Origin of the sequence: Azorhizobium sp. AG788, from assembly GCF_943371865.1 — a bacterium.
In the GTDB taxonomy this organism is placed as follows: Bacteria; Pseudomonadota; Alphaproteobacteria; order Rhizobiales; family Xanthobacteraceae; genus Azorhizobium.
Genome location: NZ_CALRWL010000041.1, coordinates 1 through 56,247, shown reverse-complemented (window position 1 = coordinate 56,247; position 56,247 = coordinate 1). Strand labels below are relative to the sequence as shown.

The 56,247-nt window shown below is 65.8% G+C and carries 47 protein-coding genes and 1 tRNA gene; 27 read left to right on the top strand and 21 right to left on the bottom strand.

What is annotated here, in order from left to right; genetic code table 11:
- Positions 1-116: 116 nt before the first annotated feature.
- From urtD to urtA, 4 genes are all read right to left on the bottom strand, one after another.
- Positions 117-866 (bottom strand): urea ABC transporter ATP-binding protein UrtD, encoded by a 750-nt coding sequence (urtD, locus tag AAG816_RS20270; protein WP_341991492.1) that lies wholly within the window; start codon positions 864-866, stop codon positions 117-119.
- A 5-nt stretch (positions 867-871) separates the two neighbouring features.
- Positions 872-2,011: an urea ABC transporter permease subunit UrtC gene (urtC, locus tag AAG816_RS20265; protein ID WP_341991491.1), complete on the bottom strand. Its 1,140-nt coding sequence runs from the start codon at positions 2,009-2,011 to the stop codon at positions 872-874.
- Complete coding sequence (gene urtB / locus AAG816_RS20260; protein ID WP_341991490.1) at positions 2,008-3,654, bottom strand: urea ABC transporter permease subunit UrtB; 1,647 nt, start codon at positions 3,652-3,654, stop codon at positions 2,008-2,010. Before urtB ends, urtC begins: the two co-directional genes overlap by 4 nt.
- A gap of 324 nt (positions 3,655-3,978) precedes the next feature.
- Complete coding sequence (urtA, locus tag AAG816_RS20255) at positions 3,979-5,295, bottom strand: urea ABC transporter substrate-binding protein (protein ID WP_341991489.1); 1,317 nt, start codon at positions 5,293-5,295, stop codon at positions 3,979-3,981.
- A gap of 293 nt (positions 5,296-5,588) precedes the next feature.
- Between urtA and AAG816_RS20250 the strand changes: the two genes are divergently transcribed.
- Together AAG816_RS20250 and mgtE are read left to right on the top strand one after the other, a co-directional pair.
- Entirely contained in the window at positions 5,589-6,737 is a 1,149-nt protein-coding gene (locus AAG816_RS20250) for a glycosyltransferase (protein WP_341991488.1), read from the top strand.
- A gap of 475 nt (positions 6,738-7,212) precedes the next feature.
- A complete protein-coding gene (gene mgtE, locus AAG816_RS20245; protein ID WP_341991487.1) occupies positions 7,213-8,574 on the top strand; it encodes a magnesium transporter in 1,362 nt (453 codons plus the stop codon).
- A 64-nt stretch (positions 8,575-8,638) separates the two neighbouring features.
- Here the strand turns inward: mgtE and AAG816_RS20240 are convergent, their stop codons facing one another.
- Positions 8,639-9,256: a helix-turn-helix transcriptional regulator gene (locus AAG816_RS20240; RefSeq protein WP_341991486.1), complete on the bottom strand. Its 618-nt coding sequence runs from the start codon at positions 9,254-9,256 to the stop codon at positions 8,639-8,641.
- Between the two features lie 297 nt (positions 9,257-9,553).
- On the opposite strand from AAG816_RS20240, the gene AAG816_RS20235 reads away from it, so the two are divergent.
- Positions 9,554-11,698 carry a fibronectin type III domain-containing protein gene (locus tag AAG816_RS20235; protein ID WP_341991485.1) on the top strand — a complete coding sequence of 715 codons (2,145 nt, stop codon included), beginning with the start codon at positions 9,554-9,556 and terminating at the stop codon, positions 11,696-11,698.
- Between the two features lie 199 nt (positions 11,699-11,897).
- Here the strand turns inward: AAG816_RS20235 and AAG816_RS20230 are convergent, their stop codons facing one another.
- Entirely contained in the window at positions 11,898-12,149 is a 252-nt protein-coding gene (locus AAG816_RS20230; protein WP_341991484.1) for a hypothetical protein, read from the bottom strand.
- Positions 12,150-12,563: 414 nt separating this feature from the next.
- A tRNA-Pro gene (locus tag AAG816_RS20225) sits at positions 12,564-12,640 on the bottom strand.
- A 146-nt stretch (positions 12,641-12,786) separates the two neighbouring features.
- On the opposite strand from AAG816_RS20225, the gene fabI reads away from it, so the two are divergent.
- The 4 genes from fabI to AAG816_RS20205 all read left to right on the top strand — a co-directional run bounded on the left by fabI (position 12,787) and on the right by AAG816_RS20205 (position 15,266).
- On the top strand, positions 12,787-13,614 hold the full coding sequence (fabI, locus tag AAG816_RS20220; RefSeq protein ID WP_341991483.1) for an enoyl-ACP reductase FabI: 828 nt from the start codon (positions 12,787-12,789) through the stop codon (positions 13,612-13,614).
- A 74-nt stretch (positions 13,615-13,688) separates the two neighbouring features.
- Positions 13,689-14,210 carry a hypothetical protein gene (locus tag AAG816_RS20215; RefSeq protein WP_341991482.1) on the top strand — a complete coding sequence of 174 codons (522 nt, stop codon included), beginning with the start codon at positions 13,689-13,691 and terminating at the stop codon, positions 14,208-14,210.
- Positions 14,211-14,250: 40 nt separating this feature from the next.
- Positions 14,251-14,679: a hypothetical protein gene (locus AAG816_RS20210; protein ID WP_341991481.1), complete on the top strand. Its 429-nt coding sequence runs from the start codon at positions 14,251-14,253 to the stop codon at positions 14,677-14,679.
- On the top strand, positions 14,676-15,266 hold the full coding sequence (locus AAG816_RS20205) for a histidine phosphatase family protein (RefSeq protein ID WP_341991480.1): 591 nt from the start codon (positions 14,676-14,678) through the stop codon (positions 15,264-15,266). The genes AAG816_RS20210 and AAG816_RS20205 overlap by 4 nt, the downstream gene beginning before the upstream one ends.
- Before the next feature lie 38 nt (positions 15,267-15,304).
- Here AAG816_RS20205 and AAG816_RS20200 read toward each other — a convergent pair whose 3' ends face one another.
- Positions 15,305-16,630, bottom strand: a complete 1,326-nt coding sequence (locus AAG816_RS20200) for a hemolysin family protein (RefSeq protein ID WP_341991479.1) — start codon at positions 16,628-16,630, stop codon at positions 15,305-15,307.
- Positions 16,631-16,873: 243 nt separating this feature from the next.
- Between AAG816_RS20200 and aroC the strand changes: the two genes are divergently transcribed.
- The 6 genes from aroC (at position 16,874) to AAG816_RS20170 (ending at position 23,583) form a co-directional block, all read left to right on the top strand.
- On the top strand, positions 16,874-17,986 hold the full coding sequence (aroC, locus tag AAG816_RS20195) for a chorismate synthase (RefSeq protein ID WP_341991478.1): 1,113 nt from the start codon (positions 16,874-16,876) through the stop codon (positions 17,984-17,986).
- A 60-nt stretch (positions 17,987-18,046) separates the two neighbouring features.
- Positions 18,047-18,982: a bestrophin family protein gene (locus tag AAG816_RS20190; RefSeq protein ID WP_341991477.1), complete on the top strand. Its 936-nt coding sequence runs from the start codon at positions 18,047-18,049 to the stop codon at positions 18,980-18,982.
- Between the two features lie 93 nt (positions 18,983-19,075).
- Entirely contained in the window at positions 19,076-20,386 is a 1,311-nt protein-coding gene (ribB, locus tag AAG816_RS20185; RefSeq protein ID WP_341991476.1) for a 3,4-dihydroxy-2-butanone-4-phosphate synthase, read from the top strand.
- A 141-nt stretch (positions 20,387-20,527) separates the two neighbouring features.
- On the top strand, positions 20,528-21,385 hold the full coding sequence (locus AAG816_RS20180; protein ID WP_341991475.1) for a DUF1194 domain-containing protein: 858 nt from the start codon (positions 20,528-20,530) through the stop codon (positions 21,383-21,385).
- Positions 21,386-21,592: 207 nt separating this feature from the next.
- Positions 21,593-22,384 carry a phosphate ABC transporter ATP-binding protein PstB gene (pstB, locus tag AAG816_RS20175; RefSeq protein WP_341991474.1) on the top strand — a complete coding sequence of 264 codons (792 nt, stop codon included), beginning with the start codon at positions 21,593-21,595 and terminating at the stop codon, positions 22,382-22,384.
- A gap of 218 nt (positions 22,385-22,602) precedes the next feature.
- Positions 22,603-23,583, top strand: a complete 981-nt coding sequence (locus AAG816_RS20170; RefSeq protein WP_341991494.1) for a fatty acid desaturase — start codon at positions 22,603-22,605, stop codon at positions 23,581-23,583.
- 80 nt (positions 23,584-23,663) lie between these two features.
- On the opposite strand, the gene AAG816_RS20165 is transcribed toward AAG816_RS20170, so the two are convergent.
- Together AAG816_RS20165 and AAG816_RS20160 are read right to left on the bottom strand one after the other, a co-directional pair.
- A complete protein-coding gene (locus AAG816_RS20165; RefSeq protein WP_341991493.1) occupies positions 23,664-24,878 on the bottom strand; it encodes an RNA methyltransferase in 1,215 nt (404 codons plus the stop codon).
- Between the two features lie 5 nt (positions 24,879-24,883).
- Positions 24,884-25,615, bottom strand: a complete 732-nt coding sequence (locus AAG816_RS20160; RefSeq protein ID WP_341991473.1) for a TlyA family RNA methyltransferase — start codon at positions 25,613-25,615, stop codon at positions 24,884-24,886.
- Positions 25,616-25,785: 170 nt separating this feature from the next.
- On the opposite strand from AAG816_RS20160, the gene AAG816_RS20155 reads away from it, so the two are divergent.
- Both AAG816_RS20155 and AAG816_RS20150 read left to right on the top strand, forming a co-directional pair.
- On the top strand, positions 25,786-26,310 hold the full coding sequence (locus AAG816_RS20155; protein WP_341991472.1) for a hypothetical protein: 525 nt from the start codon (positions 25,786-25,788) through the stop codon (positions 26,308-26,310).
- A gap of 124 nt (positions 26,311-26,434) precedes the next feature.
- Positions 26,435-26,896 carry a hypothetical protein gene (locus tag AAG816_RS20150; RefSeq protein ID WP_341991471.1) on the top strand — a complete coding sequence of 154 codons (462 nt, stop codon included), beginning with the start codon at positions 26,435-26,437 and terminating at the stop codon, positions 26,894-26,896.
- Between the two features lie 134 nt (positions 26,897-27,030).
- Here AAG816_RS20150 and dxs read toward each other — a convergent pair whose 3' ends face one another.
- From dxs to AAG816_RS20135, 3 genes are all read right to left on the bottom strand, one after another.
- Complete coding sequence (gene dxs / locus AAG816_RS20145) at positions 27,031-28,956, bottom strand: 1-deoxy-D-xylulose-5-phosphate synthase (RefSeq protein WP_341991470.1); 1,926 nt, start codon at positions 28,954-28,956, stop codon at positions 27,031-27,033.
- Between the two features lie 129 nt (positions 28,957-29,085).
- The gene (locus tag AAG816_RS20140; RefSeq protein ID WP_341991469.1) at positions 29,086-30,069 is read right to left on the bottom strand and encodes a rhamnan synthesis F family protein; all 984 of its coding nucleotides are present in this window, start codon (positions 30,067-30,069) and stop codon (positions 29,086-29,088) included.
- Between the two features lie 44 nt (positions 30,070-30,113).
- Positions 30,114-31,022 carry a glycosyltransferase family 2 protein gene (locus tag AAG816_RS20135; protein WP_341991468.1) on the bottom strand — a complete coding sequence of 303 codons (909 nt, stop codon included), beginning with the start codon at positions 31,020-31,022 and terminating at the stop codon, positions 30,114-30,116.
- A 178-nt stretch (positions 31,023-31,200) separates the two neighbouring features.
- On the opposite strand from AAG816_RS20135, the gene AAG816_RS20130 reads away from it, so the two are divergent.
- Together AAG816_RS20130 and AAG816_RS20125 are read left to right on the top strand one after the other, a co-directional pair.
- Positions 31,201-32,493 carry a hypothetical protein gene (locus tag AAG816_RS20130; protein ID WP_341991467.1) on the top strand — a complete coding sequence of 431 codons (1,293 nt, stop codon included), beginning with the start codon at positions 31,201-31,203 and terminating at the stop codon, positions 32,491-32,493.
- On the top strand, positions 32,490-33,110 hold the full coding sequence (locus tag AAG816_RS20125) for a protein-S-isoprenylcysteine O-methyltransferase (protein WP_341991466.1): 621 nt from the start codon (positions 32,490-32,492) through the stop codon (positions 33,108-33,110). Before AAG816_RS20130 ends, AAG816_RS20125 begins: the two co-directional genes overlap by 4 nt.
- Before the next feature lie 100 nt (positions 33,111-33,210).
- Here AAG816_RS20125 and AAG816_RS20120 read toward each other — a convergent pair whose 3' ends face one another.
- Positions 33,211-33,501 (bottom strand): exodeoxyribonuclease VII small subunit, encoded by a 291-nt coding sequence (locus tag AAG816_RS20120; RefSeq protein WP_341991465.1) that lies wholly within the window; start codon positions 33,499-33,501, stop codon positions 33,211-33,213.
- 180 nt (positions 33,502-33,681) lie between these two features.
- Between AAG816_RS20120 and AAG816_RS20115 the strand changes: the two genes are divergently transcribed.
- Together AAG816_RS20115 and hisG are read left to right on the top strand one after the other, a co-directional pair.
- On the top strand, positions 33,682-34,830 hold the full coding sequence (locus tag AAG816_RS20115) for an ATP phosphoribosyltransferase regulatory subunit (RefSeq protein ID WP_341991464.1): 1,149 nt from the start codon (positions 33,682-33,684) through the stop codon (positions 34,828-34,830).
- The gene (gene hisG, locus AAG816_RS20110) at positions 34,827-35,807 is read left to right on the top strand and encodes an ATP phosphoribosyltransferase (protein ID WP_341991463.1); all 981 of its coding nucleotides are present in this window, start codon (positions 34,827-34,829) and stop codon (positions 35,805-35,807) included. Before AAG816_RS20115 ends, hisG begins: the two co-directional genes overlap by 4 nt.
- Here hisG and AAG816_RS20105 read toward each other — a convergent pair.
- Positions 35,771-36,982, bottom strand: coding sequence for an acyltransferase (locus tag AAG816_RS20105; RefSeq protein ID WP_341991462.1), 1,212 nt, complete (start codon positions 36,980-36,982; stop codon positions 35,771-35,773). The two genes, hisG and AAG816_RS20105, sit on opposite strands and share 37 nt — an antisense overlap.
- A gap of 246 nt (positions 36,983-37,228) precedes the next feature.
- Between AAG816_RS20105 and pepN the strand changes: the two genes are divergently transcribed.
- The 6 genes from pepN to AAG816_RS20075 all read left to right on the top strand — a co-directional run bounded on the left by pepN (position 37,229) and on the right by AAG816_RS20075 (position 47,487).
- Complete coding sequence (gene pepN, locus AAG816_RS20100) at positions 37,229-39,862, top strand: aminopeptidase N (protein ID WP_341991461.1); 2,634 nt, start codon at positions 37,229-37,231, stop codon at positions 39,860-39,862.
- 162 nt (positions 39,863-40,024) lie between these two features.
- Positions 40,025-40,297: a hypothetical protein gene (locus AAG816_RS20095; protein WP_341991460.1), complete on the top strand. Its 273-nt coding sequence runs from the start codon at positions 40,025-40,027 to the stop codon at positions 40,295-40,297.
- 135 nt (positions 40,298-40,432) lie between these two features.
- Positions 40,433-41,410, top strand: a complete 978-nt coding sequence (locus AAG816_RS20090) for a LysR family transcriptional regulator (RefSeq protein ID WP_341991459.1) — start codon at positions 40,433-40,435, stop codon at positions 41,408-41,410.
- Between the two features lie 443 nt (positions 41,411-41,853).
- Positions 41,854-44,076, top strand: coding sequence for an ATP-binding protein (locus tag AAG816_RS20085; protein ID WP_341991458.1), 2,223 nt, complete (start codon positions 41,854-41,856; stop codon positions 44,074-44,076).
- 249 nt (positions 44,077-44,325) lie between these two features.
- The gene (locus AAG816_RS20080) at positions 44,326-46,200 is read left to right on the top strand and encodes a DEAD/DEAH box helicase (protein ID WP_341991457.1); all 1,875 of its coding nucleotides are present in this window, start codon (positions 44,326-44,328) and stop codon (positions 46,198-46,200) included.
- Between the two features lie 201 nt (positions 46,201-46,401).
- Entirely contained in the window at positions 46,402-47,487 is a 1,086-nt protein-coding gene (locus tag AAG816_RS20075; RefSeq protein WP_341991456.1) for an SMP-30/gluconolactonase/LRE family protein, read from the top strand.
- A gap of 179 nt (positions 47,488-47,666) precedes the next feature.
- Here AAG816_RS20075 and AAG816_RS20070 read toward each other — a convergent pair whose 3' ends face one another.
- From AAG816_RS20070 to AAG816_RS20055, 4 genes are all read right to left on the bottom strand, one after another.
- Positions 47,667-49,034, bottom strand: a complete 1,368-nt coding sequence (locus tag AAG816_RS20070) for a diguanylate cyclase (protein ID WP_341991455.1) — start codon at positions 49,032-49,034, stop codon at positions 47,667-47,669.
- Positions 49,035-49,450: 416 nt separating this feature from the next.
- Positions 49,451-52,120, bottom strand: a complete 2,670-nt coding sequence (uvrB, locus tag AAG816_RS20065) for an excinuclease ABC subunit UvrB (protein ID WP_341991454.1) — start codon at positions 52,118-52,120, stop codon at positions 49,451-49,453.
- Between the two features lie 114 nt (positions 52,121-52,234).
- On the bottom strand, positions 52,235-52,624 hold the full coding sequence (locus AAG816_RS20060) for a lysozyme inhibitor LprI family protein (protein ID WP_341991453.1): 390 nt from the start codon (positions 52,622-52,624) through the stop codon (positions 52,235-52,237).
- Positions 52,625-52,670: 46 nt separating this feature from the next.
- Entirely contained in the window at positions 52,671-53,000 is a 330-nt protein-coding gene (locus tag AAG816_RS20055; protein WP_341991452.1) for a DHCW motif cupin fold protein, read from the bottom strand.
- Between the two features lie 189 nt (positions 53,001-53,189).
- On the opposite strand from AAG816_RS20055, the gene AAG816_RS20050 reads away from it, so the two are divergent.
- Positions 53,190-53,540 (top strand): DMT family protein, encoded by a 351-nt coding sequence (locus AAG816_RS20050; RefSeq protein ID WP_341991451.1) that lies wholly within the window; start codon positions 53,190-53,192, stop codon positions 53,538-53,540.
- Between the two features lie 5 nt (positions 53,541-53,545).
- Here the strand turns inward: AAG816_RS20050 and AAG816_RS20045 are convergent, their stop codons facing one another.
- Both AAG816_RS20045 and AAG816_RS20040 read right to left on the bottom strand, forming a co-directional pair.
- Positions 53,546-53,896 (bottom strand): hypothetical protein, encoded by a 351-nt coding sequence (locus AAG816_RS20045; RefSeq protein ID WP_341991450.1) that lies wholly within the window; start codon positions 53,894-53,896, stop codon positions 53,546-53,548.
- A 166-nt stretch (positions 53,897-54,062) separates the two neighbouring features.
- The gene (locus AAG816_RS20040) at positions 54,063-54,755 is read right to left on the bottom strand and encodes a glutathione S-transferase family protein (RefSeq protein WP_341991449.1); all 693 of its coding nucleotides are present in this window, start codon (positions 54,753-54,755) and stop codon (positions 54,063-54,065) included.
- A 260-nt stretch (positions 54,756-55,015) separates the two neighbouring features.
- Here AAG816_RS20040 and AAG816_RS20035 point away from each other — a divergent pair, with 260 nt between their 5' ends.
- A complete protein-coding gene (locus tag AAG816_RS20035; protein WP_341991448.1) occupies positions 55,016-56,218 on the top strand; it encodes a pyridoxal phosphate-dependent aminotransferase in 1,203 nt (400 codons plus the stop codon).
- Positions 56,219-56,247: the final 29 nt, after the last annotated feature.

The window sequence follows — 56,247 nt, the reverse complement described above, 5'->3', positions numbered from 1 at the left end:
CCTCCCCCGCAAGGGGGGAGGGAGAGCGAGCGGCGCGGGTGCGCACGCGCCGGAAACCACGGGAGAGCGTGGCCCGCACCAGGCGAACGCGGGAGAGAGAGAGGGACGCCCCATGCCTATCGCCCCAGATAGACTTCGATGACGCGCTCATCGGCGCTCACCTGGTCCAGCGGCCCTTCGGCTAGAACCGAGCCTTCGTGCAGCACGGTGACCTTCACATCCAGATCGCGCACGAATTGCATGTCATGCTCCACCACCACCACCGCGCGGGTCTTGGCGATCTCGCGCAAAAGTTCGGCGGTGTCGGCGGTCTCCTGGTCGGTCATGCCGGCGGCGGGCTCGTCCACCAGCAGAAGGCGCGGCTCCTGCGCCAAGAGCATGCCGATCTCCAGCCATTGCTTCTGGCCGTGGCTGAGTTCGGAAGCCTTGCGCTTGCGCTGGTCCTTGAGGCGGATGCGCTCCAGCAGGGCATCGATGCGCTCGCGCTCATGAGCGGTGCGGCGCCAATAGATGTTGGAGAAGGCGCGCCGGTCGGCCTTCACCGCGAGGAGCAGATTGTCCTCCACCGTGTGCATGTCGAACACGGTGGGGGTCTGGAACTTGCGGCCGATGCCCAGTTGGGCGATGGCCGCCTCGTCCAGGGTGGTGAGGTCATAGATGCCGGCGAACATGGCCTCGCCGTCGGTGGGGCGGGTCTTGCCGGTGATGACGTCCATCATGGTGGTCTTGCCGGCGCCGTTGGGGCCGATGATGGCCCGCATCTCCGCTTCCTCGATGGTCAAGGACAGCTTGTTGAGCGCCCGAAAACCATCGAACACCACCGAGATGTTGTCGAGATAGAGCAGGGATTGGGTGATGGGTTCCATGGGCCTCACTCCGCCGGCTTGCCGGCGGGCACGCCGCCGCGGGCGGGCTTGCGCAGCCGCGCCGTGAAGTCACCCCACAGGCCGATCACCCCACGTGGCATGAACAAGGTCACCACCACGAACAGCGCGCCGAGCGCGAACAGCCAGGCTTCCGGCAAGGCGCCGGTGAACCAGGTCTTGCCCGCATTGACGATCAAGGCGCCGAGCGCCGCGCCCACCAAAGTGCCGCGGCCGCCCACCGCCACCCAGATCACCATTTCGATGGAATTGGCCGGGGCGAATTCGCCGGGATTGATGATGCCCACCTGCGGCACATAGAGCGCGCCCGCCACCCCCGCCAGCATGGCCGAGACCACCCAGGCGAGCAGCTTGTAGTTCGCCACCCGATAGCCCAGGAACCGGGTGCGGCTTTCCGCATCGCGCACCGCCACCAGCACCTTGCCATATTTGGAGGTGACCAGCGCCCGGCACAGCAGATAGCCGCCCACCAGCGCCAAAGCCGAGAGGAAGAACAGCACGCCGCGGGTGCTGCCGGAGGCGATGGGGAAGCCGACGATGTCCTTGAAGTCGGTCAGGCCGTTATTGCCGCCGAAGCCCATGTCATTGCGGAAGAATGCCAGCATCAAGGCAAAGGTCATGGCCTGGGTGATGATGGACAGATAGACCCCCGTCACCCGCGAGCGGAAGGCGAACCAGCCGAAGGCGAAGGCGAGGATGGCCGGCGCCACCAGCACCATCAGCGCGGCGAACGGGAACCAGTCGAAGCCCAGCCAGAACCAGGGCAGTTCCTTATAGTTCAGGAACACCATGAAATCCGGCAGCACCGGATTGCCATAGACCCCGCGCGGGCCGATCTGGCGCATGAGATACATGCCCATGGCATAGCCGCCCAGCGCGAAGAAGGCGCCGTGGCCCAGCGAGAGCACGCCGCAATAGCCCCACACCAGATCCAGCGCCACGGCGAGGAGCGCGTAGCACAGATATTTGCCCAGCAACGGCACCAGATAATCGGAGATGTGGAACGGGCTGCCGGCGGGCACCAGCAGATTGCCCACCGGTACCAGCACGCCCGCCGCCAGCACCAGGACGATGAAGATCGCGCCGCGGCGATCGAGAATGCCAAGGCTGCTCGGATTGCCGCTCATGATTCCACCGCCCGCCCCTTGAGCGCGAACAGGCCGCGCGGTCGTTTCTGGATGAACAGGATGATGAAGACCAAGAGCGCGATCTTGCCCAGCACCGCGCCGGCGAACGGCTCCAGCAGCTTGTTGGCGACGCCGAGCGTGAGCGCGCCCACCAGGGTGCCCCAGAGGTTCCCCACCCCGCCGAACACCACCACCATGAAGCTGTCGATGATGTAGCCCTGGCCGAGGTTCGGGCTCACATTGTCGATCTGCGACAGCGCCACCCCGGCGATGCCGGCAATGCCGGAGCCGAGGCCGAAGGTCAGCGCATCGATGCGGCCGGTGCGGATGCCCATGGCCGCCGCCATGCGCCGGTTCTGCGTCACTGCCCGGACGTACAGTCCCAGCGAGGTGCGCTTGAGCACCACCAGCAGCGCGAAGAACACCAGCAGTGAGAACACGATGATCCACAGGCGGTTATAGGTGATGGACAATTGTCCCACCTGGAACGCCCCGGACATCCAGGACGGCGCCCCCACCTCCTTGTTGGTGGGGCCGAACACCGTGCGCACCGCCTGCTGCAGCATCAGCGAAATCCCCCAGGTGGCCAGCAGCGTTTCCAGCGGCCGGCCATAGAGGAAGCGGATCACCGTGCGCTCGATGATGATGCCCACCACGCCGGTGAACAGGAAGGCCAGCGGCAGGGTGATGGCCAGCGACCAGCCGAACAGGCCGGGATAAGAGGTGCGGATGAACTCCTGCACCACATAAGTGGTGTAGGCGCCCAGCATCACCATCTCACCATGGGCCATGTTGATGACCCCCATCACGCCGAAGGTGATGGCCAGGCCAATGGCCGCCAGCAGCAGCACCGAGCCGAGCGAGAGGCCGTACCAGACATTCTGCGCCACGTTCCAGATCGCCAGCGAGCGATTGATCTTGGCGACGCCGGCGGCCGCTGCGGCCTTCAGCGAAGCGGGCGCGTCGGCGGGCAGATTGGCCAGCAGCGCCAGCGCCTCCTGGTCGCCGCGGGCGACGATGAGATTGACCGCCGCGAGGCGCTCCGGCTCGCCGACGCCGGGGGTGGTCATCAGGATCGCCGCCTGGGCCTGCATCAGGGCGTCGCGCACCTGGGGCACGGTCTCGCGATTGATGGCGGTGTTCAGCGTCTGCAACACGGTAACGTCACGGGATTTGAAGACGGCGCCGGCCGCCTCCAGCCGGCGGGCGGGATCGGGCGACAGCAGCGACAGGGCCCCGGCGGCGGCCTCGGCGGCGCGGCGCACCCGGTTGTTGCGGCGCACCGGCTTGAGGCCGGCGGGCTCGGACGCCACGGCGGTACCGGTGGCGGCGTCGGTCAGCGCGCCGCCCGCCTTGGGGCGCACATAGACCGCCTTGGTGGCGGGATCGAACAGCAGGCGCCCCTCGGACAGCGCCGCCACGATCACGCCCGCCTGCGGATTGGGGCTCGCCGACAGGGCGACCAGCGCGGCTTCGGTATCGGAAAAGCTGTCGGCGGCGATCTTGGCCAAGGCCGGGGCCAGATCGGACGCGGCGGCCGCTTGGCCGGCCGGGGCCTGCGCATGGGCCGCGGGCATGAACAGGGAGGTTGCGGCCACCGCCAACACGGCGATCGCAAACAGCAGGCGGCGGGGGAAGGTCATGATCGGTCCTGCTCGACGCGCGGCGGCACGGGATGCCGAAGCTGACAAAGGGCAATAGGGTCAATGGACGTCATGGTGGGGCGCACGGTGCCGGCCGCCCCGGTCTCGCCCGTGCCCGCTCTACCCGGGCAAGCCCCCGACCCCGGCGCGCCCCGCGCCGGCCGAAGGCTCAGGCGCGCTGTGGACGGCGGCAGGACGGATGGGTGGGCACGGCGCCGGCACGGGAGGGGGGGCAGGACGCGTCTGCGCGCCCGACCGAGACCAACGGCACCTCAAGCCCCCGCGGTATCGCCGCGGGGGCTCAAGATCAGGCGGGTCAAAGCGTCACTTGGTGGCGGTGGCCCCCAGGCAGACGTTCTTGACGGTGTCGTAATTGCCGCAATTGTACTTCACCCAGTCGGCCACCAGGGTCTTGGAGCCTTCCAGATACTTGGACCAGGCTTCGCCCGGCACCAGGCCATCGGTCTTCCACACCACGTTGAACTGGCCGTCGCCCTGGATTTCGCCAATGAACACCGGCTTGGTGATGTGGTGGTTCGGCAGCATCTCCGACACGCCGCCGGTGAGGTTCGGCTGCTTGGTGCCCGGCAAGGTGGCGATCACCTTGTCGGTGTCGGTGGTGCCGGCCTTGGTCACCGCCTGCACCCACATGTTGAAGCCGATATAGGTGGCTTCCATGGGATCGTTGGTCACGCGCTTGGGATTCTTGGTGAAGGCCTTCCACTGGGCGATGAAGGCATCGTTCTCAGGGGTCTTGATGCTCTCGAAATAGTTCCAGGCGGCCAGATGGCCGACCAGCGGCTTGGTGTCGATGCCGGCCAGTTCTTCCTCGCCCACCGAGAACGCCACCACCGGAATGTCGGTGGCCTTGATGCCCTGATTGGCCAGTTCCTTGTAGAACGGCACGTTGGCATCGCCATTGATGGTGGAGACCACGGCGGTCTTCTTGCCGGCCGAGCCGAACTTTTTGATGTCGGCGACGATGGTCTGCCAATCGGACTGGCCGAACGGGGTGTAGTTGATCATGATGTCCTCGGACTTGACGCCGCGGGACTTCAGGTACGCTTCCAGGATCTTGTTGGTGGTGCGGGGATAGACATAATCCGTGCCCGCCAGCACCCAGCGCTCGATCTTCTCTTCCTTGGCGAGATAGTCCACCGCCGGGATCGCCTGCTGGTTCGGGGCGGCGCCGGTGTAGAACACGTTGCGCTCGCTCTCCTCGCCCTCATATTGGACCGGGTAGAACAGGATCGAATTCAGCTCCTTGAACACCGGCAGCACCGACTTGCGGCTCACCGAGGTCCAGCAGCCGAACACCACCGACACCTTGTCCTTGTTCACCAGCTCGCGCGCCTTCTCGGCAAACAGCGGCCAGTTGGACGCGGGATCCACCACCACCGCTTCCAGCTTCTTGCCGAGCACGCCGCCCTTTTTGTTCTGCTCGTCGATCATCATCAGCACGGCGTCCTTCAGCGTGGTCTCGCTGATCGCCATGGTGCCGGACAGTGAATGCAGCACGCCAACCTTGATCGTCTCCTGCGCGGCGGCCGTTCCCACCGAACCGGCCACGGCGGCCACTGCCGCCAGGGCCCCAAGCCCGGCCCCAAAGCCCTTGGCCGCTCTTCCCAGCAAACCGAGCATCCGCTCTCTCCCCAATTGCTTCTGCCTGGCGCATGCCAGCGCAGTCCCAACAGCAAGCAGCGTGCCACCCTTACAATCCTGAGGCGCATCAGGTGCATGCCTGGCCGAGAGGCAGCCCAAAACGCAGGCAAACATCATTGTGATGCCTATTATTACGCCAGTCGCCTAAGATATAACCTCCACTTACGCAAGCCTCGCGATATCCTCGGCGGATAGGTGGAACGAGACCGTTCGCGAGACGCCGAGAGAGACGCCGAGAGAAACGCAAGGCTGGCCACAACCGGGACCCTTCGATGCCGGAATTCCAATCGTCCTTCCGCGTGGTGGCACCGGCCCGCCGGGTTCTTGCTGCCCCGAAGGCCATTGTCGCTATTCCGGTGCGAAATGCCGAAGCCCATCTGCTCGGCTGCCTGACGGCCTTGGCCGGCCAGCGCGGCACATCGGAATTCGCCACCATCCTGCTGCTGCACAATTGCGTCGACCGCACCGAGCAGGCGGCGATCGCCGCCGCCGACGCCCTGCCACTGGCGCTGCGCATCCTCTCCATCGACCTGCCGCCGGATCGCAACGGCGCCGGCTGGGCGCGGCGCCATCTGATGGATGCGGCCGCGTCCCTGATCGTGACCTCCGGCGTCAATGATGGGGCGATCCTGACCACCGAGGCCGACGGGCGCGTGGCCCCCAACTGGGTGGCCGCCAATCTCGCCTCCCTGGCGGTGGGCGCCGACGCCGTGGCCGGAAAGGTCGATCTGGACCTGACCGATACCAATCTGCCGCCCCAGTTGCGGCGCCGCTACGCCGCCGCCGAGCGCTACGCCCGCCTGATCACCGAGATCGACAGCCTGCTGGACCCCGATCCCTTGAACCCCTGGCCCACCCATCGCCAGGCCTCGGTGGCCAGCCTTGCGGTCAGTGTGGAGGGCTATCTGCGCGCCGGCGGCATCCCCACCACGGCGCGGGGCGCCGACCGGGCGCTGCTCGCCGCCCTCGCCCGCGCCGGCCTGTGGGTGCGCCATGACCCCGAGGTGCGGGTGTCCGCCCCCTGGAACCTCGACCCCGGCGCCGATGGCGTCGCGGCCCAGTTCCGCGCCTGGAGCGACGGACAGGTGGCGTTCGATTCGCTGGCGCTGGAGCCGGTGGCGCAGATCGTGCGCCGCGCCCGGCTGCGCCGCACCATGCGCAAGGTGCATGCGGGCGGTCAGTTGTGGAATGTCACCAATTGGGCCGGCCCGCTGCGGGTGGCCACCATCGACGCCTTCAAGGTGGCGGCGCTGCCGAACTTTCAGGAGATCTGGGCGGTGCTGGAAGGCATCAGCCCGCTGCTGGCGCCCCATCCGCTCTCGCCCACGCAGCTGTTCATGGAAACCGCGCGGGCCATGGCCCTTCTGACCGAAATGCGCATCCGGGCCGGGCTGAGCCGCTGGACCAAGGGCCCGGCTTAAGCGGAAGCCCCGCTTTCAGAGCCACCAGGGCAAACGCGCCTGGCCGTGCACAGACCAGACTCAGAGAACGTTGAACACATACAGCAGGACGATCACCGTAAACGGCACGCCCAGCATCCAAAGAAACACGCCACGCATGATCCATCCTCCATTTGCGGTTCCGGCAAAGTAACGCCGCGGACCGTGCGGTGTTCCCCTTTGGCGGGCCAAAGCCGCTCCGGCGGCGGCGCGGCTGAACGCCACCGGGGAACCGACCCCGCGCGAAGGACATCGGGCGAAGCACGCGAAGCAGACCACACGAAGCGAACGGCACGCGGCACGCCGTCCCCGCGCTTGGCGCCTCCGAGGCCGCGCCCGAGACAACCGGGATTGTAATGCGTCGCAAGTTCAGGTTTATCCCGCCCGGCAGGCCCGGTTGCGCGCAGATGCGCCCGCAGGTCCTGCCTCAACAGACACCGGACGAGGGGGGCCCCTCATGCAGCTCGAGACCGCCACCCCTCAGGCGCCGGTGCCGCCACCGCGGATCGGCCGCGCCCATGTGGCCGACATTGTCGAATTCCTGAACGCCAAGACGCCGGCGGATGCCGCCGACTTCGTGGCGCATCTGCCCCATGAATGGGCGGTAGAGGTGCTCGACCAGCCCACATTCGAATGGGCGTCCGAGGTGCTCGAAAGCCTGGCGGTGGAAAAGGCCGTGGCGGTGCTGGAAGGCATGTCCACCGACCGCGCCGCCGATGTGCTGCGCTGGGTGGAGGATGACGTCCGCGACCGCCTCCAGGCCCTGCTGAGCCCGGAAGCCAAGGCGGCCATCGCCCATCTGCTGACCTATCCGGAAGACACCGCCGGCGCCCTGATGACCACGGAGTTCGTCACGGTGCCGGCCAGCTGGACGGTGCAGCAGACGCTCGACCATATCCGCGCCGTCGAACGCACCCGCGAGACCATCTACGCCATCTATGTGCTCGATCCCACCAGCCGGAAGCTGCTGCACATCGTGACCCTGCGCCGACTGATCTCCGGCGAGCCCGACGCGCCCATCGCCTCGGTGGCGCAGCCTTATGCCCCCATCACCACCACGCCCTTCGCCAGCCGCGAGGACGTGGCCCGGCTGATCGCCAAATATGATCTGCTGGCCATACCGGTGATCGACAGCACCTCGCATCTGATCGGCATCTGCACCTTCGACGACGTCATCGACGCCATGATCGAGGAGCAGACCGAAGACGTGCAGCGCATGGGCGGCATGGAGGCCATCGACGAGCCCTACATGCAGATCAGCTTTTCGGAGATGATCAAGAAGCGCGCCGGCTGGCTGTGCGTGCTGTTCCTGTCGGAAATGCTCACCGCCAGCGCCATGCAGGTCTATGCGGACGAACTGGAGAAGGCCATCGTACTGGCCCTGTTCGTGCCCCTGGTGATGAGTTCCGGCGGCAATTCCGGCTCGCAGGCCACCTCCCTGATCATCCGCGCTTTGGCCCTGCGGCAGGTGCGGCTCAGGGATTGGTATCGGGTCGCGTTCCGCGAATTGCCCACCGGCATGCTGCTGGGCACCATCCTGGGGGTGATCGGCATGATCCGCATCACCGTCTGGCAGGAGCTGGGCTTCTTCGACTATGGCCCGCACTGGCAATTGCTGGCGGTGACCATCGCCGCATCACTGGTGGGCATCGTCACCTTCGGCTCGCTGGCGGGCTCCATGCTGCCGTTCATCCTGAAACGGCTGGGCTTCGACCCGGCCAGTTCCTCGGCGCCGTTCGTGGCCACCCTGGTGGATGTCACCGGGCTGATGATCTACTTCAGCGTCGCCTACATCTTCCTGAAGGGCACCATTCTCTGACGCCCGGATCTTTAGCGCCCGGATCGACCGTTCAGGCCAACCACCCTGAACGGCTCACGCCCCTTCAGCGGCCCTGCGTCTCGGGCCGGGCGATGTCGTCCAGGCGCAGGATCTGTTCGATCCCGGTGGGTGTGTCCGCGGCGCACGGCTCATAGGCCAAGGTCGCGAAGATACGATGGCCATGAAACCAGAAGCGGGAGATCCACCGATGCTTGAACGCGGCATCGGCTTCCAGATCGAGATGTCGCGTGCTGACGCCGACGATCATGGCGATGTCGCCCGCGATGACGCCGCGCCGCGTTTCGGCATCGTCGAGGATGATGCGGGTTTCGCCAACCATCCGCGCTTCGAACGAGCGCCCGATCAGCCGTGAAAAGCGCGGCCAGATGCGCCGGCACCCGGATGAGGCCGCCTGAAAGCGAATGCCGTCGATCTCGAAGATCGCCTGGATCGCCGACAATCGCTCCAAAAAGCGGCTCTCGATCGCCAGTTCGTCACGGACCTTGGTCGCCACCAGATCGGTGATCCGGCGCGAGATCTCGATGGAGGGAATGTCGCGCCCGCTCTCCCAGCGCGACACCGTGGCTTGCGACACGCCGAGTGCGGCGGCCATCGCGTCCTGCTTGATGCCGTTCGCGCGACGCCAGATTCTGAGCTTTTGGCCGATGCTGAACTCGCTCATGGGGCCGCCGCTTTCTCGCTGCGTATATAGACGTATATTTTCGTTATCATGAACGGTGCTTTTGTCATAGCGCTGCCATTGCGCCCCGGCATAAGATTTGATCTTAATATAGAGAAGCGACTTCCCCGTCGCACGCGGGAGATATATCCATATTGGCAGCTTTTCATGCCAAATATAGTGGATTTATGCGTCCCGATACGGCCCGTTGCTATCCGCAACATCACATCTTTTAACCTTGCCACATGGGCACCCCGGCTTTGAGGCGGGATCCAGGTCAACATCCGAGGCAGCTAGATCATGGCCAAGACCACGACCATCAATTGGGCCTGGGGCGTCAATGCGGCCATCGCCTTCGATCCGGCGGTGGATGTGCTGGATTTCGGCTGGTTCCAGGCGGATCAGTTCACCATCACCGAGGTCGGTGGCTCTGTGGTCATCTCCATTCCATCCAACAGCCAGAGCTATACGCTCACCGGCGTCACCCTGTCGGAGCTGACCCTGGCCAATATCGCCGCCAAGGACACTTCGGCGGTGAGCGAATGGACCACCGCGCTGGGTAGCACCAGCAGCGGGTCCACGGGCGGGTCGAGCGGGGGCGAGACCGGCGGAACCTCAGGCGGGAGCACGGGCGGGAGCACGGGCGGCTCCAGCGGCGAAGCGACGGGCGGCACCGGCGGCGACGGCTTGGCCACCGTCACCACCATCACCTGGTCCTGGGGCAGCCATACGGTGCTGCATTTCGACACCGCCTTGGACAAGCTGGATTTCGGCTGGTTCTCGGCGGACAACTTCGCCATCAGCGAGGTGGATGGCTCGGTGGTGATCTCCATCCCCACCAATGGCCAGACTTATACGCTGGACGGCGTGACCCTGTCGGAGCTGACCCTCGCCAACATCTCCGCCAAGGATTCCGGCGCGCTGGCCGAATGGAGCGCGGCGCTCTCCGGGAGCACCGGCGGCGGCACCACGGGCGGTTCAACCGGCGGCTCTACCGGCGGCAGCACCGGGGGCGACACCGGCGGATCCACGGGTGGCTCCACCGGCAGTGAAACCGGAGGCAGCGGAACCGGCGGCAGTACCGGCGGGACGACCACCTATGCCGACGCCTGGTCCGCCAGCACGGTCTATGTGGCCGGCGATCATGCCGCCGTCGGCGGGCTGGTGTATGAGGCCAATTGGTGGACCCAGGGCACTGCCCCCGCCACCCACAATGGCGCCGTGGGCACCGGCAATGTCTGGAGCTTCGTGGGCTATCTCGACACCACGCCGGTGGTACCGCACGCACCGGAAGACCTGTTCGCCACCGCCATCTCCGACACCTCGGCGGTGCTGGTGTGGGATGCGGCGGAGGTGTCCGGCGTCGGCACCGTCTCGGCCTATGAGATCTATGAAAACGGCGTGCTGATCGCCACCACGGACGATACCTATTTCAAGGTCACCGGGCTGGAAGCGGCCTCGACCTACGCCTTCACGGTGGTCGCGGTGGATGAAGCCGGCGCCTCGCCGCAGGCCACCGCCATCACCGTGCAGACGGACGCCGCCGGCAGCCACGGGACGGACCAGACCTATTCGCCTTATATCGACATGTCGCTGAGCACGAGCCAGGACCTGATGGCCATCTCCGCCGCCTCGGGCGTGACCGACTTCACCTTGGCCTTCGTGTTGAGTTCCGGGAACGACACCATCGGCTGGGGCGGCACCGGCACCCTCGCCAACGACAGCCTCGCCAACGGCTCCACCATTCACGATCAGGTGGCGGCCATCCAGGCCATCGGCGGCGACATCACCATCTCGTTCGGTGGCGCCAACGGCCAGGAAGCGGCGCAGACCTTCTCCAGCGTGACGGAATTGACCCACGCCTATCAGTCGGTGATCGACACCTATCACGTCAACAAGCTGGACTTCGACATCGAAGGCGGCGCGCTGCTGGACACGGCCGCCAATCATCTGCGCGACCAGGCACTGGTGGCGCTGGAGAGCGCCAATCCCGACCTGGAGGTCTCCTTCACCTTGCCGGTGCTGACGGACGGGCTGACCGGCGACGGTCTCAGCGTGCTGAAACAGGCCATGGCCGACGGCGTCCACATCGACACGGTCAACATCATGGCCATGGACTATGGCGCCTATTCCGACACTGGCGACATGGGCAATGATGCCATTTCCGCCGCCCAGGCGACCCTGACGCAACTGGCCGCCCTGGGACTGGATGCCAAGCTGGGCATTACGGTGATGATCGGCATCAATGACGTGCAGAGCGAGGTCTTCACCCTGGACGACGCCCAGCAGTTACTGGACTACGCCCAGGGCAATGAGGACATCGCCAGCCTGTCCATCTGGTCCGTGGGCCGGGATAACGCCAGCAGCATTGGTTACGTCTCCCCCACCAGCAGCGGCATCGCCCAGACCGCCTATGAGTTCAGCCAGATCTTCGGCCACATCTGACCGCGCACCGGCGATCCCCGGACCATCGATCACCGCCCGCGACCGCGTACCCGAGGGGGGCGGCCGCGGGCGGTGCCGCGACTGTTTGAGGGCGGACGAGAGCGTTTTCGAGCGAAGGGGATTCCGGTTCGCGTGAAGAAAACGCTCAAAAACAAATAGATAGAGAATTTCACCGAGTTCACGGAAACGGGGAAATGCTCTAGTGCTTATGGGCGAAGCGCAGCAGCGCGCCATAGGCGCCCTCGTGCTTGCCCACCCCGTGGCCGTCCTCGGCCTCCTGCTGCGCGGCGGCGGTCAGTTCAGCCGCGGAAATCTCGAACCCACGGGTGGCGAGGAAGCGCACCGCGTCATCGGCGCTGGTGAATCCGGGGATGGCCTCCTCGATCACTTCCGCCAGCCCGGTATTGCCTGAGGCATCGGCCTTCAGGCGTTCCAAATCCGCATCCGACATCGCGCGCTCCTCAGAGTGATTCCGTTCGTATGGCAACGCCCGGGCGCCCGCGATGTTCCGGAATGGGTCGGCTGGACCTGGGCACGGGCCGGTCGGGGCCTCCCTGCCGGGATCGCGTGCCTGGGGAGTGGCCGCGGATCGAATCGGAAAGGAAGGCGAATCGTGGCGGGCGAATCGCTACCCACCGGATCGGAGCGAACACGGGGCGATTCGCGGCCGCAGCGGGATGGCATCCGGCCGGTCGGCCTGCGCCGGATTCCTGCGTTCCGGATCGACCGCGTGTGTCACACACGGACCATCGCGTGAAAACGCGGAAATTGAGCGGAACAAATGGGAAATAACGGGGAAGTGCCCGTCTCAGACAAAGCGCGCGGGATCTTGCGCTAAGTGGCCGCCCCGGCGGGCTTTATTACCTGGTCGGAGTGGCAGGATTTGAACCTGCGACCCCCACGTCCCGAACGTGGTGCGCTACCGGGCTGCGCTACACTCCGAACCAGGGCGCAGCGTCTAACATGCGTTCGGCGCCGGACGCAAGCGCCTTCTCTCATTCCCCTCGCTTGAACCCCCAGAGCGCGCGTGTCATAGGAAGCCCCGCTCTGTCACGGGGCCGAAATATCGAGCAATGGAGTGGTTGGACATGGCGACGAACGGCGGCGCGAGCGGTCTTCTTACTGGCAAGCGCGGGCTGATTTTCGGCGTCGCCAACAATCGCTCCATCGCCTACGGCATCGCCAAGGCGGCACGGGCGCAGGGCGCGGAGATCGCCCTCACCTACCAGGGCGAAGCGCTGAAGAAGCGTGTGGAGCCCCTCGCCGCCGAACTCGGCGGGCATGTGGTGGGACATTGCGACGTCACCGACCCGGCCAGCATGGACGCGGTGTTCGCCGAGACGGAAAAACTGTTCGGCAGCATCGACTTCCTGGTCCACTGCATCGCCTTCTCCAATAAGGACGAGCTGGACGGGCGCTACGTGGATACCAGCGCCGACAATTTCACCAAGACCATGTTCATCTCCTGCTACTCGTTCACCGCTCTGGCGCAGCGGGCGGAGAAGATCATGAACAACGGCGGCTCGCTGCTGACGCTGACCTATTACGGCGCCGAGAAATGGATGCCGCACTACAATGTGATGGGCGTCGCCAAGGCGGCCCTGGAAGCCAGCGTGCGCTATCTCGCCGCGGATCTCGGCCCCAAGAACATCCGGGTGAACGCCATTTCCGCCGGTCCGATCAAGACCCTGGCGGCTTCGGGAATCGGCGATTTCCGCTATATTCTCAAGTGGAACGAGCTGAATTCCCCGCTGCGCCGCACCGTGACCACCGACGAAGTGGGCGATGCCGGCGTCTATCTGCTGTCCGATCTCTCCCGCGGCGTGACGGGCGAGATCCAGCATGTGGATGCGGGTTATCATATCGTCGGCATGAAGCACCCCGATGCGCCGGACCTGGCGCTGGTGCGCGACTGACGCGGGCCGAAACGATTCCGCCGCACGCCCACCGCGGCGCGGCGGATCGATGGGCCCCTGAGGAGAAGAAGACGATGCGGACGCTGCGCAATGCCCTCTCGGCCCTGGCTCTCGTCGCCTCCGTTCTGCCCGCTCTCGCGGGCGCGGACGGCCTGCCGACGCTCGAATCTTATCCGCTGCGAGAGCGCATCCTGGGGCCGGGCGGCGCATTCTTTCCCAATTATTCCATGCCGTCGGAATATGGCATCGCCTATATGACCGCCTCCGGCGCCGCGCTGGCCTCCGGTGGACCGGCCAAGGCCGGCCGGCCGATCTTCGCCGCCGCCACGGTGGATTTCATCTGCCAGGCCGAGCAGCGGCCGCAGATCACCATCCTCTCCGCCCCGGCGGGTGGCAAAGTGGTGGTGGCACCGGCCCAGTTCGTGGCCACCGGCACCGACGCCGGCTCCACCTTCTGCCTCGGCCGTCCGGTGAGCGGCGCGGTAGTGCGCTACATCGGCCGCCCGCCCCGGGGCGGGGCGACCGTGGCGCTGCGGGTGACCTATCCGCACCTCGGCGCGTGGTATGACCATGTGGTACAGGTACCCGGCCTCTAGACACCACCGCCGGTCGGCGTCCGCACCAAGGGGGATGAGCATGATCCAACCGGAAACCGGGAGACCCTGCCGCGGCGCGGCAGCACTTCTCGCATTGGCCGCGGTGGTTCTCGCCGCAGGCCCCGCCTCCGCCGGCCATGAGAATGATCCCGACGCCTTTGTGGTGAACTATTTCACCGGCGGCGGCACGGACGGCGTGCTGTTCGCCGCCGGCACCGCCAACCAGCAGTGCACCGACCAGGGCCTGCCGCAGATCACCGTCCTGAGCGCCTCACCCGGGGTACGGATCTCCGTCACGCCGGGCACCTATACGGTCACCGGAACGGATTACGGCTATCTGGTGTGCCTCGGCCGTAAGCTGCCGGGCATGATCGTGCGCGGCAGCGGCAGCGGGCAGGCGGAAATCCGCGTGACCTACCCGCCCATCGGCCAGTGGTACACCCACACCCTGACGCTTCCGGCCCGATGAGCACGCCCGGCCGCCTGTTCCTTGTCCGGCACGGCGAAACCGATTGGAACGTCGCCGGTCGCCTGCAAGGCCGGCGCGATGTGCCGCTCAACAGCCTCGGCCGCGCCCAGGCCGCCCGCGTCGGGCGGGTGCTGGGGCAGCTCGCCGGCGATGTGACCCAGTTGCATTACGTCTCCAGCCCCCTCAGCCGCGCGCTGGAGACCATGCGCATCCTGCGCACGGCCCTGGACCTGCCGGGCGCGGATTTCACCCACGACCCCCAATTGGCCGAATTGTCGTTCGGCCAATGGGAGGGCCTCACCTGGCCCGAGATTCGCCGGCGCGATGCCGCAGCGGTGAAGACCCGGGAGCTGGACCCCTGGTCGTTCACCCCGCCGGACGGGGAAAGCTACGTCAGCCTCAGCCACCGGGCGGGCAGCGCCATCGACCGGGTCAAGGGCGATGCGGTGGTGGTGACCCACGGCGGGGTGATCCGCGCCCTGCTGCACGCCAAGGCCGGCATGCCCAGCGCCCAGGCGGCGCTGGTTCCCGTGCGCCAGGGGGCGGTCTATGTGTTGCGCGGCGGCCAGTTCGAAGTGGCGGACTGAGGGATCGCTCAGGGGCCCGCCGGACCTTCGCGGCGCGCCTATTCGCCGCCGACGGTCTTCTGGCGATGCAGGACCGGGGGACGCGACACCAGCAATTTGTCGATGCGCCGCCCGTCCATATCGACGATTTCGAACCGCCAGCCCAGGGCATCGAACACCGCGCCGGTCTCCGGCAGTTCCTTGATCTGCGACAGGGCAAAGCCCGCCACCGTATGGAAGCGCCCGTCCACGGGGATTTCCACGTCGAGCACGTCGTGCAACTCGTCCACCGGCGCCTCGCCGGAAATGAGATACGAGCCGTCCTGACGCCGCACGATGTGCGGGTCGTCGCCCACCCCCTGGTGATCCTGTTCCAGGATCGAGCCGGTGATGGCCGCCAGCAGATCATAGCCGGTGACGACGCCGACCATGTCGCCATACTCATCCACCACGATGCCCATGGGCACGGCGGCGCTGCGCAGCATGCGCATGGCTTCCAGCGCCCCCACGGTCTCCACCACGAACGGCACGGTCTGCACAAAGCCGCGCGGGTCCGGGGTTTCGCCGCGCAGATAGGCGTCCAGCAATTGCTTGGCCTGGATCACCCCCATGGTTTCCTCCGGCGAGCCCTCGCAGGCCGGCAGGCGGCTGTGCGGGCTTTCCAGCAGGATCTGGCGGACCTCCTCGGCACTGGCGGTGATGTCCACCCATTCCACGTCCGGCCGGGGCGTCATGATCGCGGTGACGGGCCGGTCCGCCAGGCGCATGACGCCGGAGATCATCCGCCGCTCGGCGGGATCGATCACGCCGGAATTCTCCGCCTCGGTGATGATGGCGCGGATTTCTTCATCCGTAACGCCTTCCTTCTGGCTGCCCTTCTCGCCCAGCAGCCGCAGCACCCCGCGCGCCGAGGCGTCGAGCACCCACACCGCAGGGGCCGAGAATTTGGACAGGCTCAGCATCAGCGGGGCGAGCGCGCAGGCGATCCGCTCGGGATTTTGCAGCGCCAGGCGCTTGGGAATGAGCTCGCCGATGATCAAGGACACATAGGTGATGCCGGCCACCGCAATGGTGTAGCCCAGGGGATCGGCAACGCTGTGCGGCATGCCGGCCTCCAGCAGCACGTCCGCCAGATAAGCGCCCAGGCTGGCACCGGAAAAGGCGCCCGCGAGAATGCCGATCAGCGTGATGCCGATCTGCACGATGGACAGGAACCGGCCAGGCTCGGCACCCAGCAGCAATGCGGCCTTGGCGCCTTTGTCGCCGGCATCCGCGCGGCCCTGAAGGCGCGCTGGACGAACCGAGACGATGGACAGCTCGGCGGCAGCAAGAACGGCGTTCAACAGAACAAGAAACAGAACGATGAGAATTTCGAGAATGGGCATGGGAGAGATGTGGAGCCTTCCGTTATCTCCTGAATAACACAGGTCATGCGCGCTGTGCGTGACGGGCGCTAAAAAGGCCTGCGACCTGCGCCCGCCCCTGCGATTGCAACGCTCAAGGCGGTATCCGCGCTGCGCCTTCCTCTGGGTCCATCGCTGATGGCGACCTCTGGTGCGCCCCGTCCGGCTTCCCTCCAACCCGTTCCCGCTCTAGACAGCTAGCGCATTGAGAAGAAGCGAGCCCTCATGTCCTTCAATACGTTCGGGCACCTGTTCCGCGTCACCACCTTCGGCGAAAGCCATGGGCCGGCCATCGGCTGCGTGGTGGACGGCTGCCCGCCCGGACTGCGCTTCACCCTGGCGGACATCCAGGAGGCGCTGGATCGGCGCCGGCCCGGACAATCGCGCTTCACCACCCAGCGGCGCGAGCCGGATCAGGTCCGCATTCTCTCGGGCACGCTTGAGCATGCGGACGGCGGCCTCGTCTCCACCGGCACGCCCATCGCCCTGCTGATCGAGAATGTGGACCAGCGCTCCAAGGATTATTCCGACATCGCCGGCAGCTATCGGCCCGGCCATGCGGATTTCACCTACGACATCAAATACGGCATCCGCGACCATCGCGGCGGCGGACGCTCCTCGGCGCGCGAGACCGCGACGCGGGTGGCTGCTGGCGCCATTGCCGCCAAGGTGCTGCCGGGCGTGACCGTGCGCGGCGCTTTGGTGCGCATCGGTGACATCGAGATCGACCGTGCCCGCTGGGACTGGAATGAGGTGGCCAACAACCCGTTTTTCTGCCCCGACCCCGGCACCGTGCCGCTATGGACGGACTATCTGGACGCGGTGCGCAAGAATGGCTCGTCGGTGGGCGCAGTGGTGGAAGTGATCGCCGAAGGCGTGCCGCCGGGCCTCGGCGCCCCGCTCTATGGCAAGCTGGATGCGGATCTGGCCGGCGCCTTCATGGGCATCAATGCGGTGAAGGGCGTGGAGATCGGCGAGGGCTTCAACGCCGCCCGCCTGACCGGCGAGGAGAATGCCGACGAGATGCGCACCGGCAATGAGGGGCATCCGCAATTCCTCAGCAACCACGCCGGCGGAGTGCTGGGCGGCATTTCCACCGGCGCGCCGGTGGTGGTGCGCTTTGCGGTGAAGCCCACCTCGTCGATCCTCACCCCCCGACGCACAGTGGACAAGTTCGGCGCCGAGGCCGACATCATGACCAAGGGCCGGCACGACCCCTGCGTCGGCATCCGCGCGGTGCCGGTGGGCGAGGCGATGATGCTGTGCGTGCTGGCCGACCATCTGCTGCGCCATCGCGGACAGGTGGGTCAGACGCCGCCCTGGCCGTTCCCGCGCTGAGCGCGCGCAGAGATCAGACGCGGGCGCAGGCGCCCGCGACAATCAGGTCGAGTGCGTCAGATGATCGTCCGTGACAAGCCCAGCATCCTCTCCATCTTTTTCATCGTCCGCCGAGCGAGCGGGTCGATGCTGGTGCAGATTTATCCGCAACTGCTCCTGGTCATGGGCCTCTCGGCCCTGGTCGTGCTTGGGCACCGCCATGCGCCGCAATTCGTACCGGTGGTCAGCAGCGCACCGTTCGCGCTGATCGGCATTGCCCTGTCCATCTTCCTCGGGTTTCGCAACAACGCCTGCTACGACCGCTGGTGGGAAGCGCGCAAGCAATGGGGCGAGTTGGTCAAGGCCTGCCGCGACCTGGCGCGCCAGACCCTGCTGCTGGAGGGCCGAGCCGGAACCCGTGGCGTTGACGTGCGCGCCGCGTTGGTCGATCACGCCATCGCCTTCACCTATGCGCTATTGCAGCATCTGCGCCCGGGCGAAGATGAACAGCGGATTCTGGAGCGCCTGCCGAAAGCGATCCACGGCCGCTTTCGCCCCAATCGCAACCGGCCGGACTTCATCCTGCGCGAGATGGGCGCCATTCTTGCCACCGCGTACCGGGACAAATTGATCAGCGACATCGAGTTTTCCCTGTTCGACCGGACGGTCTCCCAGATGGCCTCGGTGCATGCGGCCTGCGAGCGCATTCGCACCACGCCGGTGCCCTTTGCCTACACGCTGCTGCTGCACCGCACCGCCTACATGTTCTGTTTCCTGCTGCCGTTCGGCTTCGCCGACCTGACCGGCTGGCTCACACTGTTCGCCGCGGGCATGGTGGCCTATACCTTCTTCGGGCTCGATACCTTGGGCGACGAATTGGAAGAGCCCTTTGGCGAGTTGCCCAACGATCTACCCATCGCCGCCATGGCCGACACCATCGCCATCGGACTGCGCGAGGCGCTGGGAGAAACCGACCTGCCGCCCCTGCCGATTCCGGTTGATTTCGTCCTGATGTGACCGCCCTCTCCGAGGATCGGTGCATAATTCAGTGATACTGAAATATTCACGAATTTCATTGCCGCCGAATTTCAGCCCTGCTAGCGTCCCGTCATGAAACTCGCCGACTGGCTCCAAAGCGCCGGCGTCACGCGCAGCGCCTTTGCCAAGCAGGTGGGGATGTCCCCCGCCAGCGTGACCGCGCTGTGCAATGACGCCAGTGCCTGGATCTCACGCGAAACCGCCTGCCGCATCGCCGAGGCGACGGGGCATGCGGTGACGCCCAATGACTTCCTGGGGCTCCCGCCCCCGCGTATCCGAGGTTTGCCCGTGATCGACACCTCCCAGTCCCGCGTCCAGCTCGCCATCGAAGCCATCGCCCGTGGCGAGATCATCGTCGTCACCGACGACGATGATCGCGAGAACGAAGGCGACCTCATCCTCGCCGCCTCGCTGGCCACGCCGCCGAAGCTGGCGTTCGTGATCCGCCACACCTCGGGCATCGTGTGCACGCCCCTGCCCCCCTCCGAGGCCAAGCGCCTGCGCCTGGATCCCATGGTGGCCAATAACGACGCTCCCATGGGCACGGCCTTCACCGTCTCCATCGACGTGCGTCATGGCACCACCACCGGCATCTCCGCCGAGGAACGCACCAACACGGTGCGCGCGCTGGCCAATCCGAACATGGGCGCCGCCGATTTCGTCCGCCCCGGCCACGTCTTCCCGCTGATCGCCAAGGAAGGCGGCGTGCTCATGCGCTCCGGCCACACCGAAGCGGCCGTGGACCTGTGCCGCCTCGCCGGCGTGCCGCCGATCGGGGTGATCGCCGAACTGGTGAATGACGATGGCACCGTGAAGCGCGGGCCGCAGGTCACCGCCTTCGCCGATGAGCACAAGCTGCTGCGCATCTCGGTGGCAGACCTCATCGCCTATCGCCAGGCGCGGGAAAAGCTGGTCAACCGCGCGGCGGAATTTCCGGTGCCCACACTGGTGGGCGAGATGCAGGGCTTTTCTTACCTGACGCCGTTCGACGAGGTGAACCATCTCGCTCTGGTCTATGGCCGCATCGGCGATGGCGAGAACGTACTGGTGCGCCTGCACCGCGCCGATCCTGTGGCCGATGCCTTCACCGGCGCCAAGGTGCTGCAGAAGGCGCTGGAGCGCATCAAGCAGGAGGGCCGCGGCGTGCTGGTCTATCTGCGCGACGGTACCGCCGGCGTTCCGGCCACCTCCATCGGCCACGGCGAGAAAAGCGCCAGCGAGCTGGAGCGTGACCAGCATTGGCGCGAAGTGGGCCTCGGCGCCCAGATCCTGCGCGATCTCGGCGTCACCTCCATCCGCCTGCTGGCCTCCAAGGCCCGGACCTATGTCGGCCTCAGCGGCTTCGGTATCGAGATCGTCGCGACCGAGACACTCGAGTCCTGATGACGACATCTCGCCTGCCCCAAGGGCAGGCGAGAAAACATGACGCCGGACGAGCCAAAGCCGATCGCAGGCCTTTTGCCGGGCCAGGATCGGTGTCAGCATGTGGGTCCACGTCGGTTCTGACGCCTCAAGGAGAGCGCGATGGGACGGCCCGCCTGGTTCTCCTGCCCCGCCGCCGCTTGGCTGCTCCGAGCGTTGACGCCAATTTTTGTCCTGGCAGCCCTCGTCCCCTGGAGTGCCGCGGCGCTGGCGGCATCGCCGGCGGGGGGGCTTCCCACCGTGGACCTCGCCCTCGTCCTGGCGGTGGACGTGTCCTACTCCATGGATGTGGAGGAACAGGCGCTGCAACGGGAAGGCTACGCCCAGGCCCTGGTCTCGCCGGAGTTCCTCAACGCCCTGCGCCTCGGCCCCAACGGCCGAATCGTCGTGTCCTATGTGGAATGGGCCGGCGAGCATGAGCAGAGGCTGGTGCTGCCCTGGCGCATGATCGATGGCCCAGCCAGTGCCAAGGCTGTGGCCGACGAAATTTCGGCCGCGCCCCTGCGGCGGGTCTACCGCACCTCCATTTCCGGTGGTCTCCTGTTCTCCCTGACCTTGCTTGAAGACAGCGGCTATCGCGCCCTGCGGCGGGTGATCGATGTCTCCGGGGACGGGGTCAACAACCAGGGCCGGCGGGTGGACACGGCGCGCGACGAGGTGGTGGCCCGCGGCATCACCATCAACGGCCTGCCCTTGATGCTGAAGCGGCCGAACGCCTCCACCCTCGATATCGACGACCTCGACCTCTATTATGAGGACTGCGTCATCGGCGGCCCCGGCGCCTTTGTCATTCCCGTGCGCGAGCGAGCGGAATTCATCACCGCCATCAAGACGAAGATGGTGCTGGAGGTGGCGGGCGTCGTTCCGAAACGCGCACCGACCGTCATTCCGGTGGTGCAGCCGCCCCGCATATCCTGCACCATCGGCGAAAAGATCTGGATGGAACGCTGGAACAATTAGTCTACTGGGCCTTAGACCCTGAACAGACGGCTGTATTGGCGATTTTGTTACATTTATGTGACGTGATCTAGCGCAACGACGACCTTAGGACCTTACGTCATTCTTTCATGAGATGATGCACGGGGTTCCAAGACCATGACACTGCGCATGCCAATCCCAGCCAGCAGCCCTTCCAGTCCGCCATCGGGAGTGGTCGCAGGACGCCCGATGGGCGGGCTTGATGTGCTCCGGCCAGCGACGGCGCCGACCGTGAAGCTCCAGGCGAGCCACATTACCTATCGCTACGGCAAGACCGTCGCCCTGAATGACGTCTCGGTTCCGCTCTATCTGCACGAGGTCACCGCCTTCGTCGGTCCGTCAGGATGTGGAAAGTCCACCCTGCTGCGCGTGTTCAACCGGATGTATGACCTCTATTTCGACCAGACGGTGGAAGGCGAGGTGTTCATGGACGGGGTGAACATCCTGGCGCGTTCGGTGGACGTGCTGGCATTGCGCTCCCGCATCGGCATGGTGTTCCAGAAGCCGACCCCTTTCCCCATGTCGATCTATGACAACGTGGCCATGGGTCTGCGGCTCTCCGACACACTCTCGCCGTCGGAACTCGACGGCCGGGTGGAGGAAGCCCTACGCCGGGCGGCGCTATGGGGCGAGGTGAAAGACATCTTGAAGACCAGCGGCCTCAGCCTGTCCGGCGGCCAGCAGCAGCGACTCTGCATCGCGCGCACCATCGCGGTGCGGCCGGAAATCATCCTGCTGGATGAGCCTTGCTCCGCGTTGGATCCAATCTCCACAGCTAAGATCGAGGAGACCATCGACGACCTCAAGGCCGATTACACCGTCGCCATTGTCACCCACAACATGCAGCAGGCCGCGCGCATCTCTGACCGGACCGCCTTTATGTATCTGGGAGAGCTCATAGAATTCGGCCCAAGCGGTGAGATTTTTACCGCTCCTCGGGACGAGCGAACCCAGCGCTACATCACCGGCCGGTTCGGATAGCGGTTTCCTGGCGCCACCGGCCGATGAGGCTCCCCGCTCACTTTCGACACTTTCTTCCATCACCCTTGGGCAATGTGGCAATGTGAGTTTATTGCTACCCATGAAACCCATCGACGATCCGCCCGGGCACCGTGCGATCCAGGTGCGCACGGGACGGAAAAAGAAGAATGTCGGCGAAAGCCGCGCGCGATGCGCGCACCCCTGACGCTCGCAGTTGGATGGCCAAACTTTCGGCCTACAAGAACGCCAGCACCAAGCGCGGCGTCCTTGAACTGGTGATCACCGCCGTTCCCTTTGCCTTGGCCTGGGCGGCCATGGTGGTGGCGCTGGATTTTGGTCAGGTCTGGCTCTACGGCATCCTGATCGTCCCGGCCGCGGGGCTGCTCATGCGGCTGTTCATGATCCAGCACGATTGCGGACACGGCAGTTTCTTTCCCAGCCGCGCGGTCAATGACTGGACCGGCCGAATTCTCGGCGTCCTGACGCTCACCCCCTATGATTACTGGCGCCGCAGCCACGCCGTGCATCATGCCAGCACCGGAAATCTCGACCAGCGCGGCATTGGTGACATCGACACCCTTACCGTCAGCGAATATCTCCGCCGCTCGCCCTGGCAGCGCTTCTGCTACCGTCTGTACCGCAACCCGTTGGTGATGTTCGGCCTCGGCCCGGTCTATATGCTCGGTCTCCAGACCCGCGTTCCGGTGGGCTTCATGCGCAAGGGCTGGGGCCCCTGGGCCAGCACGCAGATCACCAATGTGGCGGTCTTGATCGCCGCCGGACTATTGGCCTGGGCGGTAGGGCTTGGCCCCTTCCTCATGATCCACCTGCCGGTGGTGGTGCTCGCGGCGGCGGCGGGCGTGTGGCTGTTCTACGTCCAGCACCAGTTTGAAGACACCCATTGGTCCGAGCAGCAGGACTGGTCGTTCCATGAGGCCGCGCTACATGGCAGCTCTCATTATGATCTGCCCGCCGTGCTGCGCTGGTTCACGGCCAATATCGGCATGCACCACATCCACCATCTGTCCAGCCGCATCCCCTATTATCGGCTGCCGGACGTGCTGCGCGATCACCCCGAACTGCGCGACGTGGGCCGCCTCACCCTGTTGCAGAGCTTTGCTTGCGTGCGCCTGACCCTGTGGGACGAACAGAGCCGCAAGCTGATCTCCTTCCGCGACGCCCGCCGCCTCTACGCCTGAGCGTGGCGATGGCTTCAGCCGGGCTCGACCCGGCTGAGATCATCACGCGCCGTAGGACCCGCCAATGCGCTTCTTCCTGCTTACCGACTGAACGTCGCCACCAGTTCCACATGGGGCGAGTAGCGGAACTGGTCGAAGGGCGTCACGCTCTCCAGCCGGAAGCCGCCGGCGATCAGCAAAGCGGCGTCGCGGGCGAAGGTGGACACCGCGCACGACACATAGACCAGCCGCCCCACCTTGCTCTTGGCCAATTCCCGCGCCTGGGCCTCGGCGCCCTGGCGCGGCGGATCGATCACCACCGCATCGAACTTCGCCAGCTCCTCGGCCATGAGCGGGCGACGGAACAGGTCGCGCACCTCCCCCTCCACGCCCTTCAGCCCCTGCACCCCGCGGGTGGCCTTGAGCATGGCGGTGACGGCAACCTCATTGCTCTCATAGCCCCAGACCCGCGCCGTGGACGCCAGCCGCAAGGCGAAGGTGCCGACGCCGCTGAACAGATCGGCCACCTTTTTCGCGCCGGCCACTGCCTCGCCGACGCGCGCGGCCAGCATGGCTTCGCCGGCAGCGGTGGCCTGCAGGAAGGCGGCCGGCGGCAATTCCACCCGCGCCGCCCCCATGGGCAGGAACGGCACCCGGCGCTGCACCACCATCTCTCCATGGCGGGTGAGGCGGGCAAGATCGAACCGCTCGGCAATCGCCGCCAGATCCATGAGTAGCATCGGCGGCAACGGCCCCGAGCCGCGCACGTCGAGATCAAGGCCGTTCTCGGTGGCGGTCACATGCAGATCGAGCGGCTTCTTCTGCCGGGCGATGGCCTCGGCCACCGCTTTGGCCGCATCGAGCGCATGGTCCAGGCCCGGCGCCAGCACCGGGCAGATGGTGATAGGCACCATGGAATGGGACTTGCGCTCGGCAAACCCGACAATGGTGCGCGGGCCGATCTGCCGGGCATGGAAGATGGCGCGCCGCCGCCCCTCGCCATGGGCATCCACCAAAGGCGAAACCTCGGCCACCACGCCTTCGCGGGCGAGCGCATCCACCACCAGGGCGCGCTTCCAGGCGCGATAGGCATCCGTGCGCCAGTGCTGTAGCAGGCAGCCGCCGCAGACACCGAAGTGCGGGCAGACCGGCGCAATCCGATCCGGACTTTCAACCAGAATGCGCACCGGCAGCAGGCGATCCTTGTCGCGAATACCCGCCACCCGCTCTCCCGGCAGGCCATAGGGCACGAACAACCCGTCCGCCGCGAGACCGTCGCCCTGGGCGCCGACCCGCAGCACATCCACTTCCAAAATGTCGTTCACGAACGCACCGCGCCTAAGAGAAATTCGAGATTGCCGTCGCCCCCTGCGATGGGCGAGGGAATAAGACCCTGGACCTGCCAGCCCAGCGCGCTGACCTGAGCCTCCACCTTGGCACAGACCGCCGCATGAACCGAAGGATCCCGCACCAGCCCCTTGCGCACCAGGGCCGGCCCGGCTTCGAACTGCGGCTTCACCAGCGCCACCAAGGCCGCGCCATCGGCGGCGAAGGCCAGTGCGGGCAGAAGCACCAGGGCGAGCGAAATGAAACTGACGTCGATGACGATCAGATCCACCGGCGCTCCCACCTGCGCCCACGTCAGGCGCCGGATGTCGGTGCCTTCCCACAGATCCACGTCAGCACGCCCCCGCAGCCGAGCGTGGAACTGATCATGGCCTACGTCCACGGCCACCACATGGCCGATCCCGCGGGACAGCAGCACATCGGTAAAGCCCCCGGTGGAGGCGCCCACATCCAGGGCGCGCTTACCCGCCGGGTCAAACCCGAAGGCATCAAGGCCCGCCGACAGCTTCAGCCCGCCGCGAGAGACGAACGGATGCACGTCCCGCGCCACCAGCTCGGCCGTTAGCTCGACTTCCTGCGAGGGTTTGCGCACCCGTTCGCCATCGGCGGTCACCTGCCCCGCCAGGACGGCGGCCTGCGCCCGCGCCCGGCTGTCGAACAGTCCGCGCTCCACCAGCAATTTGTCGATCCGTGCCCGCGCGGCCATGGCTGGCCCTTCCCATAAGAAACTAAAATTGGCCGTGCCGAGGGCCGCGGACCAAACCCATCGCGCGATCGGGCCGGACCGTGATATGCGATTGCCCACGGGCGAGGCAAACAGAACCGATAGGGGCGTGGGGCCGCGATCCTGCTTGTCCTCACCCGGTGGGAGTGCGTATGCAGAAGAAGATCGCCGCCCTGGCCCTTGTGGCTGTGATGTCCGCGGGGCTCGCCGGTGGTGCCCTGGCCGCGACCAAGTCCAGCAAGGCGACCAAGGCCGAGCCCCCCCCCGATCCCCGCGTATGGACCATTGCCAAGTCTGACGACACCTATGCCTTGCGCTTCGCGCTGCCGCGCGCGACCGATCCAGCCTTTGCCGCCACATGCCAGCCCAGCGCGCAGTTGCTTCAGATCGCCGTCGAAGTGCCCGCCGATAAGAAGGTGCGGTCCGGTGACGGCGTGCCACTCTCCCTCTCCAACGGCAAGCGACGGCTGGAACTGGCCGCCACCGCGTTCCAGGGCGCCGGTGACGGCCTGCTGGTGGTGGAAGCGGCAGTGACCCTCGACGCGCGCGTGCTGGAACTGTTCCGCGATGGCGACACGCTGACGGCGAAGATGCCGGGCTCCACCTTGTCCTTTCCCTTGGCCGGAGCGCGCACCCGTCTGGTCGACTTCGAACGGGTCTGCTTGGTCAAGCGCTAAGAAAGTGCGGTATTAAATTCCGGCGATTCAGTCCGCAGCGGCGTTCTTAACCTAAAATTAAGGACACTCTTTTCGTTTGCGGGGCGATGCGTATGATCCCGGCCAACTGTTCGGGGAAGATCGCATGTTCCGCACCATGATCGCTGCCGGCTTGCTTGCCGCCACTTGCCTGCCTGCTGCCGCCCAGGAGAAGCTCATCTGGTCGACGACGGTGAGCGGGGATGGGGCGACGCTTGTGTTCGGCGCGCCTGAAACCGACAACGCCATGATCTCCTTCACTTGTGAGAAGGGCAATCCCATGGTGCTGGTCAGTTCTATGATCGGCTCCAAGGGGCTGAAGGTGGACGACGCCGCCAAGGTGATCCTGGTCGCCGGCAAGGTGAAGAAAGATCTTCCCGGCAAGGCGGTCGCCAATGAAGAGAGCGGGGCCGTCGATGTGAATGCCGGCGCCAAGTTCGACGACATCAAGGCCGTGACCCGCGGCGCCCCCTTGCTCACCATCGAGACCAAGGGCGCCAAGCAGCAGATTTCCCTGGCCGGCGCAGCCGACGCTTACGCCGCGTTCGAAAAGGCTTGCAAGGGCTGAGGCGGATCGACACGCGCGACGTCGGGCATCACCCGCTCACATGGTGGTGAAGAGAAATCTCGGCTGACGACGCCTTGATGTGACGACGCCTTGAAGCAAAAGCCTATCGCGGCATGTGCCGCGATCCGAAAACCTCAGGCCCGCAGCGGGACAGCGCCGAGCCGTTCGACGTTTTGCCCCAGCAGCGCCAGGCTGCGCGCCACGATGCCATTGGCATCCAGCCCGGCCTGCGCCATCTGCTCCGCCGGCGTATCCTGATCGATATAGGTATCCGGCAACACCAGCGATCGCACCTTCAGGCCGCGGTCCAGCATGCCCTCGTCGGAGAGCAGTTGCAGCACCTGACTGCCGAAGCCGCCCACAGAGCCCTCTTCCACGATCACCAGCGCCCGGTGCTCGCGCGCCAGCCGCAAGATCAGATCCCGGTCGATGGGTTTGGCAAATCGGGCATCCGCCACGGTCGCCGAATGGCCCAGGCTCGCAAGCCGCTCCGCCGCCTCCTGGCAGGCCGCAAGCCGCGTGCCCAGCGACAAGAGTGCGATATCGGTGCCCTCGCGCACCACCCGGCCCTTGCCGATGGGCAGCACCTCGCCCCGCACCGGCCGCTCCACCCCGACGCCTTCGCCGCGCGGAAAGCGGAAGGCGATGGGGCCTGCATCATGGGCCACGGCGGTGGCGATCATATGCGTCAGTTCCGCCTCGTCGGCGGGGGCCATCACCGTGAAGCCGGGCAGGCACGCCAGCATGGCAATGTCGAACGCCCCCGCATGGGTGGCACCGTCCGCGCCCACCAGGCCCGCGCGGTCCACCGCGAAGCGCACCGGCAGATTCTGGATGGCCACGTCGTGGACCACCTGATCATACCCGCGCTGGAGGAAGGTGGAATACAGCGCGCAGAACGGCTTGTACCCCTCCGCTGCCAAGCCGGCCGCAAACGTCACCGCATGCTGCTCGGCGATGCCCACGTCGAAGGTGCGGGTGGGAAACGCCTGGCCGAACAGATCCAGCCCCGTGCCCGAAGGCATGGCGGCAGTGATCGCCACCACCTTGTCGTCCCGGCCCGCCTCCTCGATCAGCGCCTCGGCGAACACCCGCGTATAGCTGGGGGCGTTGGACTTCGCCTTCATCTGCGCGCCGGTGGAGACGTCGAACTTGACCACGCCGTGATACTTGTCGGCGGACGCCTCGGCGGGCGGATAGCCCTTGCCCTTTTGGGTCACCACATGGACCAGGATCGGCCCGGTCTTGGCATCGCGCACATTCTTCAGCACCGGCAACAGGTGCTCCAGATTGTGGCCGTCGATGGGGCCCACATAATAGAAGCCCATCTCCTCGAACAGCGTCCCGCCGGTCCAGAAGCCGCGTGCGAACTCCTCCGCCCGCGCGGCGCCGCGCTCGACGAATTTGGGCATGCGATGGGCGAGCTGCTTGCCGATTTCCCGCAGCGACAGGTAGGTGCGCCCGGAGATCAGCCGCGCCAGATAGGCCGACATGGCCCCGGTGGGCGGGGCGATGGACATGTCATTATCGTTGAGGATGACGATCAGCCGGCTGTCCATGGCGCCGGCATTGTTCATGGCCTCATAGGCCATGCCTGCGGACATGGCGCCATCGCCGATGACGCAAACCACATTGCGGTCGCCGCCGGACAGATCCCGCGCCACCGCCATCCCGAGGCCGGCGGAGATCGAGGTGGAGGAATGCGCCGCGCCGAACGGATCGTAAGCGCTCTCCGACCGGCGAGTGAAACCCGACAGCCCCCCGCCCTGTCGCAGGGTGCGGATGCGATCGCGGCGGCCGGTGAGGATCTTGTGGGGATAGCACTGATGGCCCACGTCCCAGATCAGCCGATCGTCGGGCGTGTTGAAAACGTGATGCAGCGCCACGGTCAGTTCGACCACGCCGAGGCCCGCGCCCAGATGCCCACCGGTGACCGAGACGGCGCTGATGGTTTCCGCGCGCAACTCAGCAGCCAGTTGGGGGAGCTTCTCTTCCGGCAGGCGCCTGACGTCTGAGGCGTCGCGCACCGTATCGAGAAGCGGTGTCTTCGTTACCGTCACCGAACACTCCGCACACCGGCAGCGCGCCGGAAATCGAGGCTTACACAGTCAGATGGAGCAGCGCAACGCGCAACGCGGACACTGCGCGGATGGGTCCCCATGACACGTGGCGGGTGTCATCCGCCCCGTTCACGGCTGCAACAAGGCTGCCGATGGTATTTTATTGCTGCCAAGATGCATCTCTATCTCTTCCATACGGAATCCGGCGGCGGTCAGATCGGTCCGCCAACGGCCGATATCTACCTGCATCGGATTCTCCCGCAGAAGCTGCACCTTCACGAACGGCATGCCGTTACGCAACAGCTCCTGCCAAGCGGCGAGCGTCGGGTTGGCCGAGCGGGGATCGTCTTCGCCGAGCGGATAGAGCACCTCGACCTGAAGCCGGGCGGTGGCCAGCAGACTGGGCAACGGCACCTCGCAACTCTCGATGACCTTCTGCTTGTCGCCGAGAGCGCGGACCTCGGAAAAGAAGTCGCGCACCGCCGGATTGCCCAGAGCCGCCTGACGCAACACAAAGAAGTAGCTCTGGAAATGACGGCGGAAGGCGGTGCTCTCCGTCAGCGCCACCACATCCGCCGGGCTGCGCTTCATGCGCTCAAGCATGGCCGGCAGGGCCGAGGGGGAGTGGTAGACGCTATCGTTGGCGAACCACAGCGCCGGCGCCGACCAGAGGTCCGGCCACAGGCGCAGCGTGCGCGCCCAGGCGGAAAAATCGTAGCCGAAATTCTCTACCACCAGCAGCGCATCGGCGCTTGCGGGGCCGGGATCGTAACAGCGCAGATCGGGGCGGTCGGTGGCGACGATCATCACCAGCCGGCATCCGGCGGCCCTCAGATCGCGGCAGTAATTGGCCACGTGCGGCCAGATGCGCCCATCGGGCGAATAGGTGGCGAACAGACACACCGGGCGCCCGTCCATGGCGCCCAACGGGCGGATCACCCGGCGGCGCAGGGTGGCCAGATCCTTCTCGTCCGGCAATTCCTCCCCGGTCTCCGGGGCGGCCATCAGGCCCAGAGCCTTGCGGATGTTGGCAGCGGGATCGAAGCCGGCAAACACCTTCACGGCTGCGGTGAGCAGGTGGCGCGCGATCCGCGGCGTATTTTGCGTGCTCATCGGTGAAGGCTCATCTGGCGGAGATCAAAGGCAGAAGCAGGCGGTCAGGGGGCCCGTGACGACGAGGCAGGCGGCGTCGGGGGAATCACGTCAAATAACCCGGCAATCTTGCCTGAGCGGATCATCAGGCGATGGATATCGAGCATCAGGAGCGAGAGGACGCAGCCGCCCGCAAGATACAGCACTTCCGCCCCGGTCCCCTTCGCCGCGCCATACTTCGCCCGGACATAGCGTTCCGACTGCTTCTTGAAGCGGTTGACGCGGAAGGTCTGGCGCCAACTGGGGGTGGAGGAATTGCCGCCCGCGTGGGTCACTTTGGCATCAGCGACAACGATGATGGGGATACCCTGCCCCCGCGCGCGCAACGCCAAGTCATCGTCCTCATGATAGAGGAAAATGGCTTCGTCAAAGCCGCCGAGCGCCAGAAATGCCCGTCGCTCCATCAAAAATGCCGCGCCGTGGACGAAGCGGGTGCAATAGTCGCCAACGATCTCGTCCGCCTTGAGCCGCCGTTTGCGCGGTACCGGCTCCAGGATGGAGCCTTCCTTGCGCATGGGGCGCCCATTCTCGCCAATGATGGCCGGCATGAAGATCGCCGGGTCGCCATAGCGCTTCACCGCGCGCAGCAAGGCGGAAATGGCATCTGCCTCCAGAACGGCATCGGGATTGAGAAACAGCACATAGTCTCCCCGCGCCGCGCGCGCGCCCGCATTGCAGGCGGCGCCGAACCCCATGTTCCGCGCCATGGGCACCAGATCGAACGGACGTCCCGCACCATCGGCCCAGCCGGTGCCTTCGGGGCTGGCGTTGTCCACCACCACCACCTGCGTCTTGTCCGGCACCGAAGCAATGGCCCGCGGCAACACCGCCCCGCTATTGTACGAGACGAAGACGACGCTGACAGATGGTGGTTTCTTGACCTGCACGAACAGCAGCCTCTGCGGCGTCGTCACACCATACTCCCGCCGCCACGACTGAAAAGACAAGGTCGCACACGCCGCCCTTGAGGCTCGCGCCGCGGCGCTGGCGGCCAATGGGCAGCATAGGTACCACCCCGTCGCGAGAGATCAAGGGCGCAACCCGAGGGGCTGCTTTGCGCCGCCCGCTCGGCTCCGATAGACTGATTCCATCATGTCTGTACCTCCCCCTCCGCCCCCGTTCCGCCGCCACATCTTCTTCGTGGCCGGCTATGACGCCATGACCGTGGAGGCCCACCACCGGGTGTTCCTGCGCGAATTGGCGCGCTTTGCCGGGGTCTGGAATGTCAAGGCAAAGGCGTCCGATGATTCCCGCATAAACCGCACCGGCGGCTATTGGACCACCCGCGCCGAGGGGCCGGAATGGGCCACGGAGACCCGTTTCGAAGTGCTCGCCTGGGACGACCTCGTGCGGGCGGACATGAACCGCAGCCGCTGGTCCCATTTGAAGGGCACGGTGCGGGCGCTCGGAGACATGATCATCACCGGCACGATCATCCGCTATTTTAAGACCAGCCACCGCTACGGCATCTTCTTCTGTCTCCCCTATCTCACGCTGGCCCTCATCTGGGCCTTTGCCGGGGGCCTCGGCTGGTTCGCCGCCCGCGCGCTCCAGCCGCTGGTGAGCAACGCGCTGATCGGCACGGCTCTCGCAGCCCACGGGCAGACCGGTCGGTGGACAGCGGTGGTTGCCGGCATTCTCGTGGCGCTCGCTGTGGGCCTGAGCCTGATCCGCCTGCTCAATCAAAGGCTGCGGCTGCGGCAGTCCTTGGACCTTGCGGAATTCTCGGTGGATTTCGCCCACGACCGCTATCCAAAGCTGAAGGAGCGCATCACCGCGTTCGCGGATCGCCTGCGGGCGACCGTCGCCATGGGCGGCTTGGACGAGATCGTTCTGGCCGGACATAGCCTCGGGGCCATGCACGTGGTCAGCCTCGTGGCCCGCGCGCTGAGAGATGACCCGCAATTGGGAACCACCGTTCCGATCCGGGTGCTGACGCTGGGCTCCACCATCGCGAAATTCGCCCTGCATCCCGCCGCCGACCGCCTGCGCGGCTCGACCCGCACCCTCTCCAAGGCCTCAGCCATCGGCTGGACCGAGTATCAGGCCCGCGACGACATCGTCTCCTTCTACAAGGTTGACCCCGTCACCTTGGAACGCGCCGGTGACGGTGACACCACCCGGCGCCCCCTGATCCGCCGGGTTGCCATCAGGACCATGCTCTCGCCGGCCACGTTCGCGCGGTTCCGCTTTGACGTGATGCGTCTGCATTGCCAGTTCTTCCTGGCCAATGACCAGCGGGCGCCATTTGATTTCTATGCCTTTATCTGTGCCCCGGTACCGTTCGACGTGCTGGTGGGAACGCCGGAGGGGCCGCTTTCGGTGTTCACGGCGGAGGGCGGGCTGCTTGCACCGGAGGCGGCAAAACAGCAAAAGAGCGCATGATCTCCCTGCCCCTCTTTCCCCACCCCGTGTCCACCCTTTCGGTCGCCACCTTGATCTGGGCCGCTGGCGTCATCGGCTGGTACGTCCTGCGTCTGCCGTTTGAACTGAAAGCCAAGCGCACCCAAGTGGCGGATGCGCGCCATCGGACGCTGCGGGATTATACGCTGCTGACGATCTCGACCCTCGGTTTGGGCATCATCCCCGCCGTATTCGCCGTCACCAATTGGCCCCGCGCGCTGACCTATCCGCTCTCCGTGGCCCAACTGGTAACGGGAACCCTGGTTTTCGCAGCGGCGCTCTGGCTGTTTTGGCGCACCCACCGCGACCTCGGCCGCAACTGGTCGGTGACGCTGGAGATCAAGGATGCGCATCAACTGGTCACTTCCGGGGTCTACCGGCAGGTGCGGCACCCGATGTATTCGGCCTTTTTCCTGTGGGCGTTGGCCCAGGCCCTGCTGCTGCCGAACCTGCTGGCCGGCTTTTCGGGCCTGGTCGGGTTCGGCATCCTGTTCGCGTTCCGCGTGGGCCGCGAGGAGGCCATGATGCGGGAAACATTCGGCGCCGACTACGACGCCTATGTGGCCCGCACCAAGCGCATCATCCCCGGCCTCTACTGAAAAGAACGAAACCGGCACCGGCGCGGATCAGCGATTCGCTCCGGCTCTGTTCCGGTCGTGTTCCAACGCGGAACACACGCCGTCCCATTCCGGCACAGCCTCAGCCGGCGGGATCCAGGGGCGCGGTGCCGGTGGGACGTCCGTCAGCGTCGCGGGTGATGGTGGCCACCCGTGCCTCGGCCTCGCCCAGCAGGGCTTCGCAGCGCTTCTTCAGGGCTTCGCCACGCTCATAGATGGCGATGCTCTCCTCCAGCGGCACATTGCCCGCCTCCAGGCGCTGGACGATGCCTTCCAGTTCCGCCAGGGCGGCCTCGAACGACAGAGCGGACACCGCAGGCGCTTTCGCCTCGCGTTTGGTGGGCGTGCCTTCGGGCTTGCTGATCTCGGCCATGGGCCACCTTTCGAATCTCGAGCGTTGCGCCCTTATAGCCGAGGCTCGCGGCAGGCTTAAGGGCGACGCGGCGGCGCCGGGGTGGTCGTGGGCCTCCAGCTTTGCTAGAAGCCGCGTCGAAACCGGCGGGTGTTCCGCCCCAAGGGCGTCCCCGCCCACCGCTTGAGATTCAGAGCCGAAATGCCGACCGAGGCGCAAAGCCCACCCCCGTTCCGCGACACCAGCGCCCTGGATGAGGCGCTGATGGTGCGCTTTGCCTCCGCGGGCTTCACCCGCCTGGATCCCCCGATCCTGCAACCGGCGGACGCGTTCCTGGACCTGTCGGGCGAATCCATCCGCCGCCGCATGTTCCTGACCACGGATGAGAGCGGCCAGGAGCTCTGCCTGCGGCCGGACCTGACCATTCCCGTGGCGCGGGAAGTGGGCCGGCTGCGCCTGCCCATGCCGGCGGCGGTGAGCTATCTCGGCCCGGTGTTCCGCTTCCGCGGGGTTGGCTCCGGGGAATTCCGCCAGGCTGGCGTTGAATCCTTCGGCCGCGCAGACCGGGAAGCGGCGGATGCCGACATCCTCGCCCTGGGTCTGGAAACCTGCGCCATCTATGGCGTGCCGGACCCGGAAATCCTGCTGGGCGACGTGGGCCTGTTCGCCGCCGTGCTGGAGGCGTTGCCTTTGGCCCCGGTGTGGCGGCGGCGCCTGATGAAGGACTTCGGCCAGGGCCGGCTGGATGAGGACCTCATGCGCCTCAGCCAGGCGCCCGTGGGGGGCAGCACCACCCATGCGGGCGTGCTCTCCGCCATGGCCGGCTCCGATCCGGTGGCCGCCCGCGCCCTGATCACCGACCTTTTGTCCATCGCCGGCATCACCACGGTGGGTGGGCGCACGGTGTCGGAAATCGCCGCCCGCTTCCTGGAGCAGTCGGCGCTGGAGGGCAACGGCCTGTCTTCCGAGACCGCAGCCATCCTCTCGCGCTATCTCTCCATTGCCGGCGAGCCGGACGAGGCCGCGCAGCAGATGCGCGATCTGGCCCGGGAGGCGCAGATGGACATCGGCGCCGCCGTGACCGCGTTCGAGGCCCGCGCGGGCTTCCTTTCCGCCCACGGGGTGAACCTGCCGGACGTGCAGTTCTCCGCCGCCTTCGGCCGGCCGCTGGACTATTACAGCGGCATGGTGTTCGAGCTGGGCGATCCGCAAGGGCGTATCGAGGGGCCATTGGTGGCTGGTGGGCGCTATGACCGCCTGCTGAGCCGCCTGGGCGCGCCGGGCGTAGTGCCGGCGGTGGGATTTGCCGCATGGGTGGAGCGTCTGGCGCTTCTGGAGGGCCAGTCATGAGCGATACCCTGATCCTCGCCGTGCCCTCCAAGGGCCGGCTGCAAGAAAACGTCCACGCCTTCTTCTCCCGCGCCGGCATGCCGCTGGTACAGGCCCGCGGCGCCCGCGACTATCGCGGCGCGCTGGGCGGCGTGGAGAATGTGGAAGTCGCCTATCTGTCCGCCTCCGAAATTGCTGCGGCGCTGGCCGCCGGCGCGGTGCATGTGGGCGTCACCGGCGAAGACCTGGTGCGCGAGAACATCCCCCATGCGGATAGCCGGGTGATGCTGTTGGAGCCGCTCGGCTTCGGCCATGCCAATGTGGTGGTGGCGGTGCCGCAGGCCTGGATCGACGTGCGCTCCATGGAAGACCTGGACGATGTGGCCGGGCACTTCCACAGCCGCACCGGGCGGCGCATCCGCGTCGCCACCAAATATGTGAACCTGACCCGCAGCTTCTTTGCCCGCCACGGTATCGTGGATTACCGCATCGTCGAGAGCGCAGGCGCTACCGAGGGCACGCCCGCTTCGGGATCGGCCGAATTGATCGTGGACATCACCACCACCGGCGCGACCCTGTCCGCCAATGGCCTCAAGGTGGTGGACGACGGGGTCATTCTGCGGTCGGAGGCCAATCTGGTGGCCTCGCTCACCGCCGACTGGTCGCGCGGCCCGCGCACGGCGGCCCACGCCATGTTCGACCGCATGGCGGCCGAAAAGCGCGCCCGCACCATGCGTGAGGTACGCACCCGCTTTACCCAGTGCAACGCCAATCTGGTGCAGGATGCGGTGACGCGGTTCCGCTGCGTGGCGCCGTTCGGCGGTCCTACCTCCTCGGGCATGCTCACCCTGCACTGCCCGCCCGATACCCTGCACAGCCTCTCCATCTTCCTGCGGGCGGAGGGGGCGAGCATGGTGACGGTGGGGCCGATCGAATATGTCTTCGCCACCGAAAACCCACTTTACGAAGCCCTGGATGCGCGGCTCGCGACCGGCTGAATGCGGAAGCCCCACGCGCCCGCGTCCATACGCTTGGCCAAGCCATTGAACCTTTGGCGGGCAGGCTCTTCGACGCGGGCGTAAGTGAGGGCCGCCAAGGCGACCACGGCCACGAGGATCGCCACCAATAGCGCAAAGCTGCCGGCAACCCCGCCCACCGCATAAAGCGTCTTGGCGTGGCCCTCCACCAGAACCTGGGTTTCCAGATTGAGCCCCTGCCAGCGCGCGAACGCCCACACGCCATAGGCTGCGGCCATCAGCACCAACTGGTGGCCCAGGTAGATGGAATAGGACCACCGCCCCAGCGCCTTCAGCGGCCGCGCCCGCAGCAGCCGCGAGACATGGCCGCCCTCCCGTGCGAACACCAGCACGGCCAGGGCAAAGACCAAGGGGGCCGCGAGGCTCACCATCGCCACCGCATCGGGGCCACGGCCCGCGAAGAGGACAAAGGTCACCACAAGGGCCACGACGCCAGCCTCGATTGCTGTGGCGCCCCACCGCGAGATCCCCGCAAAGCGCGCCTGGCCCGCCTGGAAGAGGCGATAGGCCACCACCCCGGTGAAGAAGCCCGCCACACAACGGAACAGGCCGAAATCTGCGGTGGAGTTCATATAGGTGGGCGAGACCACTGCCAGCAGTGAAACAGACGCAAGCGCGAGCACCGCGGCGGCGAGTGTGAGCCCGCGCCCGGCCAGGATGCAGGCCGCGCCGAACAGCAGATAGGTGTAAAATTCCGCGCCAATGCTCCAGCTGGGTGCGTTCCAGGCCATGCCATGCAAATTGACCGCATTGAGCAGCAGGGCGTGCAGCGGGATGGCCACAGCGGAATATTCGCTCGGTCCCCAGGTGAGGGCGAAGCGGTCCGGATGCGGCAGCAGGTTCACGACGCCGACGAAGAGGACAAACGCCGCCAGCAGGGTGGCATGCAGCGGCCACAGCCGGCCAAAGCGCCGCACGACGAAACTCAGCCAGCTTCCGGCGTCCGAGAGCCGGTCGCGATAGGCGTGACACACCACAAACCCACTCAGCACAAAGAAAAAATCAACGCACAGATAGGCATTCGACACCAACCGATAGCCCATCAGCGGCGATACGAAAATGAAACAGAAATGAAACAAAACAACCAGAACAGCGCAGATTCCGCGCCATGCGTCCAATGCTTCAAATCTCACCATAGATCGATCCTCCGGACGGATTAACCAGAGGATTGACCTATAGTTCCCATGCGGGGATGACGCGGCGAGAAAGCGGATACTTTGTGATCATGCCCGAGCACTGTAATTTGTTACCGACGTCGGGCTTATTTCGAACCTTCTGTGTTTTGCCACGCCCGCGCGGCTCTTGGCCCTTTCGCCTGCGCGCCCTAACTTCTAGTCTCCTCGTCGCGCCGTAAGCGGCGCTGTACGTTGGGAGAGTTTTTCATGCGTGACGCCGAGACCCATCCCGTGCGCCTTGCGGACTACCGGCCGCCGGCGTGGCTCGTGGATACGGTGAATCTCGATGTCTCCCTGCATCCCAGCGCGACCCGCGTAGTCTCCAGCCTGGCGTTGCGGCGCAATCCGCGCGGCGACGCGACGGCACCGGTGGTGCTGGATGGCGATGGCCTGACCCTGGTGCGGGTGGCCATCAACGGCGTGCCGCTGGCGGGCGGCGCTTATGAGGCGACGCCGCAGGGCATGGTGATCAGCCATCCCCCCGCCGACGCGTTCCTGCTGGAAATCGAGACCCTGGTCGACCCCACGGCCAACACCCAGCTGATGGGCCTCTACCGGACGCGGGGCAATTACTGCACCCAGTGCGAGCCGGAAGGCTTCCGCCGCATCACCTATTTCCCGGATCGCTCCGACGTGTTGGCTGTCTACACGGTGCGCGTGGAAGCCAATCGCGAGGAAGCCCCGGTGCTTCTGAGCAATGGCAATCTGGAGCGCAGCGGCCCCATCGCCGGCACTGATCGCCACTATGCCATCTGGCACGATCCCTGGCCGAAGCCGTCCTATCTGTTCGCGCTGGTGGGCGGAAACCTGTCCAAGGTGCCGGACCATTTCGTCACCGCTTCCGGCAAGCCAGTCGAACTGGGCATCTATGTGGAGCCCGGCAAGGAGACCCGCGCGTCATACGCCATGGATGCCCTCAAGCGCTCCATGCGCTGGGACGAGCAGGCGTTCGGCCGCGAATATGATCTCGACGTGTTCAACATCGTCGCCGTGTCAGACTTCAATATGGGCGCCATGGAGAACAAGGGCCTAAACGTCTTCAACGACAAGTACGTGCTCGCCAGTCCGCAGACCGCCACCGATGCGGATTATGCCGGCATCGAGGGGGTGATCGCCCACGAATATTTCCACAATTGGAGCGGCAATCGCGTCACCTGCCGCGATTGGTTCCAGCTGTGCCTGAAGGAAGGCCTCACGGTTTTCCGCGACCAGGAATTTTCCGCCGACCAGCGCTCGCGCCCGGTCAAGCGCATCTCCGACGTGCGCCTGCTCAAGGCCGCCCAGTTCACCGAGGATGCCGGCCCCCTGGCCCATCCCGTGCGGCCGGAAACCTATCGCGAGATCAATAATTTCTACACGGCGACCGTCTATGAGAAGGGCGCCGAGGTGGTGCGGATGCTGAAAACCCTATTGGGGGAAGAGGGCTTCCGCACTGGCATGGACCTCTACTTCCAGCGCCACGACGGCGATGCCGCCACCATCGAGGACTTCCTCGCCGCGTTTGCCGAGGCCACCGGACGGGACCTGAGCCAGTTCGCACTGTGGTATGCGCAATCGGGCACACCGCGCGTCACCGCCAGCGGTAGCTATGACCCGGCCGTCGGCACCTACCGGCTGGATGTGACCCAGTCCACGCCGCCCACCCCCGGCCAGACCGATAAAAAGCCGGTGGTGCTTCCCCTGGCGGTGGGCCTGCTGGGGCCGGATGGCACCGACCTGCCTCTGACGCTGGATGATGGACGCAACGTGCCGCACCACGTGATCGAGGTCACGCAGGCGGAACAGTCCTTTGTCTTCACCGGCCTTTCTGCCCGCCCGGTGCTGTCGCTGAATCGCGGCTTCTCCGCCCCGATCAACCTCTCCACCAACCTCACTGAAGCGGATCTGGTATTCCTGGCCGCCCACGATCGCGACCCGTTCAACCGCTTCGACGCCATGCAGGGCCTGGCCTTTGCCCTGCTGAAGGCCGGCGCCGCCAACGGCAGCCTGCCGGACACCACGCCCTTGGTAGAAGCCGCGCGCCGGCTGCTAGCGGACGCCAATCTGGATCCCGCCTTCAAGGCCCAGTCCTTGGCGCTGCCGGGCGAGAATGAGATCGCCCGCGAGATCGGCAGCAATGTGGACCCAGACGCCGTGTTCGCGGCCCGACGGGCGCTGCGCCAGATCCTGGCGGACGCCCTCCATGCCCCCTTGGAAGCAGCCTATGACGCCATGACCAATGGCTCGGCCTATTCCCCGGATGCTGACGCGGCGGGACGGCGGGCGCTGCGCAATCTGGCGCTGGACTATCTGACCGCCGACGGCACCGAAGGAGCCATCGTCCGCGCCCAGGCGCAATATGCCGATGCCGACAACATGACCGACCGTTTCGCAGCCCTGGCGGTGCTGGTGCAGCACGATACGCCCGCCCGCATCGAGGTGCTGGAGGACTTCTACCGCCGCTTCGTCACGGACCCGCTGGTGATCGACAAATGGCTCGGCCTCCAGGCCCAGATCCCCGAAGCGGGCACCCTGGAGCGGGTACAGGGGCTGACATTGCTGCCGGTGTTCTCCATGGCCAATCCGAACCGGGTGCGTGCGCTCATCGGCGCGTTTGCCACCGGCAATCCGACCCAGTTCAATCGCACCGACGGCAAAGGGCACGACTTCCTGGTGGATGTGGTGCTGGCGCTCGACGGCAAGAACCCGCAGGTGGCGGCGCGTCTGCTTTCCGCCTTCAAGACCTTCCGCCAGTTGGAGCCGGTGCGCCGCGCCAGTGCCGAGCGGGCGTTGCGCCGGGTCGCGGCGGCGCCGGGCTTGTCTGCGGACGTCTCCGATATCGCCAACCGTTCTTTGGGCTGAGGGAAACAGCAACGCCTCAAGCTGCCATCGGGATTAGTGCTCAATCCGGGATAATGAACTGCGAAAATGCAGCATTATCTCGGAGGGCATCGGGGACTATCTCTCGCTCATCGGATCGGGCCGCTCCAACGGCCCCAACGAATGAACAAAAGGAATAGTCCCATGCGCAAGATCACCTATGCCGCCATCGCCCTCGCCGCTGCCGTGTCCTTCTCGGGCATCGCGCGTGCGGATGAATATGTGTCCAACGAGAACAAGGAAGCCTATGCGGTGGCCGCTCAGTCGGCCGCCATGGCGACCCAGACCGTTCTGCCCCTCGGCTACGCCCAGGCGGAATCGCCCCGCGCAGCGCAGGTGAATGCCATCTTCACCGCCCCCCGGAGCAATGACAGCCTGCAGCTTCAGCTCGGCGACCGTGGCATCGGCACCAACTGATCCCCATGTGATGCGTTCAGCATCGGATATGACCTCCATCTGATGCGATCGCCTCTGGCGCGGCGGGGTTTCCCGTCGCGCCAGAGGCATTTCACGATACGTGTTTGCAGTTCGAGCGATTGGCGGAGTTGGCGCATGGCACGCTGGGATGATGTGGAAGTGTTCCTGCGGGTCGTGGACCGCGGCAGCTTCAACGGCGCCGCCGAACAGCTCGGCCTTCCGCCCACCTCCGTCAGCCGCAAGGTGAAGGCGCTGGAGGACCGCCTCGGTGTCCAGTTGCTCCATCGCACCACGCGCCGCGTGTGGCCCAGCGAGGCGGGGCAGGCCTATTATCAGCGCTGCGTGGATGCCATCGCCGCCCTTGACCGGGCCGACGCCTCCATGCGGCAGTTGACCCAGGAACCGGAGGGGCACCTCAAGGTCTTGCTGACCTACGCCACCGCGATCTTGGTGCTGGAGCCCGAACTGGCGACGTTCCGCGCGCGCTACCCGAAGGTGCAATTGCACCTGACGCTCGACAACCACCCCATGGACCTGATCGAGCACGGCTTCGACGTGGCGGTGCGGCCAGGGCCGGTCCGTGATTCCAGCTATCACGTGCGCAGCCTCGGCACGAACAACCTTCAGTTTCTGGCCAGTCCGGCGTATCTCGCCCGCAAAGGCCGCCCCACCCACCCCCGCGAACTGGTGGACCACGATCTGGTGGCTGTGCGCTTCTCGCCCGGCCCGCTGCAATGGAACCTGATCGGCCCGACGGGCGCCTTCGACCTTAAAATCTCGCCCATTCTCGATACCAACGATCCGATCATGGCCATGCGCCAGGCCATCGGCGGCGCCGGCATCATGATGATGTCCCGCTGCCTGGCGCGGCGGCGGGTGGAGAATGGCGAACTTGAGGTCGTGCTCCCGGAGTGGCAGCGGCGCGAACCGCTGGAGACCGTCGCCCTGTTTCCGGCCCGGGCGACCCTCGACCTCAAGGTGCGGGTCTTCGTCGACTTCCTGGTGGAAGCGTTCGATCGCTGGCACAGCTCAAGCTTGATCGCGCCCGTCACCCCCACCGCGGCCGCCGCCCGCGCACCGAAGCGAAAAACAAGCGTGGTTTCAAAGCCTTGAACGGATCAGCTTAGGCGGAGCGTGAGGGCATGGGCGGTGCCCGCGAAACAAGCCGCCTTGACAGCGGCGAACTATCCCCGCTTTCCACACCCCCGGCTAACAATGAGGCTGCGCCGGGCACCGGGATAGGGCCGGCCCCTTCCGATACCGCCTGAACGCGAAGAAACGCCCGCAAACACCTCCTTTTTAAGGGTCTTGACTCTTCGGACTCTAGACAAGGACCCCTCGATTCGATTCCAATCGGCCTCGATTCGGAGAGATGCGGCACGTCCCTCCAGTCACGTGAGGACGATAGGCTTTTGGGGGCGTGGCCGCCCCTGCAGCCCGGGACATCCGAAGGGGGGTCGGCGATGGCACGCGCCAACGCTGCGAGCGTAGTCGCGCGCGGTGACGCCATAGGTGGATTGGCAAGATCCGTAGCGCGACCTGCCTATCAACGGCTGTTGGAAGCCGAGCCTTTTCTGCGTCGTATCGTTCCTGCCCTGATCGTCACCTTCCTGCTCGTGCTGGGGGTGGGCGCGGTTGTGCAGGTGCATAGCCATCGCCAGTCGGTCCTCGACAATGCCAAGGACGACATGAGCCTCATGTCGCTGGCCACCGCCGAAGGTCTCAACCATCGCCTGGGCGGTAGCCTGGCGAAAGCCGGATCCGCGCTTCAGGACGCTTTGCCCCCGCGCGCCACCACCGGCGGGCGGCGGGTCTATGTCACCGACCCGTCGGGCCGCATCATCGCCTCCGCGCCGGACAGCGCCCCGCGCGTCGCCAGCATTTCCGATCTCATGGACCCCTCCCAGCCGCTCACCGTGTTCGCGGAACGGGCAGGCGTGCTGGAAATCCCGGTCGGCGATGTCAATTCCCTCGCCACGGTGCGCAACCTGAACCCGCCGCTGGGACAGCTGGTGTTCATCCAGCCCATGAACCGGGCGCTCGCCGCCTGGTCCGACAGCACGACACTGACCATCACCTTGTTCACCACCACCGGGGCGGTGCTGCTGATCCTCGGCTTCTCGTTCCATTGGCAGGCCAGTCGAGCCCGCGAGGCGGACCACATCTACGACACCGTCCGCATGCGCATCGACACCGCGCTGAACCGCGGCCGTTGCGGCATGTGGGACTGGGACATGGCTCGCGGCCGCATGTACTGGTCCGACACCATGTTCGAGATCCTCGGACTGGAGCGCCGCGACGAGCTGATGTCCTTCGGCGAGATCGCCAAGCTGGTGCATCCGGACGACGGCGATCTCTACGAACTGGCCCAGGAACTGGCCGAGCGCCCCGGCGCCTCGGTAGACCGGGTGTTCCGCATGCGCACCGCCCGCGGCGACTTCGTATGGCTGCGCATGCGCGCCGAAGTGGTGCAGCAGGCGGGCGAGGACGGCCCCCACCTGATCGGCATCGCCATGGATGTCACCGAGGCCCAACGCCTCGCCGAGCGCACCGTCACCGCCGACATGCGCCTGCGCGACGCCATCGAGAGCATCTCGGAAGCCTTCGTGTTGTGGGACAGCCGCAATCGGCTGGTGCTGTGCAACTCCAAGTTCCAGACCCTGCACGAGCTTCCGGACGACGCCATCGTCTCCGGCACCTCGTTCGATACCATCGCCACCGTTGGCCGCCACCCGGTCACCCGCACGCCCCTGAAGCCGGAAGACAAGCCGGAGGAAGGCTCCCGCGCGTTCGAGGCGCAGCTGTCCAACGGCCGCTGGCTGAAGATCGCCGAGCGCCGCACCAAGGATGGCGGCTATGTGTCAGTGGGCACCGACATCACCCCGCTCAAGCGCCATGAGGAACGCCTCATGGACAATGAGAAGCGGCTGATGGCGCTGGTGGCGGATCTGCGTAAATCGCAGCAAACCCTGGAGCATCAGGCCCAGCAATTGGCCGAGCTGGCGGAGAAATACTCCGAAGAGAAGACCCGGGCCGAGGACGCCAATCGCGCCAAGAGCGAATTCCTGGCCAATATGAGCCACGAACTGCGCACGCCGCTGAACGCCATCATCGGCTTCTCCGAGATCATGGAGAGCGGCATGTTCGGCCCGCTCGGCTCGGAGAAGTACCGGGAATATTGTGCCGACATCAAAGGCTCCGGCACCTATCTCCTGGACGTCATCAACGACATTCTCGACATGTCCAAGATCGAAGCCGGCCGCATGCAGCTGGAGCTGGAAGACGTGCGCATCGACGAGATCGTCGCCGATGCGTTGCGCGTCATGGCGGTGAAGGGCGACGAGAAGCACCTTTTGATGACATCGGAAGTCGGCCAGGGACTGGTGCTGCGCGGCGACAAGCGTGCGCTGAAGCAGATCCTGCTCAATCTCTTGTCCAATGCGGTCAAGTTCACGCCCGAGGGCGGGAAAGTCTCGGTGCGGGCCCGCATCAATGGCGGCGCCGCCATCATTGCCATTGAGGACACGGGCATCGGCATTCCCCGCAACGCGTTGGCCAAGATCGGCCGGCCATTCGAGCAGGTGGAAAGCCAGTTCACCAAGACCCACAAGGGTTCCGGCCTGGGCCTGGCCATCGCCATGTCGCTGGCGGAACTGCACGGCGGGGCGATGCGCATCCGCTCGCTGGAGGGGATCGGCACCGCCGTTGTGATCCGCCTGCCGCTGAATGCCGGGGCCGCCAACTCCAACGACACCCCGCGCCTGACCGCGGTGCGTTGAGCCCCGCGGCACGGTCCGCAGCCTGTCGGCGGCGCTAAAAAGCTGATATTTTCACCTTCCGGCTCGTTTGAGGGCCCGACATGCACATGCCAGCTATTCGCGCGCGGTCATGGCGTCGCCATGATCTTCCCGCTAAGAGACGTGTGTTATTCCAGCGCAGGTTTGCGAGCAGCGGCTTTTCCGGCCGGGCGCCCCTTCGCCGCTCCCCGTCCTTGGCGCCTGCGCCCGGACCAACAAGGTTTCCCGAACGTGGCCTTTCCCACGACTTCCCCGGCCCTGGCCCGCGCCCTTGCCGGCCATGATTATGACGAACCCACACCGGTCCAGAGCGCGGTCATCGCGCCGGATGCCAAGGATCGCGATCTGTTGGTCTCGGCCCAGACCGGCTCCGGCAAGACCGTGGCCTATGGCTTGGCCATCGGCGAGACCCTGCTGGGCGACCGGGAACGGCTTCCGCCGGCCGGCGCGCCCTTGGCGCTGATCATCGCCCCCACCCGCGAACTGGCGCTTCAGGTCCATCGCGAACTGACCTGGCTCTATGCGGAAGCCGGCGCCAAGGTGATCTCCTGTGTCGGCGGCATGGACCCGCAGCGCGAGAAGCGCCAGCTCAGCGACGGCGCCCATGTGGTGGTCGGTACGCCCGGTCGCCTGCGCGACCATCTGGAGCGCAACCGCCTCGACATGTCGGGCCTCCAGGCCGTGGTGCTGGACGAAGCGGACGAGATGCTCGATCTCGGCTTCCGCGAGGATCTCGAATTCATTCTCGAGGCCACCCCCGAGGAACGCCGCACCCTTCTGTTCTCCGCGACCTTGCCCCGCGACATCGTCGGCCTCGCCAAGCGCTATCAGCGCGATGCGCTGCGTATCCAGGTGCAGACCCCGGCCGGCGGCCATGCGGACATCGAATACCGCGCGGTGCGCGTCGGGCCGCGTGAGTTCGAACATGTGGTGGTCAATCTGCTGCGCTTCTTCGAAGCGCCGGGCGCCATCGTGTTCTGCAACACCCGCGAGAGCGTGCGCCACCTGACCGCCACCTTGCAGGAACGCGGCTTCGCTGCCGTCGCCCTCTCCGGCGAACTGGGCCAGAACGAGCGCAACCTCGCCCTTCAGGCCCTGCGCGATGGTCGTGCCCGCGTCTGCGTCGCCACCGACGTGGCCGCCCGCGGCATCGATCTGCCCGGCCTCGGCCTCGTCATCCATGCGGAACTGCCGCACGATGCGGAAAGCCTCCAGCATCGTTCCGGCCGCACCGGCCGCGCCGGGCGCAAGGGCGTCAGCGTCCTGCTGGTGCCCCCGGCCCGCCGCCGCAAGGCGGAGAATCTGATTTCCGAGGCCCGCGTCGTCGCCGGCTGGAGCGGTCCGCCCACCGCCGAGGAAATCCGCGTGCTGGACCAGGAGCGCATGCTCTCGGATCCGCTGCTGGCGGAAGCGCCGGTGCCGGAAGATTCCACCATGGCAGAAGCCCTGCTGGCGCAGTATTCACCGCAGGAATTGGCAGCAGCTCTGGTGCGGCTCTATCGCGCGCGCCTTCCTGCGCCGGAAGAGGTCAGCGACCCCGGCGAAGGCCGTGTGCGGCGCGAGCCGGGCCGTGACGAGGCCCCGCGCGGGCGCAGCGAGACCCAATACGGCGGCCCCATGGGCGGCTCGGGCTCCTGGTTCCGCATCGCGGTGGGCCGGCGGAAGAATGCTGATCCCAAGTGGCTGCTGCCGCTGATCTGCCGTCGCGGCGGCCTGACCAAGGCCGACATCGGCGCCATCCGCATTTTCGACAACGAGACCTTGTTCGAAGTTTCCGCCGGCACGGCGGAAGCCTTCATCCTCTCGGCCCGCGCCACCGAGGGCGGCGACTATGTGATCGAGCCGCACGACGGCTCCGGTGCCGGCGCGGCGGAAACCCGCCGTCCGCCGGTGAAGGGTGCGTTCGGCAAGGGCCCCGGCGGTCCGCGCGGCAAGGCCGCCGGCAGCAAGACCGGCACCACCAACGCCGCCGGGCGCGGCTGGAGCCCCACCGGGCCCGGCGGCAAGCCCGCCGCCCGCGAGACCCGCGATGCCGGTCCCTCCGGGGACTTCGCCCCGCGCGGCCCCCGCAAGGTGACCAAGGGCAAGATGCGCCCGCGCGGCTGAGACCTGCTTGACTCTGACCTTATGAAGGCCGGCCCACCTTGCGGGCCGGCTTTTTTTTGGGCCCGATACAAGGCTTGTGACCGAGAGAACGATCCACCAAGCCAGCACTGATGCATTAGTGCTTGACACCCTTGGGAGGCGACTGCCATCCGTTACCAACGCGGCACTCGCCAATGAAGCGCCGCACCAGGGATGAAACGCATGATCTCCCGTCGCAAGCTCCTGTCCGCAGGTGCGTCTCTCGCGGCCGCGGCACTGCCCGCCGCCGCCTTTGGGCAAACCTTTTCCTTCAGTCCCAACCAGCGTTATCCGGACCCATCGGTCCTGATCCTTGATCCGGCGTTCGCCAAATACAGGCTCTATTCGTCGACGCTGGAACAGGTGGCCTCTGGCTTCCGCTGGGCGGAAGGTCCGGCCTATTTCCCGCAGGGCGGCTACCTCCTGTTCAGCGACATTCCCAACAATCGGATCATGAAGTTCGACGAGAAGACTGGGGCCACCAGCGTCTTTCGCGCCAATGCCAATTTCGCCAACGGCAATGCCTGCGACCGGCAGGGCCGCCTTATCACCTGCGAGCATTCCGGCACGCGCCGCGTCACCCGCACGGAGAAGAACGGCAAAATCACGGTTTTGGCCGATAGCTACAACAGCAAGCGGCTCAACGCCCCGAATGACGTGGTGGTGAAATCCGACGACAGCGTCTGGTTTACCGATCCGCTTTTCGGCATCAACGGCGAATGGGAAGGCTTTCGAGCCACCTCAGAGCAGGAGACCACCAACGTCTATCGGATCGACCGATCGGGCAAGATCACGGCGGTCATTTCCGATCTCGTGAACCCCAACGGCCTCGCCTTCTCCCCTGATGAGAAGAAGCTCTACGTGGTGGAATGGAAGGGAACGCCCAACCGCAGCATCTGGGCCTATGACGTCGCCGCCGATGGCACCGTGAGCAACAAGACCAAATTCTACGATGGCGCCGACCAAGGCGCTCTGGACGGGTTCCGAGTCGACCACGACGGCAATCTCTGGGTCGGCTACGGCAGCAACGGTGCCCTCGCCTCAGAGCCGGTGGAAACCGGCATACGAAAGGCGTTCCCCCTCAAGGGCAAGCCGGAGGACCTTGACGGTGTTTTGGTCCTGAACCCGCAGGGCAAGCCCATAGGCTTTATCAAGCTCCCGGAACGCTGCGCAAATCTCGCCTTCGGTGGCCCGAAGCGCAACCGCCTCTATATGGCAAGCTCTCACTCCCTTTATGCCCTCTATGTGGAGAGCCGCGCAGCGGTCTAAGACCAAGGTGCAAAGCGGCTAACGCACCTGCACTGCGAATGCTCACGCGCCGCATAGACTGACTACGGCTCGATGGCTCCACTCGTCGAGCCGTGGTTTAAGCCCCTTGGTCCCCCCATCGGCCGCAGCCGCGCCCGGGCGGATGGCACAGCTGGCGCGTCAATGCCGCTCAATCGCGGTCAGGGCGACACGCCCCGATGTTCGCACTGCCGCTCCGGATCGGCCGCCACACCACTGACAGCCGACGCCAGCTCGGTTCGGTTACGGCCCCCATGCTTGGCGCGATAGAGGGCCTGGTCGGCAGCCTCGATCAGACTGCGCATGCTGTCCGGGGCAGGCCGGTCCTTGTTCGAGGCGATGCCGGCGCTAAGGGTGGTAGAAGGAGGGCCATGCTCGCGCGCAGCGCTTTCCTCCATGGCTCGACGGATGCGCTCGACGATCTCGAAGGCTGCGGAGGCCGAGGTATCGGGCAAGATGATGCCGAACTCCTCGCCGCCAAGCCGCGCCGCAAGGTCGGTGACCCGGCGGACATTCTGGGTGATGGCCTCAGCGATCATCTTCAAGGTTTCATCGCCTGCGGAATGACCATAACGGTCATTCAGGGCCTTGAAGCTGTCGGCATCGATGATCGCCACCGACAGCCAGCTTCCGGTCCGCTGCGCCCGGCGATACTCCCGCTGCAAAACCTCATCGAAGCGCCGTCGATTGGCCAGGCCGGTGAGAAAATCGGTCATGGACAGATGCTCCAGCGCCGCCTCCGCCTCGACGCGCCGGATCCGCTCGCGGCGCAGCCGGAAACCGAGGAACAGGAAGCCGGCGCATACAAGCGCCGCCCCCGTGCTCACCAGGGTCATGCGCTGGCGCCACTCGCCATAGACCACCGTGACCGGCACGCCGAACACGAGAACCAGGGGCCAGTCCGGCACACGCTGAAACACGAACAAGCGCTCGCGGCCATCCACCGGCGCCTCCGCCACGAATGTCCCCTCGCTGGCGGCAGAGAAGCGCGCCCGGTCTTCCGACGACAGTTCGACGCCGAAGTCGCCGAGCCCATCCTTGGACGGCTTGCGGGTCAGCGTCTGGCCGCTCTCATGGACGAGGGCGATCATGTTGCCCGCATCGATATTGATGTTGGTGAACTGGTCGCGGAAGTCACTCAGCCGGATGAACACGGCGCCCACGCCCTTGAACTGACCATCATAGGTCATGCGGCGGCTGATGGCGATCTGGTAGTCCGGCCGGTCAAACCAGGTGCGCATGGTAAAGGCGAGATAGGGGCCGACCAGGGCGCCGCTGACCTGCTCGCGAAAAAAGTCTGCACGGCCATAGGCCTGCTCCGCCGTGGGATCTCCGCCGGATGAAATTCGGACCGCGCCGCCCACGTCGAGGAACACAATCGAGGTCACATACGGAAACTGCTCGACCATGCGGGACGCCAGTCGGTTCTTGGTCGGGTCCGGCAATGTCGCGATCGCCTCATCGCCGAGCAGCGCGACGGAGGACTTCAAGATGCTGTCATAGGAATAGAAGACCTGCGACACGTCCATCACGACGCGCCGAATGGTCTCTTGCGCCCGAGCGATCGCCTGATCTTTCGCAAGATCATAATAATAAAACGAATAATTATAAAGAAAAACGGAAGCTGCGATCAGGACGACGAAACAGAATAAAATTGGGAAGTTGATCCATAAGAAGCGGTCGAACCGACGACGTTGGATATCCGTATCCGCTGTGAGCAAGCCTCACTCCCGAAATCCCGCACGGCGAGACTTTCACTACGTTTGCGGAGTGATGGGTAGAGCGCTAACATGAAGAAGTCACGACACATTTCGGCCTGACGCAGCGGACATCGCTCCGCCGTCGCCGCACCTGCCGCATCCTTGAAGACAGGCAATCAAAGCCGTTTGGCGCGCGGCATTCATTCAACGGGCGCAAGTGGGACTAAGAGCCTATTCGTGGCTCGTTAGGACTTGCGACGCCCGCCCTTGCGATAACCCTTGGTGCCGGGATCCGGGCGCGGTCCCGGCTGGAAATCCGCCGCAGCCAGCGGCTCCGCCCGGTCGGTCCCCGGCCCCATCTCATCCAGGGACGGCTTGGCCACCCGGGATTTTGGCGCCGGCGCATACAGCGGCATTTCCGCCGGCCCTCGCCGGCTCCCAGCGTCGGAGGCATAAGGCGCCTGCGCCTCGCCGCCGCGCGGAACAGCGGCGCGCCGGCCCTTGGCCGCATCTCCCGTGGGACGGCCGGTGGATGTGGGTCGACCGCCGGAGCCTTTGCCCTTGCCCACCTCTTCCGTGGGCATGTTGGCGGCGCGGCCATATTTCTTCGGACCGCGGAAGCCGCCGGTCTTGTCGTCCACCGCCTCCTGGCGGGCCATGGGATCGTCGGATACCGCCAGTTCCGTGGCCTGCAGGCGCTTGATCTCGTCGCGCAGGCGTGCGGCGGTCTCGAAATCCAGGTCTGCGGCGGCTGCGCGCATGCGCTTTTCCAGATCCGCCATCACCGCCTTGAGATTATGGCCGAAGGCAGCGCCGTCTTCCGCCAGGCCGGCATCCACCGTCACATGGTCGCGCTCATAGACCGAGCCGAGAATATCGCCGATGGCCTTCTTGACGCTCTCGGGCGTGATGCCGTGGGCGGTGTTGTAGGCCACCTGCTTCTCGCGACGGCGGGCGGTCTCGGCCATGGCCCGCTGCATGGAGCCAGTCTCGCGATCCGCATAGAGGATCACCCGCCCGTCCACATTTCGGGCGGCCCGGCCGATGGTCTGCACCAGCGAGGTTTCCGAACGCAGAAACCCCTCCTTGTCCGCATCCAGAATGGCCACCAGCCCGCACTCGGGAATATCCAGGCCCTCGCGCAGCAGATTGATGCCGATCAGCACGTCGAAGGCCCCGAGCCGCAGGTCGCGGATGATCTCGATGCGCTCGATGGTGTCGATGTCCGAATGCATGTAGCGCACGCGGATGCCGTTCTCGTGCAGATACTCTGTGAGGTCCTCGGCCATGCGCTTGGTCAGCACGGTGACCAGGCTGCGATAGCCCTTGGCCGCCACCGCGCGCACTTCGCCCAGCAGATCATCCACCTGGGTGCGGGCGGGGCGGATGTCCACCGGCGGGTCGATCAGGCCGGTGGGGCGGATCACCTGCTCCACGAACACGCCGCCGGTGCGGTCCATCTCCCACGGGCCGGGGGTGGCGGAGACCGAGATGGTCTGCGGCCGCATGGCGTCCCATTCCTCGAACCGCAGCGGCCGATTGTCCATGCAGGACGGCAGCCGGAAGCCATATTCCGCCAGCGTCGCCTTACGGCGAAAGTCGCCGCGATACATGGCGCCGATCTGGGGGATGGTCACATGGCTCTCGTCGATGAACACGAGGGCATTGTCCGGCACATATTCGAACAGGGTCGGCGGCGGTTCGCCCGGCTTGCGGCCGGTGAGCCAGCGCGAGTAGTTCTCGATGCCGGCGCAGGCGCCGGTGGCCTCCATCATCTCCAGATCGTAGCGGGTGCGCTGCTCCAGCCGCTGGGCCTCCAGCAGCCGGCCCATCTTGTACAATTCCTCCAGGCGCATCTTCAGCTCGGCCTTGATGCCGGTGATGGCCTGGATCAGCGTCGGGCGCGGCGTCACATAATGGGAGGAGGCGTAGACCTTCACGCTCTTCATGTCGCCGGTCTTGTGGCCGGTGAGCGGGTCGAACTCGGCGATGCTCTCCACTTCATCGCCGAACAGGGAGATGCGCCAGGCGCGATCCTCATAATGGGCGGGGAAGATCTCCACCACATCGCCGCGCACCCGGAAGGTGCCGCGGGCGAAGTCGGACTGGATGCGCTTGTATTGCAGGGCCACCAGATCAGCCAGCAACTGGCGCTGGTTGATGCGCTCCCCCACCTCCAGCTTGAAGGTCATGGAGGCATAGGTCTCCACCGAGCCGATACCGTAGATGCAGGAGACCGAGGCGACGATGATGACGTCGTCCCGCTCCAGCAGCGAGCGGGTGGCCGCATGGCGCATGCGGTCGATCTGCTCGTTGATGGAGGATTCTTTCTCGATATAGGTATCGGTGCGCGGGACGTAGGCTTCCGGCTGGTAGTAATCGTAGTAGGAAACGAAATATTCCACCGCATTATCGGGAAAGAAGCTCTTGAACTCGCCATAGAGCTGCGCCGCCAGGGTCTTGTTGGGCGCCAGAATGATGGCGGGGCGCTGCAAGGTCTCGATCACCTTGGCCATGGTGAAGGTCTTGCCCGAGCCGGTGACGCCCAGCAGCACCTGATCGCGCTCATGCTCGCGCGCGGCGGCGGTAAGGTCGCGGATCGCCGCCGGCTGGTCGCCCGCGGGCTCGAACTCGCTCTCGATGCGGAAGGCGATGCCACCTTCGCTCTTTTCCGGCCGCGGCGGACGGTGCGGCGTCCAGGTCTGGCCGTCCACTTCCGGCCGTCCGCCCTCGATGAGTCGCGACAGGGCCGCCACGGTGGCGGACTCGCCGCCCGCGGCGAAATCCAGCCCGAGATCGCCCGGCTCCAGGCCAAGGGACTTGGCGAGTGCGGGATCTAGGGGCTGGGACGGCGCAGGCTCGAATGCGCGCTGCGAGCGCTCACCGAGCTTGCCGGGACGGGATGCTTTGGCCATGCCGCCAATATGGGGGCGCGGCCCGCCGCTGGGAAGGGCTGAGCGTCATGCGCTCAGCGCCGCGATGACGACGCGCTCCTGCGCTCGCCGAGGAACCAGAAGCGCAGCAGGCACTCAGGGTTGCAGCGCCTGCTCCAGCTCACGGGCGCGCTGTTGGGTCAGGACCCGCTGGCACTCCGCGGCCTCGATACGGGCGATGGTGCCCTCGCCATTGGCGTAATAGGTGCAATTGGCATCGCGATAGCCGATCCAGGCTTTCTGGGCCGCCTTCAGCCGGTCTTGCTGCGCCGGGCGCTGGCTGGCGAGCATGGCCTTGAGTGCCGTATCAAGGCGCGCCTGCCAGGCCTTGGCCTTGGCGGACACGCAGGCGACGATTTCCGGGGTCGTGTCCTGATCGCAGCTCTTGTATTCGGCATCATACCAGGGCGCATCAAAGCTCGGCCCAGATGCCGCAACGGCAGGAACCGCAAGCAAAACCAGGCCGGCAACCAGCAGGACTTTCATGGGAACGTCTCCGGGGAACTTGAGCGATGCAGCAGCGTTGCTCGCATCAATCGACGATGAACAAGGTCGCCCCGCTGGCCGTCTGTGAGCGGTGTGGCTCCGCCTGATCGGCGACTTGATAGCTCATTCCAGGGGTCAGGGTGAAGGTGCGGCCATCCGCCAGGGTGGTGTGCAGTTCGCCGGAAAGGCACAGCAGGATATGGCCCTTCACGCACCAGTGATCCGACACATAGCCGGGCGAATACTCCACCATGCGCACGCGGATGTCGGCGAACTGGCGGGTCCGCCACAGGGCGCGACCGGTTTCCCCGGGGTGTTCGGTGGCGGGAACCTCGGCCCAATCGGTGGTGCCAAAGGGGATGCCGGACATCTGCATCTGCCGAACCTTCTCAACCGCCGTTTTCGCCTCCAAAATGGAAGCGACTCTTTTCCGGCGGGCGAGTTGAAGCCGGTTTCCGGTTCTGAATCCAGCCCTCCCCAGGGGCATCACCCCCCATCCGCCCCGGCCGGACGCCGCCGTGGCGGCTTCAATCCCACACCCGCCCGTTGATATGAAAGACCCGCGATGCCGAACTTTGTGCCTGCCGTTCTGCCGATCCTGATGCTGATTGCATCGAATGTCTTCATGACATTCGCCTGGTACGGCCATCTCAAATACAAAGCCTCCCCGATCCTGCTCGCCATCGTCGCGAGCTGGGGGATTGCATTTTTTGAGTATTGTCTGGCAGTTCCGGCGAACCGGCTGGGATCTGAAGCCTATACGACAGCGCAATTGAAGACGATGCAAGAAGTGATCACGTTGATCGTCTTTGCGGGCTTCTCGGTCTTCTATCTCAAAGAGCCATTAGGATGGAATCACGCCGTCGGATTTGCCTTTATCACCGGCGGCGCATTCTTCATCTTTCATAAATTCTGAAAGGATCAGTTCGGCCTGGGTGTGCGGTTCGCCCGCACCCGGACCGGAACCGGCACCGGTCGCGTCCGGCGCGCCTGCGCGAGCAGTGCCGCGCCGGCCAGGGCGACCAGGGCAATGATGGCAGCGAGAGACGAGGACAACACGGTTCCCTCCGAATCCTGTAGGACGGCCGCAGCGGCGCGGTCCATGCTCAATACGAAGGTGACAGCGCAAATGGCCAACATCAAGACGATGGTGATGGCCATTTGTGCCATTGCGTCGCCGGTCTTGTGTTTCTTCACCGCGCGGTCGAGCACACGGGGGTCGGCCACGGACGGGCCGAGCTGCTGCAATTCGAAATCACGAAACTCAGACATCATCGTCTCGCCTGTGAAACACGGGCAAAGCAGCGCCCGTCTGAACTCTCCATCGTCGTCAACTCAGACGCAGGCGAATCGTTTCCTGCGACTCATCACAAGTTGCGCCCGGGCCGCGATGAGATTGTGGCAAGCATGCGTCGCAGCCGGGATAAACCGTGGCGCTTTAGTGACTTGCATCACGCCAGCGCGAGCCGGATGCCACAAAGGCGCTGGTATCAGACGCAAATACCCCAGTTTGAACCTCCACCGGCTCCCACCCCATGTCCACATGGCCGGGATGGGACGCAACCCGTTGCAGCCATTGGCGAACCGCCGGCAGACCGGCGAGGTCGAAATCGCCTTCATGGGCAATGTCGGTGTGTGCGTACAACGCGATATCCGCAATGGTTAGAACATCGGCCACAAAGAAGGCCCGATTGGCCAGATGGCGCTCCATCACCCGCAGCGCGCCGTAGCCCTCTTCCATCCAGCGGTCCACGTCATGGGTGCGCAGATCGCGCCCGCCCCGCACCTGCCGCAGCCAGAACCGCGCCTGGGCGATGCCGGGCTCGTGGTTGTTCTGCTCGAAGAACATCCAGCGCAGGGTTTCCGCCCGCTGCACCGGATCGGCCGGCAGGAAGGGCGTGCCGTCGGCGAGATAGAACAGGATGGCGTTCGACTCGGCCAGCACCTGCCCCGTGGTCAGCTCCAGCAGCGGCACCCGCCCCTCGGGATTGCGCAGCAGGAATTCCGGGGTGCGGTTCTCGCCGGCGAAGATGTCCACTTCCACCAGGCGGAAGCGCAGCCCCAGCTTGGCCAGCAGCAGGCGGACCTTGTAGGAATTGCCCGAAGACCGGGTGGAATAAAGCGTCAGCACGGCGGTGTCCTCGGAGCCCGCCGGTAGATGGGCGCCCCGTCGCAGGGGCGCAAGGCGGCGGTGCCAAAAAGGCCGTTCCATCACCGAAAAGCACGCATTCATTCCCGATCGTTGCTTGTTCCCGGCGAACGGCTCCATTAGTGTCGCGCCCGCTCGCTGGACCCTTCGAGTCCATGCGGGATTTCGTGTCACTATCCGCGTCCGCGACCCGCGCCGCCGTCCCTGCGGCCCCGTCCCGACGTGCCCGGAGCGTTACGGCCATGAGCCTTCTTTCGTCCGCCCTCAAGCGTATCAAGCCTTCTCCCACCATCGCGATTTCCAACAAAGCGCGGGAACTGAAGGCCAGCGGGCGCGACATCATCGCGCTCAGCGCCGGTGAGCCGGACTTCGACACCCCGGACAACATCAAGGAAGCGGCCATCGCGGCCATCCGCCGCGGCGAGACCAAGTATACCGCCGTGGACGGCATTCCCGAGCTGAAGGCCGCCATCTGCCGCAAGCTGAAGCGCGACAACGGCCTGGACTACAAGCCCTCCCAGGTCACGGTCGGCACCGGCGGCAAGCAGGTGCTGTTCAACGCTTTGGTGGCCACCGTCGATGCGGGCGATGAAGTCCTGATCCCGGCCCCGTTCTGGGTCAGCTATCCGGACATCGTCGAGTTCTGCGGCGGCAAGCCGGTGAGCGTGCCCACCACCCTGGAAGACAATTTCAAGCTGCGCCCCGAGGTGCTGGAAGCGGCGATCACCCCCAAGACCAAGTGGCTGATCTTCAACTCGCCCTCGAACCCCTCCGGCGCGGCCTATAGCTGGGACGAATTGAAGGCCCTGACCGACGTGCTGTTGCGGCATCCGCAGGTGTGGATCCTCACCGACGACATGTACGAGCACCTGGTCTATGACGACTTCAAGTTCGCCACCCCGGCGCAGGTGGAGCCCAAGCTCTATGACCGCACGCTGACCATGAACGGCGTGTCCAAGGCCTATTGCATGACCGGCTGGCGCATCGGCTACGCCGCCGGCCCGGAAGAGCTGATCAAGGCCATCGGCACGCTGCAGTCGCAGTCCACCTCGAACCCCTCCTCCATCGCCCAGTGGGCGGCGGTCGAGGCGCTGGACGGGCCGCAGGACTTCATCGCCGAGCATAATGCGGTGTTCAAGGAGCGCCGCGACCTGGTGGTCTCCATGCTCAACCAGTCCAAGGGCCTCCAGTGCCCGAAGCCGGAAGGCGCCTTCTACGTGTTCCCGTCCTGCGCCGGGACCATGGGCAAGACCGCCCCGTCCGGCAAGGTGCTGGCCACCGACGAGGACTTCGCCACCGAGCTTCTGGCGTCGGAAGGCGTCGCGGTGGTGCATGGCTCGGCCTTCGGCCTCGGCCCGGCCTTCCGCATCTCCTACGCCACCGCCACCACGGACCTGGAAGAGGCCTGCCGCCGCATCCAGCGTTTCTGCGGCGCCCTGGTCTGAGAGCCGCGGCCCCGGTCTTCGGCCGGGGC

Excerpts from the sequence above, each read along its gene's own strand:
- AAG816_RS20125 (WP_341991466.1), top strand. The coding sequence starts at position 32,490 with ATGATCTCCCTGCCCCTCTTTCCCCACCCCGTGTCCACCCTTTCGGTC.
- AAG816_RS20150 (WP_341991471.1), top strand. The coding sequence starts at position 26,435 with ATGTTCCGCACCATGATCGCTGCCGGCTTGCTTGCCGCCACTTGCCTG.
- urtA (WP_341991489.1), bottom strand. The coding sequence starts at position 5,295 with ATGCTCGGTTTGCTGGGAAGAGCGGCCAAGGGCTTTGGGGCCGGGCTT.
- AAG816_RS20050 (WP_341991451.1), top strand. The coding sequence starts at position 53,190 with ATGCCGAACTTTGTGCCTGCCGTTCTGCCGATCCTGATGCTGATTGCA.
- pepN (WP_341991461.1), top strand. The coding sequence starts at position 37,229 with ATGCGTGACGCCGAGACCCATCCCGTGCGCCTTGCGGACTACCGGCCG.
- AAG816_RS20250 (WP_341991488.1), top strand. The coding sequence starts at position 5,589 with ATGCCGGAATTCCAATCGTCCTTCCGCGTGGTGGCACCGGCCCGCCGG.
- AAG816_RS20035 (WP_341991448.1), top strand. The coding sequence starts at position 55,016 with ATGAGCCTTCTTTCGTCCGCCCTCAAGCGTATCAAGCCTTCTCCCACC.
- fabI (WP_341991483.1), top strand. The coding sequence starts at position 12,787 with ATGGCGACGAACGGCGGCGCGAGCGGTCTTCTTACTGGCAAGCGCGGG.
- AAG816_RS20130 (WP_341991467.1), top strand. The coding sequence starts at position 31,201 with ATGTCTGTACCTCCCCCTCCGCCCCCGTTCCGCCGCCACATCTTCTTC.
- AAG816_RS20140 (WP_341991469.1), bottom strand. The coding sequence starts at position 30,069 with ATGAGCACGCAAAATACGCCGCGGATCGCGCGCCACCTGCTCACCGCA.
- AAG816_RS20115 (WP_341991464.1), top strand. The coding sequence starts at position 33,682 with ATGCCGACCGAGGCGCAAAGCCCACCCCCGTTCCGCGACACCAGCGCC.
- AAG816_RS20075 (WP_341991456.1), top strand. The coding sequence starts at position 46,402 with ATGATCTCCCGTCGCAAGCTCCTGTCCGCAGGTGCGTCTCTCGCGGCC.
- urtC (WP_341991491.1), bottom strand. The coding sequence starts at position 2,011 with ATGAGCGGCAATCCGAGCAGCCTTGGCATTCTCGATCGCCGCGGCGCG.
- AAG816_RS20070 (WP_341991455.1), bottom strand. The coding sequence starts at position 49,034 with ATGGACGTGTCGCAGGTCTTCTATTCCTATGACAGCATCTTGAAGTCC.
- AAG816_RS20235 (WP_341991485.1), top strand. The coding sequence starts at position 9,554 with ATGGCCAAGACCACGACCATCAATTGGGCCTGGGGCGTCAATGCGGCC.
- AAG816_RS20205 (WP_341991480.1), top strand. The coding sequence starts at position 14,676 with ATGAGCACGCCCGGCCGCCTGTTCCTTGTCCGGCACGGCGAAACCGAT.
- aroC (WP_341991478.1), top strand. The coding sequence starts at position 16,874 with ATGTCCTTCAATACGTTCGGGCACCTGTTCCGCGTCACCACCTTCGGC.
- AAG816_RS20095 (WP_341991460.1), top strand. The coding sequence starts at position 40,025 with ATGCGCAAGATCACCTATGCCGCCATCGCCCTCGCCGCTGCCGTGTCC.
- AAG816_RS20170 (WP_341991494.1), top strand. The coding sequence starts at position 22,603 with ATGGCCAAACTTTCGGCCTACAAGAACGCCAGCACCAAGCGCGGCGTC.
- hisG (WP_341991463.1), top strand. The coding sequence starts at position 34,827 with ATGAGCGATACCCTGATCCTCGCCGTGCCCTCCAAGGGCCGGCTGCAA.
- AAG816_RS20155 (WP_341991472.1), top strand. The coding sequence starts at position 25,786 with ATGCAGAAGAAGATCGCCGCCCTGGCCCTTGTGGCTGTGATGTCCGCG.
- AAG816_RS20160 (WP_341991473.1), bottom strand. The coding sequence starts at position 25,615 with ATGGCCGCGCGGGCACGGATCGACAAATTGCTGGTGGAGCGCGGACTG.
- AAG816_RS20230 (WP_341991484.1), bottom strand. The coding sequence starts at position 12,149 with ATGTCGGATGCGGATTTGGAACGCCTGAAGGCCGATGCCTCAGGCAAT.
- AAG816_RS20105 (WP_341991462.1), bottom strand. The coding sequence starts at position 36,982 with ATGGTGAGATTTGAAGCATTGGACGCATGGCGCGGAATCTGCGCTGTT.
- AAG816_RS20045 (WP_341991450.1), bottom strand. The coding sequence starts at position 53,896 with ATGTCTGAGTTTCGTGATTTCGAATTGCAGCAGCTCGGCCCGTCCGTG.
- pstB (WP_341991474.1), top strand. The coding sequence starts at position 21,593 with ATGGGCGGGCTTGATGTGCTCCGGCCAGCGACGGCGCCGACCGTGAAG.
- AAG816_RS20210 (WP_341991481.1), top strand. The coding sequence starts at position 14,251 with ATGATCCAACCGGAAACCGGGAGACCCTGCCGCGGCGCGGCAGCACTT.
- AAG816_RS20120 (WP_341991465.1), bottom strand. The coding sequence starts at position 33,501 with ATGGCCGAGATCAGCAAGCCCGAAGGCACGCCCACCAAACGCGAGGCG.
- AAG816_RS20060 (WP_341991453.1), bottom strand. The coding sequence starts at position 52,624 with ATGAAAGTCCTGCTGGTTGCCGGCCTGGTTTTGCTTGCGGTTCCTGCC.
- AAG816_RS20200 (WP_341991479.1), bottom strand. The coding sequence starts at position 16,630 with ATGCCCATTCTCGAAATTCTCATCGTTCTGTTTCTTGTTCTGTTGAAC.
- mgtE (WP_341991487.1), top strand. The coding sequence starts at position 7,213 with ATGCAGCTCGAGACCGCCACCCCTCAGGCGCCGGTGCCGCCACCGCGG.
- AAG816_RS20240 (WP_341991486.1), bottom strand. The coding sequence starts at position 9,256 with ATGAGCGAGTTCAGCATCGGCCAAAAGCTCAGAATCTGGCGTCGCGCG.
- uvrB (WP_341991454.1), bottom strand. The coding sequence starts at position 52,120 with ATGGCCAAAGCATCCCGTCCCGGCAAGCTCGGTGAGCGCTCGCAGCGC.
- urtD (WP_341991492.1), bottom strand. The coding sequence starts at position 866 with ATGGAACCCATCACCCAATCCCTGCTCTATCTCGACAACATCTCGGTG.
- AAG816_RS20190 (WP_341991477.1), top strand. The coding sequence starts at position 18,047 with ATGATCGTCCGTGACAAGCCCAGCATCCTCTCCATCTTTTTCATCGTC.
- urtB (WP_341991490.1), bottom strand. The coding sequence starts at position 3,654 with ATGACCTTCCCCCGCCGCCTGCTGTTTGCGATCGCCGTGTTGGCGGTG.
- ribB (WP_341991476.1), top strand. The coding sequence starts at position 19,076 with ATGAAACTCGCCGACTGGCTCCAAAGCGCCGGCGTCACGCGCAGCGCC.
- AAG816_RS20055 (WP_341991452.1), bottom strand. The coding sequence starts at position 53,000 with ATGCAGATGTCCGGCATCCCCTTTGGCACCACCGATTGGGCCGAGGTT.
- AAG816_RS20180 (WP_341991475.1), top strand. The coding sequence starts at position 20,528 with ATGGGACGGCCCGCCTGGTTCTCCTGCCCCGCCGCCGCTTGGCTGCTC.
- AAG816_RS20090 (WP_341991459.1), top strand. The coding sequence starts at position 40,433 with ATGGCACGCTGGGATGATGTGGAAGTGTTCCTGCGGGTCGTGGACCGC.
- AAG816_RS20215 (WP_341991482.1), top strand. The coding sequence starts at position 13,689 with ATGCGGACGCTGCGCAATGCCCTCTCGGCCCTGGCTCTCGTCGCCTCC.